We start from the raw sequence: 56,474 nt of genomic DNA, 5'->3' as shown, positions 1-56,474 counted from the left end.
TGGAAATCGAGACCGACAAGGTCGTGCTTGAAGTGCCCGCGCCGAGCGCCGGTGTGATGGCCCAGATCGTCAAGAACGACGGTGAGAGCGTGGTCAGCGAAGAAGTCATCGCCCGCATCGACACCGATGGCACGGCCCAAGCCAGCCCGCTGGAAGTGAAGGCCGTGGTGGCCGCTGCTGCTCCAGCAGCAGCGGCCACCGCCGCCGCCACGGGTGGCGCCAAGGGTGATGTGGCCATGCCGGCCGCCGCCAAGATCCTGGCCGAGAAGGGCCTGGCCGCCACCGACGTGGCCGGCTCCGGCAAGGACGGCCGTGTCACCAAGGGCGACGCACTGGCCGCTGGCACCAAGCCGGCCGCTGTGGCGGCTCCTGTGGCCGTGGCTGCCGCTCCTTCGGTTGCCAAGCCCCTGCCTGCGGTGGCTGCTCCCCTGGCGCAGAACTTGGGTGATCGCCCCGAGCAGCGCGTGCCCATGACCCGCCTGCGCGCCCGCGTTGCCGAGCGTCTGCTGCAATCGCAAGCGACCAATGCCATCCTGACCACGTTCAACGAAGTGAACATGGCGCCGGTGATGGAGATGCGCAAGAAGTTCCAGGAAAAGTTCGAGAAGGAACACGGCGTCAAGCTGGGCTTCATGAGCTTCTTCGTCAAGGCCGCGGTCGCTGCGTTGAAGAAGTACCCGGTGCTGAACGCCTCGGTCGATGGCAATGACATCGTCTACCACGGTTACTTCGACATCGGCATCGCCGTCGGTTCGCCGCGCGGCCTGGTGGTGCCCATCATTCGCAATGCCGACCAGCTGAGCTTCGCCGACATCGAGAAGAAGATCGCCGAGTTCGGCCAGAAGGCCAAGGAAGGCAAGATCTCGCTGGACGACCTGACCGGCGGTACCTTCTCCATCTCCAATGGCGGCACCTTCGGCTCCATGCTGTCGACCCCCATCATCAACCCGCCTCAGTCGGCCATCCTGGGCGTGCATGCGACCAAGGACCGCGCTGTCGTTGAAAACGGTCAAGTGGTGGTGCGCCCGATCAACTATCTGGCCATGTCGTATGACCACCGCATCATTGACGGCCGCGAAGCGGTGTTGGGCTTGGTCACCATGAAGGAAGCCCTCGAAGATCCGGCTCGTTTGTTGTTTGATATCTAAACGGCTACTGCGCGACCTCAGGCCGTCGTTGCGGGTCCCGACCTCCGCATCCTCACGTAGCGCTGCTACGTTCCGGTGCGTCGGCACCCGCGCCTAGCCCTGAGGCCGCTCGCTACGCCTTGGCGTTGGCGCACCAAATTCAGGAATACCTATGAGCACCAAACAATTCGACGTCGTCGTCATCGGTGGCGGCCCCGGCGGCTACATCGCTGCCATCCGTGCCGCCCAACTGGGCTTCAACACCGCTTGCATCGACGAGTGGAAGAACGAAAAGGGCGGCCCGGCACCGGGCGGTACGTGCACCAATGTCGGTTGCATCCCGTCCAAGGCCTTGCTGCAATCGAGCGAGCACTTCGAGCATGCCAACCACCACTTTGCCGACCACGGCATCTCGGCGGACAACGTGCGCATCGACATCAAGAAGATGATCGGTCGCAAGGACACCGTTGTGAAGCAGAACAACGACGGCATCCTCTATCTGTTCAAGAAGAACAAGGTCACCTTCTTCCACGGCCGCGGCTCCTTCGTGGCGGCCAAGGACGGCCTGTACGAAGTCAAGGCCGGCGAAGAAGTCATCCTGGCCAAGCATGTGGTGCTGGCCACCGGCTCCAATGCCCGCCAGCTGCCCGGCGCAGCGTTTGACGAAGAGCTGATCTTGTCCAACGACGGCGCCCTGCGCATCGCCGAAGTGCCGAAGAAGCTGGGCGTGATCGGCTCCGGCGTGATCGGCCTGGAAATGGGCTCAGTCTGGCGTCGCCTGGGCGCGGAAGTCACCGTGCTGGAAGGTCTGCCGACCTTCCTCGGCGCGGTCGATGAATCGGTCGCCAAGGAAGCCGCCAAGCTGTTCAAGAAGCAAGGCCTGAAGATCGAGCTGGGCGTGAAGATCGGCGAGGTCACCAAGAGCAAGGACGGCGTGACGGTGGCTTACACCGACGCCAAGGGCGCCGCCCAGACCCTGGCCGTCGACAAGCTGATCATCTCGATCGGCCGCGTGCCCAACACCATCGGTCTGAATGCGGAGGCTGTGGGCCTGAAGTTGGACGAGCGTGGCGCCATCGAGGTGGACGGCGACTGCAAGACCAACCTGCCCAATGTCTGGGCGGTCGGCGATGTGGTGCGTGGCCCGATGCTGGCGCACAAGGCCGAGGAAGAAGGCGTGGCCGTGGCCGAGCGCATTGCCGGCCAGCATGGTCATGTCAACTTCAATACCATCCCCTGGGTCATCTACACCAGCCCCGAGATTGCCTGGGTCGGCCGCACCGAGCAACAGCTCAAGGCCGATGGTGTTGAGTACAAGGCCGGTCAGTTCCCCTTCCTGGCCAATGGCCGTGCACGCGCACTGGGTGACACCAACGGCTTCGTCAAGTTCCTGGCTGATGCCAAGACCGACGAAATCCTCGGCGTGCACATCATCGGCCCGATGGCGTCTGAGCTGATCTCTGAAGCCGTGGTCGCGATGGAGTTCAAGGCCTCGGCCGAGGACATCGCGCGCATCTGCCATGCTCACCCGAGCTTGAGCGAAGCCACCAAGGAAGCGGCCCTGGCCGTGGACAAGCGCACGCTGAACTTCTGATTCCGGTCGGAATTCGCAAGCAACAAGGGGCGGCCGCGGTCGCCCCTTGGTCCATCTCGAAGAAGGTTGTAGTGTTTCTCTCATGACCCGCGTTACCGAGCTTTATCAGCAAACTCTGGCCGAGCGCGGCTACACCGCCGACCCCGCGCAGCTGCGCGCCGTGGCGGCGCTGCAGCGTTGCCAGGACGAATGGGCCGACTACAAGGCGCGGCGCAGCAATGCCGTGACCAAACTGTTGGTGCGCCCGCCGCTGCCGCGTGGCGTGTACATGTTCGGCGGGGTGGGTCGGGGCAAGAGCTTTCTGATGGACTGCTTCTTCCAAGCCGTGCCGCTAACGCGCAAAACCCGTCTGCACTTCCATGAGTTCATGCGTGAGGTCCACCGCGAGCTGCTGGAGCTCAAGGGCATTCCTGATCCGCTTGAAGAGCTCGGAAAACGGATTGCCAAGCGCTTCCGCCTGATCTGCTTCGACGAATTCCATGTCTCGGACGTGACCGACGCGATGATCCTGTATCGCCTCTTGGATTCGCTGTTCAAGAACCGTGTCTCCATCGTCACCACGTCCAACTTTCATCCTGACGGCCTGTATCCGAACGGCCTGCATCGCGACCGCATCCTACCGGCCATCGAACTGCTCAAGTCCACGCTGGAGGTCATCAACGTCGACAACGGTTTCGACTACCGCCGCCGCACCTTGGACCAGGCTCAGCTCTACCACCAGCCGCTGGGCGATGAGGCCGAAGCCGCGCTGACCGCCACCTTCGAGGCTCTGGCCGAGGCGCGCGACGAAGACCCGCGTCTGCAGATCGAGCAGCGCCAGATCCGCGCCCGGCGCCGTGCCGGTGGCGTGGTCTGGTTCGACTTCGCCCAGCTTTGCGGCGGCCCGCGCTCGCAGAACGATTACCTGGAGCTGGCCACCCAGTTCCACACCCTGATCTTGTCCAATGTGCCGGAAATGCCGCCGCGCCTGGCCAGTGAGGCGCGACGCTTTACCTGGCTGGTCGATGTGCTGTACGACCGCCGCGTCAAATTGGTGATCTCGGCCGCCGTGCCGCCCGAGCAGCTGTACGCCGACGGCCCGCTGGCCCATGAGTTCCCGCGTACGGTCTCGCGCCTGCAAGAGATGCAGTCGCAGGAGTATCTGTCGCTGTCCCGGCGTGATGTCGATACCTCGCTGACATGAAGGCGCCGCTTCGCTTGATGGGTGTGATGCCCGCCTTGGCGCTGATGCTGGCGCTGGTCTGGGCTCAGGGCATGTCGTTGGCGCAAGCCGCGGAGCCTGCTTCGACAGGCGCCGCTGCCGAGCAGGCGGAGCTGCGTCGGCTCAAGCAGTCCCAGCGTCAGCTCGAGTCCGCCTACCTCGTCGGCGTTGCCGACTGCCAGCGCAAGTTCGCGGTCAACGATTGCATCGTGCAGCTGCGCTTGCAGCACCATGCGCAGCTGCGGCCCTTGAAGCAGCGAGAGGATGAAATCGAAGCCCGGCTGCGTCGAGAGCGGGCACAAGCTCAGCGCGACCGCGTGCTTCAGCGCCAGCAGGAGTTCGCCGTTGCAGAGGCCGAGCGACGCAGCGAGGCTTTGCTGAAGCCCGAGGCGCCTGCCGCCCAGCCGGTTTCAACGGCCGCGTCTGCGGCGGCTGCCCGAAAGTTGGGCAAATCGTCGCCGGGTGCGGGCGCGCAGGCCAAGCAGCAGCAAGCAGAGCTGACGGCGAAACGGCACGCCTTGCAACGTGCCGAGCAAGAGCGCAGCATGCTGGCGCACCAGCGGGATGTCAAACAACGCCAGGAGCAGCGCAAAAAGGCGCTGGCGCCTTCTCTGCCGGTGCCAAGCGCTGCAGAGATCGCGGCACTGCGAGCCGCCTCTGCGCCGGCCAGCGGAGCGCGCTGATTCGGTTCAAGAGGCGTCGTTCCGCCTCAGCTCAAGGGCTCAAACTTGGCGATCGCCAAGGACAGGTTGTCACCGCCTCCGCGAGCGCGTTGACGTGCCTTGCTGATCAGCAGTTCGGCGGCTTCCCGGGGCGGCAGACTGTGCAGCACGGTGCCGATCTCATTGGCGCTGAAGTAGTGCCAAAGGCCATCACTGCAACACATCAAGGTGTCGCCTGCGACCAGGTTTTCAATCGTGTGGGTGCTGATGGTGGGCTCGGCCACCGTGCCCAGGCAGCCGGTCAGCAGATTGGACTGAGGATGGCTGCTGGCTTCGGCTTCGCTGATCTGGCCTTCATCGACCAGGCGCTGCACATAGGAGTGGTCCATGGTCCGCTTGACCAGATTGGGCCCGCGGTAATGGTAGATGCGTGAATCGCCCGAATGGATCCAGTGGCAATGCCGGTCTGGCCCGATCAAAAACGCGGCCACAGTGCTGTGCGGCTCTTCTTCCGCGGACAAGGCGGTCAGCTTGATCATCAGATGGGCTTCGGCCACCAACTGGTCGAGCAGCGTCTGCGGCATTTCGCTTTCGGGTGAAAAGCGTTCGAACAGTTGCTGGGCCGTCAGCATGACCTGGTCGGAGGCCTTGCGCCCGCCGCTCTTGCCGCCCATGCCGTCGGCCACCACGGCCAGCAGACAGCCGCTCAGGCGGGCATGGGTCAGGACTTGAACCTGATCTTGCTGGTACAGGCGGTCGCCGCGATGAATGCCGGTCGCCGCGCTCAGGCGAAAGCCTGGAGGAGTGCGCGTCATGCCGAAAACTATAAACGTTAAACTGCGCCACTTCGCCCGGGCAAAGCCCTCATGGATGAACAACTTCACTCTCAGTCGCGCCGCTTGATCGAACTGCGCATCGAACATGGCGATCTGGATGTGTTGATTGACCGCGTCGCGCTTGAATTGCCGCTGGATGAGCTCAGTTTGCGGCGGCTCAAGAAGCGACGATTGCAGCTGCGCGACCTGATCTCGCGGCTGGAAATGGCCAGCGGTCCGGACGAACTCGCCTGATCGCTTCCTGGGCTTTCTGCCGGCCGTGGGGGCGCGGCCTCCACTTTGAATCTAGCGAGACAGCCTGCGCGCTGAATTGATGTGACCGCTGCTGATCTTCCTTCCGACAACGCCAGCATGCCGCCTGAATGGCCCGTCATGGACGAAGCTCCTGCCGGTGAGCTGGACGCAGACTTCGTGGCCGCTCTGGACGTGGCGCCGACTCTGCAGGCCAGCGAACTTGAGCAATGGGTGGTGGCGGCCTTCGATGTCGGAGGCCCCTTGTCGCGCAGTGATCCCGGCTACGCGCCGCGCGAACAGCAGCTGGCCATGGCTCAGGCGGTGGCGCAGGCGATTGCCCGACGCGAAACCCTGGTGGTGGAGGCGGGCACGGGGGTCGGCAAGACCTTTGCCTATTTGGTGCCGGCCCTGCTCAGCGGCGGGCGCGCGCTGATCAGCACGGCGACCAAGAATTTGCAGGACCAGCTCTATATGCGCGATCTGCCGCGCCTGTGTCAGTCCCTGCAAGTGCCGGTTCGCATCGCCCTGCTCAAGGGTCGGGGCAGCTATCTCTGCCTGCACCGAATGAATCAGGCGCGCCACAGCGCTGAGCTGCCCGATCGCCGTGCGGTCATGGCCTTGGCGCGGGTGGAGCGCTGGGCGCAGGGCACATCGAGCGGTGATCTGGCTGAGATGGATGGGCTGGACGAGCGTTCACCCGTGATCCCTCTGGTCAGCTCCACCCGCGACAACTGCCTGGGTTCGGAGTGCCCGGAGTTCAAGTCCTGTTTTGTCGTCAAGGCGCGGCGCGAGGCCATGGAGGCGGATGTGGTGGTGGTGAATCACCACCTTTTCTTCGCCGACGTGACGCTGCGCGACAGCGGTGTCGCCGAGCTGCTGCCTAGCGTCGATCTTGCCGTCTTTGACGAGGCGCATCAGCTGGCCGAGGCGGGTGTGCAGTTTCTCGGCACCTTGCTGGGCAGCTCGCAGCTGCTGGACTTTGGCCGCGATCTGCTCGGCCTGGGTCTGGCACAGGCCCGCGGCTTGCAGGACTGGCAGGCTTTGCAGGCGCGCATGGAGCTGGCTGCGCGCGAGCTGCGCCTGGTTTGCGCTGGTCCCTTGGCCACCGCCGGACGCGAGGTGCGCGGCATGCTCAAGCTGAGCTGGAAAGAGCGCGCCGGTCGGCCCGGCTTTGACGCGGCATTGCAGGAAGTGGCGGCGGCGGCCGAGCAGGCGATTGAATGCTTGGCCACGGTGACCGAGCTTTCGCCTGACTTCCTCAGGCTGCACGAACGCGCCGTGGCCTTGCGCGAGCTGGCCGAGACTTTTGCGCAGGAGCCCGAGCCTGGTGATGTGCGCTGGATCGATTTGAGCCCGCATCAGGCGCGCTTGGTGCAGTCGCCGCTTGATATCCGCGAGGCGATGCAGGAGCAGCTCCAGGGGCCCCCTAAGGCTTGGATCTTCACGTCCGCCACCCTCGGTGAAGACGAGCGCTTGAGCTGGTTCACCGAGCCGGCTGGTCTCGAGCAGGCCACCGTGCTGCGCGTCGGCAGCCCATTCAATTACGCCGAAAATGCGCGGCTCTATGTGCCGCGCGGCTTCCCCAAGCCCAATGAGCCCGATCACGCGCCTCAGGTCGCCGCCATGGCTGCGCGCTGTGCCCGCGCGCTCGGTGGGCGCACCTTTGTGCTGACCACCACCCTGCGCGCGCTGCAAATCATTGGCGACGGCCTGCGCGCCGAGTTCGAAGCCGGCTGCGATGCGATCGCGGTGCTGCAGCAGGGCGCTGCGCCCAAGCGTTTGCTGCTGCAGCAGTTTCTCGACAACCCCAGCGCTGTGCTGGTCGGTTCGGCGAGTTTCTGGGAGGGCATTGACGTGCCCGGTGACAAGCTGCAATGCGTGCTGATCGACAAGCTCCCGTTTCCGCCCCCCAATGACCCCTTGGTCGAGGCGCGGGTGCAGCGGCTGGAGGCGGCGGGGCGCAATGCCTTCTCGGAGTACTTCATCGCCGAAGCCGCCATTTCCCTCAAGCAGGGTGCCGGCCGCTTGATTCGTACCGAGCAAGACCGTGGGCTGCTGGTGGTCTGCGACCCGCGCATGGCTGGCATGAACTACGGTCGCCGTTTGCGTGCCGCCCTGCCGCCCATGACGCCCTTGAACGATGAGGGCCAGGCACTGGCTTGGCTGGCGCAGTTGGCCGCCGAGCGTCTGCCGGTCTGAAATGAAAAACGCGTGCCTTGGCACGCGTTCGATGTTCAGTGATGCAGGCTGTGTGGCCGGCGTGTCACCAGAAGCGCCACCAGGCCTTCTTGCCGCCGTCGTAGTCGCCGCTCAGGTATGGGCTGGCCGGGAAGCTTTGCTTGAGCACGCGGGTCGCGTCGTCTCGCAAGGCGGGCAGGTCCAGCTTGTCATAGCTCTGGGCGAGGATGAACAGGGCTTCCTCGGCGGCCGGGGCGCGCTGGAATTCCTGCACGGCCTGCTGGGCGCGGTTCGCCGCCGCCAGATAGGCGCCGCGGTTGAAGTAGTAGCGGGCCACATGGACTTCATACACCGCCAGGGTGTTGGTGATGTAGTCCACCCGGATGCGCGCTTCGGCCGAGTACTTGGAATCCGGGAACTGGTCGATCAGCTGCTTGAATGCCAGCATGGCATCGCGCGAAGCTTGCTGGTCGCGTTCGGAAATGTCCTGGCTGGCCAGGCGGCCGAACAGGCCCAGGTCTTCGTTGAAATTGACCAGGCCCTTCATGTAGAGCGCGTAGTCCATGGCCGGGCTCGACGGGTTGAGCTTGATGAAGCGGTCCAAGGTGCTGACCGCTTGCGCACGCTCTCCGCTCTTGTGGAAGGCCCAGGCCAGATCGAGTTGGGCTTGCTGGGCCACCACCGTGCCTGCGGCCCGGCCTTCGATGCGTTCCAGGCTCTTGATGGCGCGGTCGTAACTGCCGGAACTCAGGTCGTCCTTGGCCTCTGAGTACAATTTGTCCAGACTGGCCTGAGAATTCGGGTCGTCCTTGGGGGCCGATGAACACGCTGCCAGGGCCAGGGCGAGGGCCGCGATCAGGCCTGAACGCCAAGCCACAGTCCGGGGAAATCCCGCCACTGAAGCCTCTTGGCGCTGCTCTTGGAGCGATTGGGCTGGCAAGCCGTTTGATGCCCGCGCCAGGCGGCGCTCCACGCAATTTTCGATCATGATCCCTACAGGGCGGTGCTCATCACCGGCCCTCAGCTGAAGACGGAGCAACGATTATATGGTTCAGGCTCTGCCTGCAAGTCCGACCCTCGCGCCCGTGGATGGCGACGATGAATGGGACGGCGAACAAGACCCCGCAGTAGCGGCAGACGAGACCGTCGAGGTCCGCGAAGCTTTGGTGGATGCCGGCTGGCATGGCCAGCGCCTGGATCGTTGGATGGTGGACCTGGCGCCCGAGTTTTCGCGCAATCACCTGCAAAGCCTGATTGAGCGGGGCTGCGTCAGCATCAACGGCCAACCGGCGCCCAGCGCGTCGCGCAAGTTGCAGGCCGGCCAGCGCGTGCGGGTCGAGTTGCAACCCACGGAAGAGAGCAGGGCCTTCCGGGCTGAAGTCTTGCCCCTGGACATCGTCTATGAGGATGAGCATTTGCTCGTACTCAACAAGGCTGCAGGCATGGTGGTTCATCCCGCGTCCGGCAACTGGACCGGTACCGTCATGAACGGCTTGCTGGCCTACCACCCGGCCGCAGCCGCGCTGCCGCGTGCCGGCATCGTCCACCGCCTGGACAAGGACACCAGCGGCTTGATGATGGTGGGAAAGAGCCGTGAAGCCGTGACGGCGCTGACCCGAATGATCGCGGCGCGCGAGGTGCACCGCGAGTATGTGGCCCTGGCCTATGGCCGGGTGCCCGAGGAAATGACCGTGGACGCGCCGCTACGTCGTGACTTGATCTCGCGCATCAAGATGGCGGTGCTGGCCACCGGCAAGCCCTCGCGCACCGATGTCTATCTGCTGGGCATGGGTGAGCAGGGTGTGCGCAGCATCAGCGCGGTGCACTGTGTGTTGCACAGCGGCCGCACCCACCAGATCCGGGTTCACCTGGCTTACAAGGGCTACCCTCTGGTCGCCGATGCGCTGTATGGAGGCGTCCCGGCCCTGGGTCTGACGCGTCAGGCGCTCCATGCCGCACGGCTCTCTTTCGCCCACCCAGTCAGCGGTGTCGCCTTGCAGTTTGAGGCTGGCTTGCCGGCCGATTTGGCTGCGGCTTGGGAGCAGCTGGATTTGCCGCCGCTGAGCTTGCCGCCGATCTTCGATTGAGGGCGCTACAATCGAGCACAGTTGATGATGCAGCATATGAAACGTGGGTGGCAGTCCCTGGCCCGCGTCGCGTGTCTCAAGCTCGGTGCGGTGGTGCCGCGGGTTCAGGGTCGATGTCTTGCCGATGTCGATGCAGACGCCGCGCAGCCCCCAGCCACAAACCCAGCCCGCCTCTTGTCTGACAGTTGGAATGGACGCAATGCCGACCCGGCGCTGCCTCCCTGGCCCGAGTGTCAATGCACAACTGGCAAGGCTTGAAGCCAAGCGCCCGACCCAGCAAGGCCGGGACAAGTAAACACCCGCATGAAACGGGAATGATGACGAAAGTCAATGAACACACAGGATGCTAAGCGCGTCCTCGAGACCGCGCTGATTTGCGCCCAGCAGCCTTTGACGCTGCGCGAAATGCGCAGCTTGTTTGTCGACGCGGTCGGCCCGGATACCTTGCGCATGGTGCTGGATGAGTTGTCCCGTGACTGGGAGGGCCGAGGCGTCGAGTTGGTGGCGGTGGCGAGTGGCTGGCGTTTTCAAAGTCGGCCCGAGATGCGTGAGTTCCTGGACCGAATGCACCCCGAAAAGCCGCAGCGCTATTCGCGAGCCGTGATGGAGACCTTGGCCATCATTGCCTACCGGCAGCCGGTGACGCGGGGTGATATTGAGGATATTCGCGGTGTGGTGGTCTCCACCCAGATCGTCAAGCAGCTCGAAGATCGGGCTTGGATTGATGTGATCGGTCATCGCGAAGCGCCTGGGCGACCGGCCTTGTATGCGACGACTCAGCAGTTTCTCGATGATCTGGGTTTGAATAGCCTGGAGCAACTGCCAGAGCTCGATGCCGGGCAACTGCCTGCGGCGGCCTTGGCTGAAGTGGCGGGGCTGCAAGGCCAGTTGCTGGAAGGTGAGCCACCTTCCGAAGATGTGAATGAAAAAGAATCGGCAGAACCCGCTGTGGATCTGCCGGCAGAACCAAGTTCCGCGCCTATCGGCAACGATATCGGCGCATCCGTTCCGGCCTTGCCGGACCCTCAGACTGACGCCGCCGAACCGGTGCAACCCGACGCATGAATTCCAACGAAACCGATCCCCAAGCCGACTCCAGTACCCAAGCTGCCGAAGGCGGTGAAGCCGCAGCGCCCAAGCGCAAGCGCGCTCCGGCTAAGTCCAAAGTGGCGGCGGTGACTGCGACGGCCGAGGCCGGTACGCCTGCTGCGGCAGTGGAGCCGGCGGCGGAAGCCGCGCCGGTGAAGCCACGTGCCCCGCGCAAGACGGCAGCCAAGAAGCCTGCCGCTGAGGCGGAGGTCGCTGTGATCGCCGCGGAGCCGGTGCTTGCCGAGGTGCCGAGCGACGCTGAAGCCCCCAAGCGCCGAGCCCCGCGCAAGACGGCTGCTGCCAAGGCGGTGCAGGCCCAGCCAGAGGGTGATGCCGCCGTCGCGCCGGCGCCGGCCGAGCGCAAGCCGGTGTTCACACTGGCACCTGAGATTGAGTCCCAGCAAGCGGTGGCGTCGTCGGCGTTGGCCGACTCGGTTGAATCGGCTGAAGGCGGTTCTGCGGGTGACGATGCTGAATCTGGCGAGGCCGGCGAGCGCGGTGGCCGCAATCGCAACCGTCGTCGCGGTCGCAAGGACCGACCCAATCGCGTCGATGGTGTCGAGGGTGCGCCGGCAGGCGAGGGCGCCGAGCGTCCGGCCCGTGTCGCGGTGCAGGCCGTGGCACCGGCGCCAGAGGTGCTGGCAGCCGTGGGCGAGCGCTTTGCTGAAGTGCTGGCGGGTGAGTTTGATGGTGGCGAGGACGAAGTTCCTGAGGCTGCCGTGGCAGCCGACGAGGAAGAGGTCGACACCAAGCGCGTGCTGGCCGCCGAGCCCGACGCGCCCAAGCTGCAGAAAGTGCTGGCCCAGGCCGGCATTGGCTCGCGTCGCGACATCGAAGACATGATCGCCGACGGCAAGATCGAGGTGAACGGCGAAGTGGCCCATATCGGCCAGCGCATTTCATTTGGCGATCAGGTTCGTGTGGCCGGCAAGCCGATCCGTGTGCGCATCTCGCCGCCGGCGCCCCGCATCCTGGCGTATCACAAGCCGGCGGGTGAAGTCGTCACCTTCAACGATCCGGAAGGTCGCCCGACCGTGTTCCGCCATCTGCCGCGTTTGCAGCAGGGCAAGTGGCAGTCGGTCGGTCGCTTGGATATCAACACCGAAGGTCTGTTGCTGTTCACCAATTCCGGTGAGTTGGCCAACCAGCTGATGCACCCGCGCTTCGGCGTGGAGCGCGAGTACGCGGTTCGTGTGCTGGGTACGCTGACGCCCGATCAAAAGGCGCGCCTGTTGGATGGCGTCATCGTTGAAGGCCAGAAGGCAGCCTTCAAGAGCATCGAGGATGGCGGTGGCGAGGGTGTGAACCACTGGTACCGTGTGGTCATCACCGAAGGCCGCAACCGCGAAGTGCGCAAGCTGTTCGACACCGTGGGCCTGACCGTCAGCCGTCTGATCCGCATCCGCTATGGCACCGTGGTCTTGCCGCGCGGCCTGAAGCGTTGCGTTTGGATTGAGTTGGGCGAAGAGGATGTGCGTGTCATCCGTCGCTTGGCCGGTGGTGAGTCTCAGGGGCGTGGTCGCGACGATCGTGGCGAACCGCGTGGTGAACGTCAGGAGCGTGCTTCGCGCGGCAATGACCGCGGCGGTGATCGTGGCAATGAGCGTGGTGGCGAGCGCGGTGCCGGCCCTGACCGCAATGCCGACCGTTCGCGTGGCCGCCGTGCCGATGGTCGTCATGCTGGTGTTGGGCCGCGCCCCAGCCGGGCACCCGAGCCTCGCGGTCCGGAGCGCAATGAGCGCGGGCCCGATCGTGAGCGTCCGCGCAACCAGGAAGCGGCCCCCAACCGGGATCGCGACCTGGACCGTGGCGATGATGATTTTGACGACGTGATTCCGCGCAATATCAATCCGCTGGAGCAGACCTTTGACCGCCGTTTTGCGGGCAACAAGGGCCGTGGCTTCCCGCAGGGTTTTGGTGCCGGTGGCAGCAGCAGCCAGGAGCCGCGTGGCGGCCAGGGCCGTGGCGGCCGTGGTGGTCAAGGCGGTGACGGCCCGCGTCAACCCGATCCCATGCAGACCTCGGTGGGCTATATCGGTGCCGATGCCTTTGTGCGTCGCACCGGGCGTGGCGGCGGCGGCCGCGGTGGCCAAGGCGGGCAGGGCAGCAACAGTGGTGGCGGCGGCCGCAGTGGTGGCGGCTTCGGTGGCCGCAAGCGCTGATTTGCCGTGCCGCAAGGCGCATTTCGGTGGTCGCTCCGGCGGCCGCTGAAACAGCGCTGACACCGGCACACAGTACAATCGCGGGTTTTGCCAAGCCCTTAGATTTCAGGAGAAATACCATGGCGATCGAACGTACCCTTTCCATCATCAAGCCCGATGCCGTCGCCAAGAACGTGATCGGCCAAATCTACGCCCGTTTTGAAGGCGCAGGCCTGAAGATCGTGGCGGCCAAGATGACCCATCTGTCGCGCGGCGAAGCCGAAGCTTTCTACGCCGTGCACAAGGCACGTCCTTTCTTCAACGACCTGGTGAACTTCATGATCTCCGGTCCGGTCGTGATCTCGGCTCTGGAAGGCGAGAACGCCATCCTGAAGCACCGCGACCTGATGGGCGCCACCGACCCGAAGAAGGCCGAGAAGGGCACCATCCGTGCTGACTTCGCCGACAGCATCGACGCCAATGCCGTGCACGGCTCTGACGCCGCCGAGACGGCCGCCGCTGAAGTGGCGTTCTTCTTCCCCGGCATGAATGTCTACAGCCGTTGATTCGGTCTGACGCCTCTTGTGCTGGCAGCCTGGAGGCTGTGAGTTAGAGCTGTGAACCGCCTGCCGGCCTTCGGGCTTGCGGCGGTTTTTGCAAACCAGGGCGGCGCCCTTGCGGCACCCGCCCTGACGACAAGAGATAGAGGCAAGATCATGGACGCGGTCAACCTGCTTGGATTCGATCTGGAAGGCCTGGCTGCGTACTGTGAGCAGCTGGGGGAAAAGCGCTTTCGCGCCACCCAGCTGTTCCGCTGGATCCATCAAAAAGGTGCGTCTGATTTCACTCAGATGACCGACCTGGCCAAGTCGCTGCGCGACAAACTGGCCACCCGGGCGCATATTCAGGCGTTGCCGGTGATTTCTGAACACCGCTCCGCGGACGGCACGGTCAAATGGTTGTTTGACGTCGGCGCCGGCAATGCCGTGGAAGCCGTTTACATCCCCGAGAGTGATCGCGGCACGCTGTGCGTGTCCAGCCAGGCCGGTTGCGCTGTGGGCTGCCGTTTCTGCTCCACCGGCCACCAGGGCTTCAGCCGCAACCTCGAGACCTGGGAAATCATCGCCCAACTCTGGTATGCCGAGCACCAGCTGCGCCGTGACCTGGGCCGCGATGAACGCATCATCTCCAATGTGGTGATGATGGGCATGGGCGAGCCCCTGCAAAACTACAACGCGCTGGTGCCGGCCCTGCGCATGATGCTGGACGACCATGGCTACGGCCTGTCGCGCCGCCGCGTGACGGTCTCGACCTCGGGCGTGGTGCCCATGATCGACCGCCTGCGCGAGGACTGCCCGGTGGCCCTGGCCGTGTCCCTGCACGCGCCGACCGATCCGCTGCGCGACCAGCTCGTGCCGCTGAACAAGAAGTACCCGATTGCCGAGCTGCTGGATGCCTGCAATCGCTATCTGGACAAGGCGCCGCGCGACTTCATCACCTTCGAGTACTGCATGCTGGACGGCGTCAATGACACGCCCGAGCAGGCGCATGCCTTGGTCAAGCTGCTGCGCGGTCATGTGTCTTGCAAGATCAATCTGATCCCGTTCAATCCGTTCCCTGCTTCCGGCTTGTTGCGCAGCTCGAACGAGCGCGTCAAGGCGTTTGCCGAGGTGCTGCTCAATGCCGGCTTGGTGACGACGGTGCGCAAGACGCGGGGCGATGACATTGACGCGGCCTGCGGGCAACTGGCGGGTGAGGTGCAGGACCGCACTCAGGCCCACATTCGCATGGTGCGTGCGCCGGTGGTGGTAAAAGGCGCAAGTTCTCCCTGATTGCAGTTCAATTTCGAAGCCCTGGTGAAGACAACAGCCCGATGAAAAAAACTGATGACACAGGTTTTGGGTCTCTGATGCTGAGGTCCGGCTCCCGCATGCTGTTGGCGGGCTTGGTGCTGGTATTGGCTGCATGTGCGGCGCCGGCGCCCAGTAGTTCTGGGCCGCGTACCGACTCTGACCAAACCGATGCGGATCGCCGGGCTGGTGTTCGCTTGGAATTGGCGGCCGGCTATTTCGCGCGCGGTCAGCACAACACGGCGCTGGACGAGATCAAGCAAGCCCTGGCGGTCAAGCCGGACATGCGCGAGGCCATCAATTTGCGCGGCCTGGTCTACGCGGCCATGGGTGAGCCCCAGCTGGCGGACGAGAACTTCCGCCGCGCCCTGACGCTTTACCCGCAAGATCCGGACACCCTGCACAACTATGGCTGGCTCTTTTGCCAGCAGCAGCGCTGGGCCGAGGCGAACATTCGCTTCGACCAGGCCCTGGCCTCGCCCAGTTACCGCGCGCCGGCGCGCACTTACCTGGCCAAAGGCGTCTGTGAGGCGCGAGCGGGCCGCTTGGCCGACGCCGAAGCCAGCCTGGTCAAGGCCTTCGAGTTTGATCCCGCCAATCCGGCCGTGGCCGTCAATCTGGCGGAAGTGCTGTACCGCAATCAGCAGTTCGAGCGGGCCCGCTTCTACATCAATCGCGTCAATGCCCAGTCCGAGCAGAGCAATGCCCAAACCTTGTGGCTGGCGCTGCGCATTGAGCGACGCATGAACAATCAGAGTGGCGTGGAGCAGCTCAGCCAGTTGCTGCGCCGCCGCCATCCGCAGTCGCCAGAACTGCAGGCCTTCAACAACGGGCGCTTCGATGAGTGAAGAGGGAGAACGCATGTCTTCGATCCTGAGCGAGGCAGGACTTGGCTCTGGCGCGGCCGCGCCGCGCCAGACTGCCGGAGCCTGGCTGCGCGAGGCACGCCAGCAGCGCGGCCTGCACATCGTTGCCTTGGCCGCCATGCTCAAAGTGCCGCAAGCCAAGCTGGAGGCGCTGGAGGCCGACCGCTGGCAAGAACTGCCGGACACCACCTTTGTGCGGGCCCTGGCCAAGGCGATCTGCCGGGTGCTCAATGTGGACGCAGCACCGGTGCTGGCCTTGCTGCCGAGCAGCGAGGACCGTGAGCTGACCATGTCGCGCGGCCTCAATCAGCCATTTCGGGACCGTTCCTCGGGTGACGCCGGCTTCTCGCTGGCGCTGGTGCAGCGTCCGGTGGTCTGGGGCCCGGCCCTGTTGCTGGCCGCTGCGGCGGCGGTCTATCTGATGCCCGCGGGCTGGTTGCCGAGCGCTGGAAGTGTCGGTGGCAGCACTGCCGAGCCCGTCGAAGCCACACCGACCTTGATGCCGCCTTCCGCGCTTGAGGCCACACAACAGCCGGCTTCGGCCGCCAGCCTGCCGGCCTCCGCGCCGACCGCGGCCTTGCTCCCGCCGCCAGCCGCCAGTGCTGTGCCGCTTCCATCCGCGCTCAGCGCTGCACCTGCTCCCACGCTTGCGCCGTTGCCAAGCGCGGCAGCGCCGACCCGCCCGGTGGCTGCGGCGCCCGAGGCTGTGCCTGTGGCAGTGCCGGCGCCAGGCTCGGTGCCCTTGCAAGTCAAGGTGAGTTCGGAGTCCTGGGTCGAAGTGGTCGACTCTTCGGGGCGAACCTTGCTCTCCAAACTGCTGCGCCCCGGCGATGCCCAGACCCTGCAAGGTCTGCCGCCGCTGCGCGTGCGCGTGGGTAATGTCGCGGGCACTGAACTGATCCTGCGCGGCGAGCCGGTGGACCTGCTTGGGCGCTCCAAGGACAACGTAGCCCGCCTGGAACTCAATTGAATGAACTGATCGAAGCCCATGCCCTTGGCGTGTGGCCGGTATGAACAGCAAAGCAGCAGCACCCACCATGAGCGCATCGCCCGTCCTGCCCAGCTCCGCGCTGGAGCCTTCCATTTCCCAAGCCATTGCGGCCGCCCAGCCGGCGGCGCGCCGTTCGCGCCAGGCCCAGGTTCGCTGGGGATCGCGCGTGGTCACCGTGGGCGGCGACGCGCCGGTGCGCGTGCAGTCCATGACCAACACCGACACAGTAGACGTGATCGGTACCGCCATACAGATCAAGGAGCTGGCGATCGCCGGTTCGGAGATGGTGCGCATCACGGTCAATACGCCCGAGGCGGCCGAAGCCGTGCCGCACATCCGCGAGCAACTGGACCGCATGGGCATTGACGTGCCCCTGGTCGGTGATTTCCATTACAACGGCCACCGCTTGCTGACCGAATTCCCGGCTATGGCGCAAGCCTTGTCCAAGTACCGCATCAACCCCGGCAATGTGGGCAAGGGCGACAAGAAGGACCGCCAGTTCGCCATGATGATCGAGGCCGCGATCAAGTACGACAAGGTCGTGCGCATCGGCGTCAACTGGGGCAGCCTCGACTCCGAACTGCTGGCTCAGATGATGGACGAGAATGCCGCCCGCGCTGAGCCTTGGGATGCCAAGCAGGTCATGTACCAGGCGCTGATCCAATCGGCCCTGAGTTCGGCCGACTATGCCCGTGAGCTGGGCATGAACCCCGACAACATCATCATCAGCTGCAAGGTCAGCGGCGTGCAGGACCTGATCTCGGTCTACCGCGCGCTCAGCGAGCGCTGCGATTACGCCTTGCACCTGGGTCTGACCGAAGCCGGCATGGGCACCAAGGGCACGGTGGCGTCGGCCACGGCCTTGTCGATCTTGCTGCAAGAGGGCATCGGCGACACCATCCGTGTCTCGCTGACGCCGCAGCCTGGCGAAGCTCGCACGCAAGAGGTGGTGGTGGCGCTGGAGATTTTGCAGTCCCTGGGTCTGCGCGCCTTCAACCCCAGCGTGACCGCCTGCCCGGGCTGTGGCCGCACCACCAGCACCACCTTCCAGGAGCTGGCCAAGCAGATCGACGACTTCCTGCGCGAGCAGATGCCGGTCTGGCGCAAGAAGTACCCCGGCGTGGAAAACCTCAAGGTGGCCGTGATGGGCTGCATCGTCAATGGCCCGGGCGAGAGCAAGCATGCCGACATCGGCATCAGCCTGCCGGGCACCGGCGAGGCCCCGGCCGCACCGGTCTTCATCGATGGCGAGAAGGCCCTGACCCTGCGCGGCGAAAACATCGCCAACGAATTCCACGCCTTGGTCGAGAGCTATATCGAGAAGCGCTTCGGCGCTGTGCAAGCGGCTTGAGTGCCGGCATTGCTTGAAAAGAAGAACCACGCGAATTCCACACCCATGAGTGAACCGAAGAAGTTGCCCCAGTTGCAAGCCGTCAAGGGCATGAACGACATCCTGCCGCCGGACTCGGCGCGCTGGGAATGGCTGGAAGCCCAGATGCGCAGCGTGCTGCAGCGCTACGGCTACCAGAATGTGCGCACGCCCATCGTCGAGCCCACGGCTTTGTTCGTGCGCGGCATCGGCGAGGTGACCGACATCGTCGAAAAAGAGATGTACGCCTTCGAAGACCGTGCCGACAAGCATGGCCAGGCCGAGCATCTGGCCCTGCGCCCGGAGATGACGGCCGGCGTGGTGCGTGCCATGATCGAGCATTCCTTCCTGCGCGACTCGGGTCGCCGTCTCTACTACTTCGGCCCCATGTTCCGCCGCGAAAAGCCGCAGAAGGGTCGTTACCGTCAATTCCACCAGATGGGTGTCGAGGCCCTGGGTTTTGCGGGCCCCGATGTCGACGCCGAAGTGATCTTGATGGGCAGCCGTCTTTTGCGCGAGCTGGGACTGAAGGATGGCGAGCATGTCAGCTTGGAGCTGAACTGCCTGGGCGAAGCGGCCGAGCGCCGCGCTCACCGCGAGGCCTTGATTGCCCACCTGGAGGCGCACAAGGACCTGCTCGACGAAGACAGCCAGCGCCGCCTCTACACCAACCCATTGCGCGTGCTGGACACCAAGAACCCGGCCCTGCAGGAGATGGCCAATGCGGCACCCCAGCTGCTCGATTTCCTCGGTGAAGCGTCGCTGGCACATTTCAACGGCGTGCGCGCCATCCTCGATGCCGCGGGCGTGGCTTACCGCATCAACCCGCGCTTGGTGCGCGGTCTGGACTACTACAACCTGACCGTGTTCGAGTGGGTCACCGACAAGCTGGGCTCGCAAGGCACGGTCTGCGGTGGCGGCCGCTACGATGGCCTGATCGAGCAACTGGGTGGCAAGGCCACGCCGGCCGTGGGCTTCGGCATGGGCATGGAGCGCATGCTGCTCTTGCTCGAAGAAGTGGGCGTGGCGCCGGCTGCGCCGACCCCGCATGCCTACGCCATCGTGCCCTCGGCGAACGGCCTGGCCCAGGTCATGGTGGCGCTGGAGGCCCTGCGGGGCGCCGGCGTCAGCGTGGTCTTGCACCCGGGGCAGAGCAGCATGAAGTCGCAGTTCAAGAAGGCCGATGCCAGCGGCGCGGCCTTTGCCTTGATCTTCGGCGAGGACGAAGTCGCCCGTGGTGAAGTGGCCGTCAAGCCGCTCCGCCAGGGAATGCAACCCGAGGGGGAGGCGCAGTACACCCGCAGCATTTCGTCGGCGGTCGACTGGGCAGCCGAGCTGCTCAACGCATAATCGCGGCCTTCCTCCCGTTTTCACCACCGCAATCCGAGAATCTTTCATTCATGGCGTCGCATCTCGATCTCGAAGAACAAGAACAGCTGGACCAGCTGAAGGCTTTCTGGAAAACCTGGGGCAATCTGATCACCTGGGCGTTGACCATCGCTCTGGCCGCCTATGCGGGTTGGAACGGCTGGAACTACTACCAGCGCGACCAGGCCGCCAAGGCCGCGGCCATGTATGACGAGCTGGACCGTGCCGTGCAGGCCGGCGATGCCGACAAGGCCGGCCGCGTGTTCACCGATCTGAAGGATCGTTATCCCGGCACCAGCTATGCCGCGCAGGCTGCGCTGCAAGCAGCCAAGGCTCAGTTCGACAAGGGTCAAGCCGATGCTGCCCGTGCCAGCCTGAGCTGGGCTGCCAGCACGGCTTCGCAAGAGGCGGTGCGTGATCTCGCCCGCCTGCGCCTGGCTGGCCTGCAGCTGGATGCCAAGCAGTACGACGAAGCTGGCAAGACGCTGGATGCCATCAAGTCGCCGGATTTCCTGGCCTTGCAGGCCGACCGCCGCGGTGACCTGCTGGTTCTGCAAGCCAAGCCTGACTTGGCCCGTGCCGAGTACCAGAAGGCCTACGCGGCCCTGGAAAAGAACCAGGACTATCGCCGCCTGATCGAAGCCAAGCTGAGCACCCTGGGCGTGGCTCCGGCCGCCGAAGATGCGGCAACTGCGGGAGCCGCCAAGTGAAGGGCGCCTTGAAGCTGCCGGGCCTGCGCGCCGGCCTGCTGGCGCTGGCCGCGGCTGCTGTGCTGACCGGGCTGTCTGGCTGCTCGATCTTCGGCTCCTCCAACGCGCCCAAGCCGGCGCCGCTGGAGACCTTGAGCCCGAGCATTGCCGGGCGTGTGGTCTGGAATGCGCGGGTTGATTCGGTCCAGTTCCCCTTGTCGATCGCAGCACGGGGCGAGCAGTTTGTGGTCGCGGGCAGCGGCGGCGTGGTGGAGGCCTTGAACGCGCAGGACGGTCGCTCCATGTGGCGCGTCGAAGTGGGCCAGAAGCTCAATGCCGGCGTCGGCAGCGACGGGCGCTTCGCCTCCGTGGTGACGCGCGAGAACGAAGTCGTGGTGCTGGAAGCTGGCCGTGTGCTGTGGCGCAAGCCGCTGCCCAGCGCGGTGCTGGCGGCGCCCTTGGTCGCCGGCGAGCGCGTGTTCGTGCTGACTGTGGACCGTCAAGTGCTGGCCTTCGACGCACTCGATGGCCGCGCGCTGTGGACCCTGCGCCGCCCCGGTGAGCCCTTGACCCTGGCTCAGCCTGGCGTGATCACTGCCTTCAAGGACACCTTGGTCGTCGGCCAGGGCCCGCGCATGGCTGGTGTTGATCCCTTGCGCGGTACCGTGCGTTGGGAAGCCAGCGTGGCCAACCCGCGCGGTACCAATGAAGTCGAGCGCTTGGCCGATCTGGTGGCGCCGTCTTTCCGTCAGGGCGATCTGATCTGCGCGCGCGCCTTTCAGTCGGCCGTCGGTTGTGTCAATGCCGAGCGAGGCAGCGCGCTGTGGAGTCGCAATGTCGGCGGCATGAATGGCATTGGCGGCGACGCCACCGCCGTGGTGGCCGCGGACGCCTCCGACCGTCTGACCGCTTGGAGCTTGGCCAATGGTGATGTGCTCTGGACGGCCGATCAATTCCAGAATCGCCGCCTCAGCGCACCGCTGGTGGTGGGTAAGAATGTGGTGGTCGGCGATTTCGAGGGCCAGGTGCATTTCCTGGATCGCGTGAGTGGCAAGACTGAGTTGCGCCTGGCAACGGATGGCTCGGCCATCCAGTCGGCGCCGGTGGTGCTGGGCAACACCATTTTGGTGGCCACACGCAATGGCGGCCTGTTTGCCTTGCGGCCTGAGTAAGACCCCGGCTTGACCGGCTTTGAACCCCTAGCAGTGAGAACAATAAAAATATGAAACCCGTCATCGCCCTGGTCGGACGCCCCAATGTGGGCAAGTCCACGCTCTTCAACCGGCTGACCAAGAGCCGGGATGCCATCGTGGCCGACTTTGCCGGGCTGACGCGCGACCGCCACTACGGCGACGGCCGTCTCGGGGACCGCGAGTTCATCGTCATCGACACCGGGGGCTTTGAGCCCGACAGCACCACGGGCATCGTCAAGGAAATGGCGAAGCAGACCCGTCAGGCGGTGGCCGAGGCCGACGCGGTGGTCTTTGTGGTCGATGTGCGCCTCGGCCTGTCGGCTCAGGACAGCGACATCGCCCGCTACCTGCGTCAAGCCAACAAGCGCATCTTCCTGGCTGTGAACAAGGCCGAGGGCATGAGCGAGTCGCCTCTGCTGGGCGAGTTCCATGAGTTGGGGCTGGGCGAGCCGCACCCGATTTCGGCTTCGCACGGCCAAGGCATCCGCAGTTTGCTGGAAGTGGTGCTCGAGCCTTTCGAATTCGAGGAAGACGAAGAGGCCACGCCCGAGAACGACGGTGTCATTCGCCTCGCCGTGGCCGGTCGCCCCAATGTGGGCAAGAGCACCTTGATCAACACCTGGCTCGGTGAGGAGCGCTTGGTGGCCTTCGACATGCCGGGCACCACGCGTGATGCCATCAGCGTGCCCTTCGAGCGCAATGGCCAGCAGTTCCAGCTGATCGACACCGCCGGCCTGCGTCGCAAGGGCAAGGTGTTTGAGGCGATCGAGAAGTTCTCGGTGGTCAAGACTCTGCAGGCCATCGCTGATGCCAATGTCGTGCTGCTGCTGCTGGATGCCACCCAAGGCGTGTCTGATCAGGATGCACACATCGCGGGCTACATCCTGGAAAGCGGCCGCGCCGTGGTGCTGGCCGTCAACAAATGGGATGCCATCGACAGCTACCAGCGCGAGCAGCTGCAGCGCTCGATCGAGCAGCGCCTGGCGTTTTTGAAGTTCGCGCCGATCCACAACATCTCGGCACTCAAGCGCCAGGGCCTGGGCCCGCTTTGGGGTGCGCTGGCCGATGCCTATGCTTCGGCCTACCGCAAGATGACCACGCCAGTGCTGACCCGTTTGATTCAGGAGGCGGTGGAGCACCAAACACCCAAACGCAGCGGCCATTTCCGACCGAAGCTGCGCTATGCGCACCAGGGTGGCATGAATCCGCCCCTGGTGATCGTGCACGGCAATTCCCTGGAAGGCGTGACCGAGGTCTACAAGCGTTACCTGGAAGGCCGCATCCGTGCTCACTACAAGCTGGTGGGTACGCCCATGCGCATCGAAATGCGTTCGTCCAAGAATCCTTTCAGCGACAAAGACAGCTGAAACGGGGCCGGGCGGTGCGGCAGCGTTGCCGGTCGGCCTGTGTTAAGGTGATCGTCGTTCCCTTCAAATCCCTCTCACAACACGGAGCATATCGTGAGCAATAAAGGCCAACTCCTGCAAGATCCCTTCCTGAACCTGCTGCGCAAGGAGCATGTGCCGGTGTCCATCTACCTGGTCAACGGCATCAAGCTGCAAGGACATATTGAGTCCTTCGACCAGTACGTAGTCCTGCTGCGCAACACGGTCACGCAAATGGTCTACAAGCACGCCATCTCTACGGTGGTGCCGGGTCGCGCGGTGAACTTCCATACCGCCGACAGCGCTGAAGAAGCGAACTGAACCCTGGGCTTTTGCCCCTTGCCCTCACCTTGAGTTCCGCTGACTCCACCCACACGACGCCGCCTTCTGAGGCGGCGCGTGCCATTCTTGTGGGCGTTGATTTTGGTCGCCACGCCAAGTCTTCGTTTGCATCCACGTTCGACCCCACCCTGGATGAATTGGCCTTGTTGGCCGAATCTGCTGGCGACACGCCGGTGGCGCGGGTGATTGCTCGCCGCCAGGCGCCCGATGCGGCGCTCTTCGTCGGCTCGGGCAAGGCCGATGAGATCAAGCTGCTGGTGCAGATGCACCAAGCGCATACGGTGCTGTTCGACCAGGCGATCTCGCCGGCTCAGCAACGCAATCTTGAGCGTGTACTGGGCGTGCCGGTGGCCGACCGCACGGCCCTGATCCTCGAGATCTTCGCGGCGCGCGCGAAGAGCCATGAAGGCAAGATGCAGGTCGAACTCGCTCGGCTGCAGTACCTGGCGACCCGCCTGGTGCGCCGATGGAGCCATCTGGAGCGCCAGAGCGGCGGCATCGGCATGCGCGGCGGCCCTGGCGAAGCGCAGATCGAGTTGGATCGGCGCATGATCGATGACCGCATCAAGGCCATCAAGGAAAAGCTCAAGAAGGTGCAGCGTCAGCGTAGCACCCAGCAGCGGGCCCGTGCCCGCAACAGCGTGTTCCGCGTCTCCCTGGTCGGCTACACCAATGCCGGCAAGTCCACCCTGTTCAATGCGCTGGTCAAGGCTCGCACCTACGCGGCCGACCAGTTGTTCGCCACCCTGGATACGACCACGCGTTCGCTCTACCTGGAGCAGGCGGGGACCAGCGTGTCCCTGTCCGACACCGTGGGCTTCATCCGCGATCTGCCGCACAAGCTGGTCGAGGCCTTCCGCGCCACCTTGCAGGAGGCCGCTGATGCCGACCTGCTGTTGCATGTGGTCGATGCGGCTTCGCCGGTCTTGGAAGAGCAGATGCTTGAGGTTGAGCGTGTGCTGGAAGACATCGGTGCCGCTCATATTCCTCAGATCCTGGTCTACAACAAGCAGGACATGCTTGAGGAGAGCCAGCGCCCGCGTACCGGATTCGACTGGATCGAACGCCAGAGCCAAGACAGCGTTGGCATGCGTGTGCCGCGCGTGTTCGTCAGTGCGCTGGATGGCAGTGGTCTTGACGTCCTGCGCGAGCAAATCGTTCAGGCCTTGTTGCTGCAGCGCCCGGCCGACTTGAATTCCAAAGAGTTCACCCCAGATACAGCGGCGGACTCCGAACGGCTTGATTTCGAAGACTCCGACAACCCGCAGGCAGACGTCGTTATCGACGACCCCGCCGCCACTCAATCCACACAGGCATGAGCATGAACACCTACGAGCGCGTGAGCCCCGAGCGGCCCGTGATGAGCAGCCCCGCTGCCGGCCGCATCAAGCCTCTGGCGGCGGCTGCTGCCGCCTTGCTGCGTGGCCTCATGCCGCAAGGCTGGCAGGCCGGTCGCACGTTGAACAACAACGGTCGCAATGACGGCCCGCCCGATCTGGACGAGCTGTGGCGCGATTTCAATCGCAAGCTCTCCGGCATGTTCGGCGGCAAGCCCTCGGGCGGCGGTCAAGGTGGTGGCGACGCCGGCGGCGGCAACAACTTCCAGCCGGACATGAAGAGCGCGGGTGTCGGCGCGCTGCTGATCGGCGGCGTGGTGTTGGTGGGCTGGCTGGGCAGTGGCTTCTTCATCGTGCAAGAAGGCCAGCAAGGTGTGATCACCTCCTTTGGCAAGTACAGCAAGACCGTCGATGCTGGTTTCCAGTGGCGTCTGCCCTTTCCCTTCCAGGCCAGCGAAGTCGTGGCTGTGACGCAGTTGCGACAGGTCGAGGTTGGGCGCAATTCGGTGGTGGCTGCCACCGGCCTGCGCGATTCATCGATGCTGACGCAGGACGAGAACATCGTCGACATCCGCTTCACCGTGCAGTTCACGCTCAAAGATGCGCGTGACTTCCTGTTCGAGAACCGCGATCCGGAGGCAGCGGTGACGCTGGCCGCCGAGTCGGCCGTTCGCGAAATCGTCGGCAAGAGCAATATGGACTCGGTGCTCTACGAGCAACGCGATGCGATTGCCGCTGAACTGGTCAAGTCGGTGCAGGTCCAGATGGATCGTCTCAAGGCCGGCGTGTTGATCAAGAACGTCAATGTCCAGAATGTGCAGGCGCCCGAGCAGGTGCAGGCTGCATTCGATGACGCCTTCAAGGCCGGTGCCGACCGCGAGCGCCTGAAGAACGAAGGCCAGGCCTACGCCAACGACGTGATTCCCAAGGCTCAGGGCACTTCGGCGCGTCTGCGCGAGGAGGCTGAAGGCTACAAGGCACGCGTGGTGGCTCAGGCTGAAGGTGATGCGCAGCGCTTCAAGAGCGTGCTCAGCGAGTACCAGAAGGCGCCGGGCGTGACCCGCGACCGCCTCTACACCGACACCATGCAGCAGGTCTATTCGAACGTCAGCAAGGTCATGGTTGACAGCCGCAACGGCTCCAATCTGCTCTATCTGCCGCTCGATAAATTGATCCAGCAGGCTGGGGGTACGGTCACGGCCACGCCGCCTGCTGCGGTGCCGACCACTGAAGCCCCGGCCACCGTGGGCAATACCGATATGCGTTCGCGCGACGGCTTGCGCAGCCGCGACGGACGTTGAGACCAGGGAGTGTTGAGATGAACCGTATTGCCTCCGTCGCTGTCGGCGCCTTGATCGCCTTCATGCTGGCCAGCTCCATGCTCTTCATCGTCGACCAGCGCCAGTTCGCGGTCGTCTATGCCCTGGGTGAAATCAAGGATGTGATCACCGAACCGGGTTTGAAGTTCAAGCTGCCGCCGCCGCTGCAGAACGCGGTGCTGTTGGACCGCCGGGTGCAGACCCTGGACAGCCCAGAATCGCGCCCCATTTTCACGGCCGAGAAGAAAAGCCTGGTGATTGACTGGCTGGTCAAATGGCGTGTCTCCGAGCCGCGTCAGTTCATTCGCAACAATGGCTCCGACATGCGCAATGTTGAGAACCGTTTGAGCCCCATCGTTCAGGCAGCCTTCAACGAGGAAGTGACCAAGCGGACCGTGCTGGCGGTGCTGGCCACCGAGCGCGAGAAGGTCATGAATGATGTGCGCAAGCGTCTGGAGGACGAGGCCAAGCAGTTCGGTATCGAGATCGTCGACGTGCGCATCAAGCGCGTGGACTTCTCCGCCAACATCACCGATTCCGTGTACCGCCGCATGGAGTCCGAGCGTAAGCGTGTGGCCAATGAGTTGCGCTCCACTGGCGGCGCCGACGGCGAGAAGATTCGCGCCGATGCTGATCGTCAGCGCGAGGTGATCGTCGCCGAAGCTTATCGCGATGCTCAAAAGGTCAAGGGTGAGGGTGATGCCAAGGCGTCCGCTCTGTATGCCGAAGCTTTTGGCCGTGACCCGCAATTTGCCCAGTTCTACCGTCAGCTCGAGGCCTATCGCAGCAGCTTCCGCAACAAGTCCGATGTGATGGTGGTCGACCCGGGCAGTGATTTCTTCAAGGCCATGCGTGGCTCCGGCGGCGCGGGTCCGACGCCGGCACCCGCGCGCAAGTGAGTGAGGGCAGGCCGTGGGTGGCAACAGCCTGCTGACGGCGCTGGCCTTGATGCTGGTGATTGAGGGTTTGCTGCCTTTTTTGAGCCCAGCAGCTTGGCGGCAGGTCTTCTCGCGCATGTTGGCCATGAGTGACGGGCAGATCCGCTTCGTCGGTCTGCTCAGTCTGCTGGCCGGGCTCACGGCACTGTTGTGGATTTCGCAGTGAAGGCAGATTGAGTCGCGCGCTTGTCACGTGAATGCGCTGGGTTTCCGGGCAATCCGGCCGAGAGGCCGGTACAATGCGTTTTTAACCCCCTCCCGAATCCCCATGGCCTCTGCTTGGCTGCTGCCCGAGCATATTGCTGACGTCCTGCCCTCCCAGGCGCGCCGCATCGAAGAACTTCGGCGCGAACTCCTGGACATGGCCCGCAGCTACGGTTGCGAATTGGTGATGCCTCCGCTGCTGGAGCACCTGGACTCACTGCTCTCTGGTACCGGCCATGCGCTGGACCTGCAAACTTTCAAGCTGGTGGACCAGCTCTCGGGCCGCAGCCTGGGTTTGCGTGCTGACACCACGCCCCAGGTCGCCCGCATTGACGCCCATTTGCTGAACCGAGCCGGTGTGACCCGGCTGTGCTACTGCGGCCCTGTGCTGCACACCCGGCCTTCTGGCTTGCATGCCACGCGTGAGCCGCTGCAGTTCGGCATCGAAATCTATGGCCACGCCGGTCTTGAGGCTGACCTTGAAGTGCTGGAATTGGCGCTCGATGCCGTCCAGCACGCGGGTCTGAAGCAGGCCACCTTGGACATGGGTGATGCCCGCCTGGTGCGTGGCGTGCTGGCTGATGTGTCGTTGGCACCGGCCCAACTCGATGCGCTGGTGGCCGCCATGGCCAGCAAGGATGCGGGCGCGCTGGCAGCCTTGGCGGCGGATCTGCCTGCTGCGGTACAAGGGCACCTGCAAAGCCTACTGTCACTGTTCGGTGGGGTCGAGGTGCTGGCGCGTGCGCGCGAGCAGCTCCCGGCTCACCCCTTGATCGCCGCGGCGCTCGATGATCTGCAATGGTTGGCTCAGCATCTGCAGCACAGCCACCCTGACATTCGCATCGGCTTTGATCTGGCGGATCTCACTGGTTATGCCTATTACAGCGGCGTCCGCTTCGCGCTGTATGCCTCGGGCTTCAGCGATGCCGTTTTGCGTGGCGGTCGTTATGACGAGGTGGGTGCGGTGTTTGGTCGGCGGCGCCCAGCCGTGGGCTTCAGTCTGGATCTGAAAACGCTCGAGGCTTTGAGCCCGGCCAGCCCCTTGCGGGCGGCAGTGCGTGCACCCTGGGGCGAAGATGTCGAGTTGCGGGCCGCGGTGCGGCGACTGCGCGAGGCCGGTGAAACCGTGGTGTGCGTGCTGCCAGGGCACGAGCACGAAGGCGACGAATTCGACTGCGACCGGGAACTGGCGCTGGTCGACACTCAGTGGGTGGTGCGCGCGCTTTGAGCCGCGTGTCGCCAGGATTTACTTTTGATCATCGGGTTATCAAGATGAATAGCGAAATCGCTCGTGGCCGCAATGTGGTTGTTGTGGGCACTCAATGGGGTGACGAAGGCAAGGGCAAGGTGGTCGACTGGATGACCGATCACGCGCAAGGCGTGGTGCGTTTCCAAGGCGGCCACAATGCTGGCCACACCTTGGTCATCAAGGGCGTGAAGACCGCGCTGCAGTTGATCCCCTCGGGCATCATGCGCGACGGCGTGGCCTGTTACATCGGCAACGGTGTGGTGGTGGATCCCACCCACCTGTTGGGCGAGATCGAGCGCCTGGAAAAAGCCGGTGTGGAAGTGCGTTCGCGCCTCTTCATCAGCGAGTCCTGCCCGCTGATCCTGCCCTTCCATGTGGAGGTGGACAAGGCCCGCGAAGCCCTGCGTGAAAGCAGCGGCGCCGGCAAGATCGGCACCACCGGCAAGGGCATCGGCCCGGCCTATGAGGACAAAGTGGCTCGTCGTGCCCTGCGCGTGCAGGACCTCAAGCATCCCGATCGCTTTGCCAAGAAGCTGCGTGAGTTGCTCGACCTGCATAACTTTGCACTCAGTGGTTACCTGAACGCCACCGCGCTCGAGTTCCAGCCCATCTTCGACCAGGCCATGAAGATGGCTGAGGTGATCAAGCCCATGATGGCCGATGTGGGCTACATGATCCACAAGGCTCACTTGGCGGGCGCCAACATCCTGTTCGAAGGCGCTCAAGGCACGCTGCTGGACATCGACCACGGCACCTATCCTTACGTCACCTCCAGCAACTGCGTGGCCGGCAATGCCGCCGCCGGTGCCGGCGTTGGTCCACAGATGCTGCACTACATGCTGGGCATCACCAAGGCTTACACCACCCGTGTCGGCTCGGGCCCGTTCCCAACCGAGTTGGAGTGGGAGAAAGAGGGTACGGTCGGCCATCACCTGGCCACTGTCGGCCAGGAGCGTGGCACGGTGACAGGCCGCGCCCGCCGTTGCGGTTGGTTTGATGCAGCTGCTCTCAAACGCTCGGTCATCATCAATGGCATCACCGGCCTGTGCATCACCAAGCTCGACGTGCTGGACGGCCTGAGTGAGATCAAGATGTGCGTGGGCTACAAGTTGGCCGACGGCCGCGTGCTCGACATCCTGCCGCTGGATGGCGACGAAATCGTCGGCAGCGAGGCCATCTATGAAACCTTCCCGGGTTGGACTGAGACCACGTTCGGCGTGACGGCCTGGGATGCCTTGCCGCAGAATGCCCGCAATTACTTGCAGCGCATCAAGGAAGTCATTGGTGCTCCGATTGATATGGTCTCGACCGGGCCGGACCGCGAGCACACCATCCTGCTCCGTCATCCCTACACGGCTTGATCCGATCCCTTGCCTAGCTTTGGGCATTTCTTTAGTTTTCTGAGCCTCACCCGCCCACTCCACAGGAGAAACCATCCATGTTGACCGACGACGGCAAGCATCTGTACGTGTCCTGGGACGAATACCACATGCTGACCGAGCGCCTGGCGCTCAAGATCCACGCTTCCGGTTGGGAGTTCGATCAGATTCTTTGCCTCGCCCGTGGCGGCATGCGCCCTGGTGACGTGCTGTCCCGCGTGTTCGACAAGCCGCTGGGCATCATGTCCACCAGCTCCTACCGTGCCGAAGCCGGCACCATCCAGGGGCGCCTGGACATTGCCAAGTACATCACCATGCCCAAGGGCGAGTTGGCTGGCCGTGTGCTGCTGGTGGATGATCTCGCCGATTCCGGTGTGACGCTCAAGGCTGTGGTCGAGCGTCTGCGCGGCATGCCGGCGATCAGCGAACTGCGTTCGGCCGTGATCTGGACCAAGGGTGTGTCCAGTTACACGCCGGACTACTATGTCGAAATGCTGGACACCAGCCCCTGGATCCACCAGCCTTTCGAAGAGTATGACGACATGCGCCCTGATGCGCTGGCCAAGAAGTTTGTTGTCTGAGCCTACGCTGCAGGCCATGCAAAAAGCCGGCGACGCTGACCTACTGCAGGTCGGCGTCGGCCGGCTTTTCTCTTTTGACCGCGCTGCCCCTAGCTTTTGGGGCGCGAGAATGACAAAGGCCGATATCTTGCGATATCGGCCTTTGATGGATTTGGTGCCCAGGAGAGGACTCGGTCACACGGGCGCGACCCCGCTTCGCCCCGTTGGCGCGAAGCCTTCTCGTCCTCGCGCAAAGTCCACTGGACTTTGCTTCCTGGGCGCGAGAATGACAAAGGCCGGTATCTTTCGATACCGGCCTTTGATGGATTTGGTGCCCAGGAGAGGACTCGAACCTCCACGGAGTTACCCGCTAGTACCTGAAACTAGTGCGTCTACCAATTCCGCCACCTGGGCAAGGTTCAAAGCTTTGCTCTCAAGAATGATCTTTTGAGTAAGCCCTGACGTTTCAGGAAAGCAAGGATTCTATCATCAAAAACTTTAAGAACTCAAGTGCTGGCAGCGCAAAAGCTGTGGCGCCCGCCGAAAACGCAGGTTTGCTCAGCGAAGTCGACGGGACTCTGCAGGGGCACCGCGATGGGCATGGTTTCCTCTTGCCCGATGTCGGCGCACAGGATATCTACCTGTCGCAGCAGGAAATGCACGCAGTCATGCACGGCGACCGACTGCGCGTGCGAATCACGCGTTATGACAAGCGCGGACGGCCCGAGGGTCGGGTGCTGGAGATCCTGGAGCGCAAGAAGAAGCCCATCATCGGCCGCTTGCTGCTGGAGTCGGGCATCTGGTTGGTGGCGCCGGAAGACAAGCGCATGGGCCAGGACATCCTGATTCCCAAGAACGGCATTGCAAATGCGGTGGCCGGGCAGGTGGTGGCCGTGGAACTGATCGAGCCGCCCTCCTTGTATGCGCAGCCGGTCGGCAGGGTGGTTGAGGTGCTGGGGGAGATCGACGACCCGGGCATGGAGATCGAGATCGCCGTGCGCAAGTACGAGGTGCCACACCGCTTCAGCGCCGAAACCTTGGCTCAGGCGGCCAAGCTGCCCGAGAAGCTGCGTGCCGCCGATTTGAAAGGTCGCATCGACCTTCGAGACGTCGCCCTGGTCACTATCGACGGCGAAGATGCGCGCGACTTCGATGACGCGGTCTACTGCGAGCCGCACAAGCAGGGGCGCGGCAAGACGGCCTTTACTGGCTGGCGCCTGCTGGTGGCCATCGCCGATGTCAGCCATTACGTGAAGCCCGGTGACCCCCTGGACGGCGATGCCTATGAGCGCGCCACCTCGGTCTACTTTCCGCGCCGTGTGATCCCGATGTTGCCGGAGAAGCTCTCCAATGGGCTGTGCTCCCTGAATCCCTATGAAGATCGCCTGTCCATGGTCTGCGACATGCTGGTCAGCGAGAGTGGGGAAGTGCAGGCCTATCAGTTCTACCCCGCGGTGATTCTTTCCCAGGCGCGTTTCACTTACAACGAGGTCGCAGCCATCCTGGGTAACACCCATGGGCCGGAGGCAGCCAAGCGCCGTGAGCTGGTGCCGCATTTGCTGCACTTGCACGAGGTCTATCGTGCCTTGCTGGCCGAGCGTCATCGGCGCGGCGCGATTGACTTCGACACGGTGGAGACGCAGATCGTTTGCGATGACAACGGCCGCATCGAGAAGATCATTCCGCGCACGCGCAACGAGGCGCACAAGCTGATCGAGGAGGCCATGTTGGCCGCCAATGTCTGCGCAGCCGATTTCATCGAGCATTCCAAGCATGGCTCGCTGTTCCGTGTGCACGAAGGGCCCACGCCCGAGAAGCGCGTGGCCTTGCAGGCCTATCTGCGTGCCTTGGGTCTCGGGCTGTCGATCGGTGACAATCCCAAGCCGGCCGAATACCAGGCGATTGCGGCAGCCACCAAGGACCGGGTGGATGCGACGCAGATTCATGCCATGCTGCTGCGCTCCATGCAACAGGCCATGTACACCTCGGCCAATGCGGGCCATTTCGGTCTCAGCTATCAGGCTTACACCCACTTCACCAGCCCGATCCGCCGCTATCCCGATCTGCTTGTGCATCGTGTCATCAAGGCGCTGCTGGCCGACAAGAAGTACCAGCTCGACGCCGGCAAGATGGATGTGCCCATGCCGGCCAAACGCCCAGGTCGCGCGGCACCGATCGACCCGGCCAAGGCCTCGACCGAGATTGAGCGCTGGGACGTGGTCGGTGCTCATTGCAGCGCCAACGAACGCCGTGCCGACGAGGCTTCGCGCGATGTCGAGGCCTGGCTCAAGTGCCGCTATATGCGCGAGCATCTGGGGGAAGAGTTCGCGGGCACGGTCAGTGCTGTGACCAGCTTCGGTCTCTTTGTCCAGCTCGATGCCTTGTTTGTCGAGGGCCTGATCCACATCACCGAACTGGGTGGCGAGTATTTCAAGTTCGACGAAGTGCGCCAGGAGTTGCGTGGCGAGCGCACTGGCATCCGCTATGCCACGGGCGCCAAGGTTCAGGTTCAGGTCAGTCGCGTCGACCTGGATGCCCGCAAGATCGATTTCCGCCTGGTTCAGGAAAGTGGCGAGGCCAAGCTGGTCGCTCGTGCGGCGCGCGACAAGGCGGGGCTCAATGCCCGGCCCCTGCCGGCCACGGCCGAGGAGGAGTTGGAGCAGCTGTTGAGCCGCGATCGCGAGCTCAAGTCAGTGGCAAAGTCTGCTCGCCGCGGTGCCGCGGGGCGCAGCCGTGCCACGGCTTCTTCGGTCCAGCCGGCACATCCGGTCGAGTTGGCGCGGCAGGTGGCGCGTAAGAATCAGGCGAATAAATCAAGCAAGGCGAGCAAAGCAAGCAAAGCAAGCAAAGCCGCAAAGGTCGCCGAGCAGCCTGCCCGCAAGCGTCGCTGAGCGGCGGCTTCAGCCTTGGTGGAGTGCATGCATGCGCTCCACCAGATCGGCGGCTCGCAAGGGGCCGCCACTGTACTGCTCGGCAGCCAGCCCGTGCCAGAAGCACGCCGCGCTGGCCACAGTCTGTGCGGGCAGTTCGGGTTTCTGTGCCCAAAGCCCGCCCAGCCAGCCCGCCAGCACATCGCCGGTGCCGGCGGTGGCCAAGGCCGCATTGCCGCTGCTGTTGATGGCTGGTGCTGCCCCGCCGGCCGCACCGCTTGGGCTGGCTATCACGCTGCCCGAGCCTTTCAGCAGCACCGTGCAGTGCCAGCGGTCCGCGAGCGCTTGGGCGGCACGCAGCCGGTTTGACTGCAGCTCGGCAACACTGCAGGCGAGCAGGCGCGCAGCTTCCAGCGGGTGGGGGGTGAGCACCGTGGCTTGGCCGCGTGCTGCCCGCGCTTGCAACTGGGCCCCCAATTCTGGCGCGCGCGCCACCGCATTGAGTCCGTCGGCATCGAGCACGAGGCGCTCGGCTTGCTTCAGCACCGTCACCAGATAGGTCTCCATGGCCTCGCCGCCGCCGCAGCCGCAAACCACGGTGCGAGCTCGCCAAGCGCTGGCATCGGCAGGGTTCTCGGAGGCAGCCCAATGCATCAGCTCGGGGCGTTGCGGGTCGATGTCGCTGTCCACTGAGGAGCCCAGCAGCCAAGCGTAGACACGGCCGGCGCCGGCGGCCAAGGCGGCTCGCGCGGCCAGACGCGCGGCGCCGCGCATGCCGGTGGCTCCGCCAATCACCAGCACATCGCCCTGGCTGCCCTTGTGCTGCAGATGGCGTGCGCCTGCCGGCTCGCCGCGCCAGGGCGCAAGACTGTCGTGGCCGAGCAGGTGGGCCGTCGCGGTGTCGCTGTCGCTGATGCCGTCGGCGCCGAGCCGGTCAAGCCAGATGCGGCCGCAGAAGGCCCGGCCTTGTCCGGTGAAAAGACCTGGCTTGAGTGTCAGCAAGCTCAGGCAGTGCTGGGCCTTCACTGCCAGGGCAGGGTTGTGAGCGTCGCCTTCCGCGTGCATGCCGGTGTCGGCCAGCAGGCCGCTGGGCAGGTCCACCGCCAGCACCTCGCACATCTGCTGCGCATTGAGCGCGCGAATGGCTTCGCCCAAGGCACCACCTGGCGCGCGTTGCAGGCCCAGGCCGAGCAAGGCGTCGACGGCCAGGCTGCTACCGGCCAGCTCTTGCCAGCCAGCGTGGACGCTGACGCCTGCGGCCTGCGCGGCCTGTAGTGCGTTGCGGGCATCGCTGGCTTGGCTGCTGCTGTTCCTGGCCTCGATCAGTTGGACACGCACGGTCAGCCCATGCTGATGCAGCAGGCGGGCAGCGACCAGGCCGTCGCCGCCGTTGTTGCCTGGGCCGCAGGCAAACAGGATCGGCCCTTGCCCACGGCGTGGCAGAGCCAGGATGAGTCGGGCCAGGGCCAGGCCGGCGCGCTCCATGAGGGCGCCCTTGGGTTGGCCGGCCAGGGCCGCTGCCTCAAGGGCGCGGCTCTGGGCGGCACTGTGCAAAGTCAGTGCGTGGGTGGGGAGGTCAATGGGCTGCAGCACGGGCCGAGCTTGTCAGGCCCAGCGCCCAATGTCCAGCCCGCCGATATCGGGCAGGGTCGGGTCTTGCGCGCCCTGGGCTGCGGTGCCGCCACTGATCTGCCGGGCCAGCACGGCCGCCGCGCCGCAGGCCAGGGTCCAACCGGAATGGGCCAGCGATTGCTGGGCGAGATTGAGCCAGATGCCGGCCTGGCCACTGGCGCCCAGCAAGGGCAGGCCGTCGCCAAGCGCCAGATGACTGCCTTGCCAGTTCTGCACTTGGCCCCCTTGCATGGCGCCGGGAAACCAGTCGCTCAGCGCCTGGTGCAGCGGTGCCAGAGTGCTGGCCTTCAATTCAAGCGCAATCGGGCTTGGCAGGCTGGCGACGCGAACGCGCTGGCCGATGCGGCTGATGCTGACCTGGCGCTGCCAGTCCAGCAGGCCGGCGACCGGTCCCAGGTGGGGGTGGGCTTCCAGAACGCGCAGCGGCGCCGTGATGGATTGCGTGTGCAGTTCGCGCCAACGCAGCTTCAAGCCCAAGGCCTTGAGCAGGGGCGCGGCGCCCGTGCCGGCGCACACCAGCACGGCGTCAAAGCGCTCCTCTTGTGGTCCTGGCGGGGCGGGCTGGGTGTCGCCTGCGTCTGGTGCTTCGGTGCGGCGCAGCTGGTGGGTGCCCGGGCCCAGTTGCTCATCGGTGGGCGTGTACTCGTGCACGAGACGAGCGGGCGACCCAGCCTCCAGGCGCCGCACCGTGGTGTGAAAGCGGAAGCGAGCGCCCAGGCGCTGTGCTTCGCTGCGCAGCAGGTGGCAGAACTGTCGGGTGTTGCCGACCTCGCCCAGGCCCAGCTGGACGCCGCCGTGCAGAGCGATCTCGGGGTTGAGGCCGGGCTCCACGGCCAGGCACTGCGCGGCATCGAGCAGGCGATAGGGCATGTCCAGCCGCTGCAGGCGCTCCAGCCCGTATTGGATGGCCTTCTGGTCCTTATCTTGACGCAGTAGCACCAGCTGCCCTTCGGCCCGCTCATGGTCCAGCTGCAGGTGGCGGCGCAGTTGCTGCAGGCGCTCATGGCTGAAACGTGCCAGGTGCAAGACGCGGTCCTGCGCCTCCAGTGCGGCCGGCTTGCGCTGGCTGCGCCAGCGTTGCCACTGCCAGCCCAGCGGGCCGGCGCCGGGGCGCGGGAAGCTAGGCGTGAGCCAGGGCAGGGCCAGAGCAGGCGCGATATGTCCGCCGGTGGCGAAGCTGCCTTCGGCGGCCACGCTGCCGCGGCGCTCGAACACGGTGACCTGGTGGCCGGCGGCCGCCAGCTCGTAGGCGCTGCAGACGCCGGCCACGCCGGCGCCAATGATGGCGATGCGCATCTCAGTGCTCCTCGCCGTGAGTGTGTGCTGAACGCAGGGCTTGTTCGACCTGCAGGCCCAGGCTCAGCAGAGCGTCGTCCTGCAGGGCCGGGGCCCAGAGCATCAGGCCAACCGGCAGCTGGCTGGGTGCATGGCAGGGCAGGGACAAGGCGCAGCCGTCGAGCAGATTGACCACCGATGGATTGCGCAGCAACAAGGCGTTAGCAGCGAAGAAGGCTTCGTCGCTGAGCAGCAGGGGCTGCAGCAAGGGCGCGATCACCGGCACGGTGGGGCTGAGCACGGCATCAAAGCCTTGCAGCTGCGTCTCCATGGCAGCAATCCAGCGCCGGCGGTTGTGGATCAGGCCGATGTAGTCGGCCGCGCTGATCGCCGCGCCGCGGCGGATCCGGGCGGCCACGCGCGGGTCGTAGGACGTCTCGCCATGCTGGGCCATCAGTGGGCGGTGCCAGGCCCAGCTTTCGGCTGCAGCAAAGCCGCCCTGCGCTTGCAGCAGGGGCAGGTCTTGCAGGGCGGGCAGTTGGATCTCCTCGATCTGCGCACCTTGCTCGCGCAGGCGGCGCAGGCTGGCCTCGAAGGCGGTGCTGACGGTGCTGTCCATGCCATCGAGGAACAGCTCTTGGACCACGGCCAGCCGAGTGGCGCGCAAGGGGCGGGGTTTCAGCCGGACCTCGCGCGCTGCCAGCACTTCGTGCAGCAGCACCGCGTCGCGGACCGACCGCGTGATCGCGCAGGCGGTGTCCAGCGTGGTCGAGAGTGGAATGCAGCCCTCTGTCGGCGTCAGGCGGGCGGTGTTTTTAAATCCGACCAGGCCTTGCAGTGCGGCGGGAATTCGAATCGAGCCGCCGGTGTCCGAGCCCAGTGCAGCCCAGGCCGCGCCGCAGGCCACCGATACTGCGCCGCCCGAAGTGGAGCCGCCCGGAATGCGCTGCAGTCCGTCGATCGCTTGCGTGACTGGATTGGCGGGTGTGTGGTGGTGGGGGTTGATGCCGACCCCCGAGAAAGCGAACTCGCTCATATTGCTGCGCCCCAGCAGTGCGGCGCCGGCTCGGCGCAGGCGGGCGACGGCGGGGCTGTCATTGCTGGCAGTCGGCTGGCCTTGCAGCAAGCGGGAGCCGGCGCTCGTGGTGCAGCCGGCGCTGTCGAACAGGTCTTTGATGCTGATGGACAGGCCACCCAGCAGGGGGCGAGGTGCACCGGCTTGCGCTGCGGCATCGCTGGCGCACGCAGCGGCCTCGGCGCTCGGCGCCATGGCGGCGAGGGAGTCGCCGATGAAGGCGTGACGGCAGGCGTCGGTATGGGCGGCTTGCTCGCTGGCGCGCAAGGCATCCAGGGCACGGAGGCGGCCTTCATGCAGTGCGGTCAAGGCGCTGCTCAGGTCGTGGGGCATAGGTCGTGTATACTCTTTGGGTTTTGCCGGACGCCCCTTTGCAATTGTTGCAGGGGGTTGGTGCTGGTGAATCAATCGCAAACCGGCCACTGAGAGGTGTTGCTGCTGCAAGTTGTTGCAAGAGGCCAGGCCCTGTTTTGATGCAGGGCTGGGGCCACGAAGCAGAGCAATTCGGGCCGGATTTTAGACACAACCTTCGGAGTTAAAAACATGTCCGTTACGATGCGCGAAATGCTGGAAGCCGGCGTCCACTTTGGTCACCAAACCCGCTTCTGGCACCCCAAGATGGCCCCGTATATCTACGGCCACCGCAACAAGATCCACATCATCAACCTCGAGAAGACGCTGCCCGCGTTCGAAGAGGCTTTGAAGTTCATTCGCCAACTGTCGGCCAAGCGCGGCACGATCATGATGATCGGCACCAAGCGCCAAGCCCGTGAAGTGGTGGCCATGGAAGCTCAGCGCGCCGGCGTGCCTTACGTCGACCAGCGTTGGTTGGGCGGCATGATGACCAACTTCAAGACGGTCAAGACTTCGCTGAAGAATCTGAAGGACATGCAAGCCCAAGTTGACGCCGGCACCCAGCCCGCGATCAAGAAGGAAGCTCTGATGTTCCAACGTGATCTGGCCAAGCTGGAAAAGAACATCGGCGGCATCCAGGACATGAACGGTCTGCCGGACGCCATCTTCGTGATCGACGTGGGTTTCCACAAGATTGCCGTGCTGGAAGCCAAGAAGCTGGGCATCCCCGTGATCGGCGTGGTTGACACCAACCACTCGCCCATCGGCATCGACTACGTGATCCCCGGCAACGATGACTCGGCCAAGGCCGTGGCCCTGTACGCTCGCGCCGTCGCTGACGCCGTGATCGAAGGCCGTGCCAACGCTGGCAACGAAGTCGTGCAAGCCGCTGCCCCGGCTGGCGACGAGTTCGTGGAAGTCAGCGAAGGCGCTTGAGTTTCAAGCTGCCAGGCTGACACCGACGCAAAGGGGCTGTGTTCAGCCCCTTTTTTTCAAAGCAAATTGAAGTGTTCGCCTGACTCAAAACCGGGCGAGTCCATTGAGTAACGGAGATTCAAATGGCTGCAATTACCGCAAGCATGGTCGCTGAGCTGCGCGCTCGCACTGATGCCCCGATGATGGAATGCAAGAAGGCGCTGACCGAAGCCGAGGGCGATCTGGCCCGTGCTGAGGAAATCCTGCGCGTCAAGCTGGGCAACAAGGCCGGCAAGGCTGCTTCGCGCGTCACCGCTGAAGGCGTGGTCGCCTCGGCCGTGGTGGGCACGACCGGCGCGTTGCTGGAAGTGAACTGCGAAACCGACTTCGTCACCAAGAACGACGCTTTCCTGGCCTTCGCCAATGCCTGCGCCCAAGTGGCTGCTGCCAATGCCGTGTCCGAAGTGGAAGCTCTGGCTGCCCTGCCGCTGTCGCAGGAAGGCTTTGGCCCGACCGTGGAAGATGTGCGCCGCGGCCTGATCGGCAAGATCGGCGAGAACATGACCCTGCGTCGCATCAAGCTGTACAACTCGGGCGCCCAACTGGCTTCCTACCTGCACGGCACCCGTATCGGCGTGATGGTCGAGTTCGACGGCAATGAAGTCGCCGCCAAGGACGTCGCCATGCACGTGGCCGCCATGAAGCCGGCTGCTCTGTCGGCTGCCGAAGTGTCGGCTGATCTGGTCGAGAAGGAGCGCAAGATCGCTGCCGAGAAGGCTGCCGAGTCCGGCAAGCCGGCCGACATCGTCGCCAAGATGGTGGACGGCGCCGTGCAGAAGTACCTGAAGGAAGTCTCGCTGCTGGACCAAGTCTTCGTGAAGGCCGCTGACGGCAAGCAAACCGTCGCCGCCATGCTGAAGGACAAGGCCACCACGGTGAAGAGCTTCACCCTGTACGTGGTGGGTGAAGGCATCGAGAAGAAGGTGGATGACTTCGCCGCCGAAGTGGCCGCGCAAGTGGCCGCCGCCAAGGGTCAATAAGCCCTGAAGCAAACAAAGGGCGCCTCTGGCGCCCTTTACACTTGTGCCCGTTGAAGTCGGCAGCTCCTACCCCTTGGGTTGCCGCAGGTGCCCAAACGGCACGCCGCTGACGCGGCACAAGCCAGACACTCCCATTTCCAGCAACAGCAGCCATCAAGAGGTCCTCATGCCCGCGCACAAACGCATCCTGCTCAAACTTTCCGGTGAAGCCCTGATGGGCGACGACGCTTTCGGCATCAACCGCGCGACCATCGTGCGCATGGTGCAAGAAATCCGTGAGGTCACCGAGCTCGGTGTTGAAGTGGCGGTGGTGATCGGCGGCGGCAATATCTTCCGCGGCGTCGCGGGTGGCTCGGTCGGCATGGACCGCGCCACGGCCGATTACATGGGCATGCTGGCCACGGTGATGAATTCCCTGGCCTTGGCTGACACCATGCGCCAGGAGGGCATCGTCGCTCGCGTGATGTCGGCCATCGGCATCGAGCAGGTGGTGGAGCCCTATGTGCGCCCCAAGGCGCTGCAGTATCTGGAAGAAGGCAAGGTCGTGGTGTTCGCGGCCGGCACGGGCAACCCCTTCTTCACCACCGACACGGCCGCAGCGCTGCGCGGTGCCGAGATTGGCGCCGAGATCGTGCTCAAGGCCACCAAGGTGGACGGTGTCTACACCGCCGACCCCAAGAAAGACCCGAACGCCACCCGCTACTCGCGCATCAGCTTCGACGAAGCCATCACTCAGAATCTGCAAGTGCTGGACGCCACCGCCTTCGCGCTGTGCCGCGATCAGAAGCTGCCGATCCGCGTGTTCAGCATCTTGAAGGCGGGCGCTCTCAAGCGCGTGGTGATGGGTGAAGACGAAGGCACTTTGGTGCACGTTTGAGAAACAAAGGTTTTCAAGGTCAAGAATCATGAGCATTGCAGACATCAAGCAGAACGCCGAAACCAAGATGGGCAAGTCGGTCGAGGCACTGAAGGGCGAGTTGCACAAGATCCGCACCGGTCGTGCCCACCCCGGCATCCTCGACCAGGTCAGCGTCGACTACTACGGCTCCATGGTGCCGATCTCCCAGGTGGCCAATGTGACCTTGCTGGATGCCCGCACCATCAGCGTTCAGCCCTGGGAAAAGGGTATGGGCGCCAAGATCGAGAAGGCCATCCGTGAGTCCGATCTCGGCCTGAATCCGGCCTCGCAAGGCGAGTTGATCCGTGTCCCGATGCCGCCGCTCAACGAAGAGCGCCGTCGTGACCTGACCAAGGTGGTGCGCAATGCCGGTGAAGACGCCAAGATCGCCGTGCGCAATCTGCGCCGCGAAGCCAATGAGCAGGCCAAGAAGCTGACCAAGGACAAGCTGATCAGCGAAGATGACGAGCGCCGCAGCCTCGACGATGCGCAAAAGCTCACCGATCGCACGATCGCCGAGATCGACCGCCTGGTTGCCGGCAAAGAAGCCGAAATTCTGGCGGTTTGAGCGGAACAGACGCAGTGACGAGCGAGAAGATGGCGGTGCCCCGCCATGTGGCCATCGTGATGGATGGCAATGGTCGCTGGGCCAAGAAGCGCTTTCTGCCGCGCTTCTTTGGCCACAAGCAAGGCGTCGATGCCTTGGTCAAAGTGGTCCAGGCCTGCATCGACCGCGAAATCGAGTATCTGACGGTGTTCGCCTTCTCCTCGGAGAACTGGAAGCGCCCCAGCGACGAGGTGTCAGGCCTGATGGGTCTGGTGCTGGCCGCGGTGTCGCGCTACCTGGCCCGCATGGGCTCCATGGGAGTGCGCATCCGCATCGTCGGTGATCGCGAGGCGGTCTCGCCCAAGCTGCGCAATGCCTGGAACGAGGCCGAGTCGGCCACGGCGCACAACAGCAAGCTGACTCTGTCGGTGGCCTTCAACTACGGCGGCCGCTGGGATGTGGTGCAGGCCTGCAAATCGGCCATGGAGGCGGGCGTGCCGCCGGCCGAGCTGACCGAGGCGCGCCTGTCCGAGTTCATGGCCATGAGCTATGCGCCGGACCCGGATCTCTTCATTCGCACCGGCGGCGAAGTGCGCATCAGCAATTTTCTGCTCTGGCAGGTCGCTTACACAGAATTCGTGTTCTCTGACTGCCTCTGGCCCGAGTTCGGTGAGGCGCAGCTGGACGCGGCCATCGAGTCCTTCCGTGAACGCGACCGCCGCTTCGGCGGCGTCAAAGAGGCGCCGGCCCTGGCTGGCGTTTGAACCCCATGCTCAAAGCCCGCATCATCACGGCCTTGGCCTTGCTGGCCGTCTTGTTGCCCGCTCTGTTCGCCGCCTCGCCCTGGCCTTTTGCCCTGCTGACCTTGCTGATGATTGGCGCGGCCGGCTGGGAGTGGTGTCGGCTCAACGCCGCCGGTGGCCTGCCGGCTCTCGCATTCGGCGCCGCCTTGGCGGCCGCCTGCGCCGGCACGCTCTGGATGTTTGGCCTGGCGGCGCGACCGGCCTGGTGCTGGTGGCTGGCGGGCCTGATCTGGGTGCTGGGCGGGGCCTATGCCTTGCGCGGCGGTCCGGCGGCTTGGCCGCAGGCCTCCAAGGCCTTGCGGTTGCTGCTCGGTGCTCTTGCGCTCTGGGCTGCCTGGGGTGCCATGCTGGAGGCCAAGGCCACCGGCATCAACTTCCTGCTCTCCATCTTTTGCCTGGTCTGGATGGCCGATGTCGCCGCCTACTTTGGTGGCCGCACTTTCGGCCGCCGCAAGCTGGCCGTGACCATCAGCCCCGGCAAGAGCTGGGAGGGAGTCTGGACCGGCATGGCCGGCGTGCTGGCCCTGGGCCTGTTCTGGACCTTTGTGATCGACCGCCAGTTCGCGGTCGATTCCGCCAGCCTCTACCAGCGCCTGCTGCAAGGGCAAGGCCTGTTCACGGGCTTTCTGGCCCTGGTTTTCCTGGCCAGCATGAGCGTGGTCGGTGATCTGTTCGAATCCTTGATCAAACGTGCGGTCGGCGCCAAGGACAGCAGTCAGTTGCTGCCCGGCCATGGCGGTGTGCTCGATCGCGTCGATGCCTTGCTGCCGGTGTTCCCGCTGGCCCTGGCGCTGAGTTCTCTGAGTTCCTCTCTCCCATGAGTCTTCATTCCCGTCCGCAGCGCATCTGCGTGCTTGGCTCCACCGGTTCCATCGGCGTCAACACCTTGGACGTGCTGGCCCGGCATCCTGAGCGTTTTGAAGTCTTTGCGCTGAGCGCCATGAGCCGGGTCGACGCCTTGCTGGCTCAGTGCCTGCAATGGCAGCCGCGTTTTGCGGTGCTGCCCGATGTCTCTCTAGCCGCCCAACTGCGTGGCTTGCTGCGCGAGCAAGGCAGCCGCACCGAAGTCCTGGACGGACCTGAAGCACTGTCCGCTGTGGCGGCGCATCCGGACGTGGACATGGTCATGGCTGCCATCGTCGGCGCCGCGGGCCTTGCGCCTTGCCTTGCAGCGGCGAAAGCGGGCAAGCGCCTGCTGCTGGCCAACAAGGAGGCCATCGTCGTCGGTGGCGCCTTGTTCATGCAGGCGGTGGAGCAGGGCGGGGCTACCTTGCTGCCCATCGACAGCGAGCATTCTGCGATCTTCCAATGCCTGCCCGAGGACCGCAGCACTTGGGCGCAGCGCATCGATCACATCGTTCTCACAGCCTCGGGCGGCCCCTTCCGCCAGCGCGACCCGGCCACCCTGCATGAGGTGACCCCGGCCCAGGCCGTGGCGCACCCGAACTGGGTGATGGGCCGCAAGATCTCGGTCGACTCGGCCACCATGATGAACAAGGCGCTCGAGGTGATTGAAGCGCGCTGGTTGTTCGCGCTCAAGCCCGAGCAGATCAAGGTGCTGATCCATCCACAGAGCATCATTCACTCGATGGTGGTCTGTCGAGACAACTCGGTGCTGGCCCAGCTGGGTACGCCGGATATGCGTGTGCCCATCGCCTACGGTCTGTCATTCCCCGAACGCATCGAGGCAGGCGCCAGCCGGCTTGATCTGCTGACCCAGCCGTCTCTGAGCTTCGAGGAAGCCGATGAACGACGTTTCCCGGGCCTCTATCTGTCCTGGCAGGCGCTGCGTGCGGCCGAGGGCTCGACGGCGGTGCTCAATGCGGCCAATGAGGAGGCTGTTGCCGCTTTCCTCGATGGTCGCCTGCGTTTCGACCACATCCACCGCGTCAACGCGCAAAGTCTGGAAAGCACACTGCCACAGGCCGGTGAGTGCCATAGCGTGGAAGGCTTGCTGAGCCTGGATCAGCGCGCACGCCGCCAGGCCCTGGTTCTGATTGCGGAGCTGGGCGCATGAGCACCGTTCTGGCCTTCATCCTGACTCTGGCGGTGCTGGTCATCGTGCACGAGTACGGGCATTACCGCGTGGCGCGCGCCTGCGGCGTCAAGGTCTTGCGCTTTTCGGTCGGTTTTGGCCGCGTGATTTGGCGCCATCAGCGCAGCCCGGAGCACACCGAGTTCACGCTCTGCGCCTTGCCCCTGGGCGGCTATGTGCGCATGCTCGATGAGCGCGAGGGCCCCGTGCCCGCAGGCTTGCGCGAGCAGGCTTTCAACAATCGGCCGCTGCGCCAGCGTGTCGCCGTCGTGGCTGCCGGCCCGGTGGCCAATCTGCTCTTGGCCATTCTGCTGTTTGCTGGTGTCAACTGGGTCGGGCAAGAGGAGCCCAAGGCTGTGCTCGGTTCGCCGGCCCGAGACTCCCTGGCCGAGCGCTCTGGTTTGCGCGCCGGTGATTGGGTGCAGGCGGTGTCGCTGGATGGTCAGCAATGGCAGGACGTGCATTCTTTGTCCGATCTGCGCTGGCGCTTGACCGAGGCGGTGGAGCAGGGTCGCAAGCTGCATCTGGAGCTCAGCGACGCACAAGGGCATGGCCGGCGCAGCGTGCAACTCGATACTGACAGCCTGGGTGCTCATGAGATCGATGCGCAAGTGATCACCAAGCTCGGCTTGGGTCCGGCCTACAGCGAGCCGGTGCTGGGTCCATTGACTCCCGGCGGTGCTGGTGCACAGGCTGGCCTGCAAGTGGGTGACCTGGTGCGCCAGGTCGATGGTGTTGTCGTCCCCGATGCCGCCAAGTTGCGTGAACGCATCCGCTTGGCCGGCGCGCAAGAGCCGGCCACGACGATGCGCTGGCAAGTCGCACGCGGCGATCAGTTGGTCGAGTTAGAGGTTCAGCCCAAAGTGGTGGCCGAGAACGGCCGCAAGTTTGGCCGCATCGAAGCAATGGTCGGCGGACAGCCTGCCATGGTGATGGTCCGTTACGGCCCGTGGGATGGGCTGCTGCGGGGCGCCGAACGCACCTGGGACGTCTCATGGATGACCCTCAAGATGTTCGGCCGTATGCTGGTCGGCGAGGCTTCGCTGAAGAACCTCAGTGGCCCGCTGACGATTGCGGACTACGCCGGTCAGTCAGCGCGGTCGGGTCTGGCGCAGTATCTGGGCTTTCTGGCTCTGGTCAGTGTCAGTCTGGGTGTGCTGAACCTGCTGCCGCTGCCGATGCTCGATGGTGGACACCTGATGTATTATCTTTTCGAGGGTTTGAGCGGCCGCCCCGTCTCGGAGTGGTGGCAAACGCAACTGCAGCGCGCGGGCGCGCTGATCCTGATGCTGATGATGGCTTTGGCCCTTTCCAACGACGTGGCCCGCTTGACGGGCCTGCATTGACTCTACTTGCATGTCCTCATTCTTTAGAACGGGAGCGCCCCTGCGCCCCTCCATCCTGACCTTGGCCCTTGCGGCCACACTGCAGTCAGGCGCCGCCTGGGCGGTGGATCCCTTTGTTCTCAAGGATATTCGCGTCGAGGGTCTGAAGCGTACCGACCCCGGCACCGTCTTTGCCTCCTTGCCATTCCGCGTCGGCGACAGTTACAACGACGACAAGGGCGCCGCTGCCTTGCGCGCCCTGTTTGCGACCGGCCTGTTCAAGGATGTGCGCATCAATATTGACGGCAACGATGTTGTCATCATGATTGAAGAACGGCCCATCATTGCCAATGTGAGCTTCATCGGTTTGAAGGAGTTCGACACCGAAGCGCTCAGCAAGTCATTGAAGGATGTGGGCATCGGTGAGGGTAAGCCTTTTGACCGCGCCTTGGCCGACCGCGCCGAGCAGGAGCTCAAGCGCCAGTACCTGACGCGCAGCCTCTACGGTGCCGAGGTCACCACCACCATCACGCCGCTGGAGCGCAACCGCGTCAACGTCAGCTTCACCGTGAGCGAGGGCGAGCCGGCCAAGATTGGCGAAGTGCGCATCCTGGGCAGCAAGGTGTTTTCCGAGAGCACCTTGCTGGGTCTGCTGGAGCAGACCAGCAGCGGCTGGTTGACTTGGTACACCAAGACCGACCGCTATTCCCGCACCAAGCTCAATGCCGATCTGGAGACGCTGCGCTCCTACTACATGAACCGCGGCTATCTGGAGTTCGCCGTCACCTCGACCCAGGTGACGATCTCGCCGGACAAGCAGAGCATCAATATCGCCGTCACGGTCAATGAAGGTCAGCCCTACACCGTGACTGCGGTCAAACTCGAAGGCGAGTTCCTGGGTCGCGAAGAGGACTTCCGCCGCCTGGTGCAACTGCGCCCCGGCCAGCCCTATCAGGGCGAGGCTGTGGCCCAGACCACCCGCGCCTTCACCGATTTATATGGCAGCTTCGGCTACGCCTTCGCGCGTGTCGACAGCCGCCCCGAGATCGACCGGGCCACCGGCCAAGTGGTGGTGACCTTCGTGGCCGAGCCGGCTCGTCGTGTCTATGTGCGCCGCGTGCTGATTGCAGGCAACAACCGCACCCGGGACGAAGTGATCCGTCGCGAGTTCCGGCAGTTCGAATCGGCCTGGTACGACGGTCGTCGTATCAAGGCCTCGCGTGACCGCGTTGAGCGCCTTGGCTACTTCAAGGAAGTGACTGTCGACACCAATGAGGTCGCCGGTGCCCAGGATCAGGTCGATGTGATCCTGACGGTGGAAGAACGACCGACCGGCAATATCCAGGTCGGTGCCGGTTACTCCAGCCAGCAGAAGCTGTCCTTCACTGGTGCGATCAAGCAGGAAAACGTGTTCGGCTCGGGCAACTACCTGGGCGTGGAAGTGAACACCTCCTCGGTCGGCCGCGCCCTGGTGCTGTCCACGGTGGATCCGTATTTCACGGTCGACGGCGTCTCGCGCGCACTCGATGTGTTCTACCGCACGCAGAAGCCGCTCAATAACCTGGGTGAGCAATTTGAGATGATCACCCATGGCGGTTCGATCCGCTTTGGCGTGCCGTTCTCGGAGCAGGATACGGTGTTCTTCGGTGTAGGCTACGAGCGCACCAAGATGACCACCAACCAGGGCCTGCCCCTGAGCTATCTGCTTTACGGTCGCGCTTTCGGCAACAACAGCCTGTCCTTGCCGCTGACCATTGGCTGGCAGCGTGACAGCCGCGACAGCATCATCTCGCCCATGTTCGGCAAGTACCAGCGTATCAACCTGGAAATGAGCCCGGCCGGTGATGCTCGCTATGTTCGTGCCAATCTGCAGTACCAGCATTACATTCCCATCACCAACAAGATCACCCTGGGCTTGAACAGCGAACTCGGCTGGGGTGCTGGTATCGGCGGTCGGCCTTATCCGATCTTCAAGAACTTCTATGCCGGTGGTCTCGGTTCGGTGCGGGTGTTCGAAGCGGGCTCACTGGGCCCGGTTGACGTGACCGGCTCTTATTCGGGCGGCAACCGCCGCGTCAACGTCAATGCCGAGCTCTACCTGCCGGTTCCGGGCAGCGGCAATGACAAGACCTTCCGCCTGTTCGGTTTCGTCGATGCCGGCAACGTCTGGGCAGAGCATGAAAAGATCAATTTCGATACCTTGAAGAACGGCACCTCCATGTTGAGGGCTTCGGCAGGTTTCGGCTTGAGTTGGGTCTCACCCATGGGTCCGCTGCGTCTGAGCTATGGCGTGCCCTTGCGCAAACATCCAACAGATAGAATCGAAAAATTCCAATTCCAGATCGGGACTGCATTCTGATGAAGAGCAAGCTTTTTAAGGCGGTGGCTTTGGCTGCCATGATGTCTGTGTCGACGCTGGGCGTGCAGGCGCAGGACTTGAAGATTGGCTATGTCAACAGCGATCGCGTGTTGCGCGAAGCCAATGTCGGCAAGGCTGCGACCCAGAAGCTGGAAATCGAATTCGGCAAGCGAGAGAAAGAGCTCAAGGACATTGAGTCCAAGCTGCGCAATTCGGCTGAGAAGCTGGAAAAGGAAGCGCCGACCTTGTCGGAAGCCGAGCGCAACCGTCGCCAGCGTGACTTGGTCGAGCTGGACCGCGACTTGCAGCGCAAGCGCCGCGAGTGGCAGGAAGACCTGACGCAGCGCAAGAACGAAGAGCTGCAAGCTGTCGTCGACCGCGCCAACAAGGTCATCAAGCAGATCTTCGATGCTGAAAAGTACGACCTGATCCTGCAAGATGCCATCCACTTCAGCGCCCGCGTGGACATCACCAAGAAGGTGATCGACGCGCTCAACGCCCAGAAGTAATCGGTGGGCGCAGTCTCACTGGCTGAAGTGATCGCCGCCTTGGGCGGCGATCTTCATGGTGCGTCCGAAACGCAGATCACGCGCATCGGCCCATTGGAAGCGGCCGATGCGGGCACGCTGAGCTTTCTGTCCAATCCGCGCTACCAGGCGCAGCTGGCCAGCAGCGCAGCGGCATGCGTGATCGTGGCTCCCGCCTTTGCCGAGGCCGCCGCGGCCCGCGGTGCCGCCATCGTCACGGCCGATCCTTACCTCTATTTCGCGCGGCTCACCCAATGGTGGGCGGCGCGCGTACGCCCGCGCTCTGCCGCCGGCATCCATCCCAGTGCCGTGATCGACGCGAGTGCGCTGATTGGCGCGGACGTCAGCATTGGCGCATTGGCGGTGATTGAGGACGGTGCGCAGATCGGCGACGGCGCCCAGATCGGCCCGCACTGCGTGGTCGAGCGCAATGCCCGCGTGGGCTCCGGCAGCCGCCTGGCCGCTCGCGTGACTTTGGGCTTTGATTGCCAGATCGGCGAGCGCTGCATCGTGCACGCCGGCGTGGTCATCGGCGCCGACGGTTTCGGTTTCGCGCCGACGCAAGGGCGCTGGGAAAAGATCGAGCAGTTGGGCGCCGTGCGCATCGGCAACGATGTGGAAATCGGCGCCAACACCTGCATCGACCGCGGCGCACTTGAGGACACCGTGCTGGAAGACGGCGTCAAGCTCGACAACCTGATCCAGATCGGGCACAACGTCCATGTCGGCGCCCACACAGCCATAGCCGGCTGTGCCGGTGTGGCGGGCAGCGCGCGCATTGGCGCCCATTGCACAGTCGGTGGCGGCGCCATCATCCTGGGGCATCTGAGTCTGGTGGACCATGTCCATGTCTCGGCCGCCACCGTGGTCAGCCGCAGCATCAAGCAGCCGGGTCAGTACAGCGGCGTGTTTCCCTTCGACGACAATGCCAGCTGGGAAAAGAACGCGGCCACACTGCGTCAATTGCATACCTTGCGCGACCGTATCCGCGCACTAGAGAAGAAGAATTCAACATGATGGACATCCACGAAATTCTCAAGAAGCTCCCGCATCGCTACCCGCTGCTGCTGGTGGACCGCGTGCTCGAGATCGAGAAGGGCAAGCGCATCCAGGCGATCAAGAACGTCAGCATCAACGAGCCCTATTTCGTCGGCCATTTCCCGCACCGCCCCGTCATGCCGGGTGTGCTGATGCTCGAAGCCATGGCTCAGGCCGCCACCTTGCTGGCTCTGGACAGCAATGGCACCGTGCTCGATGAGAACACGGTGGTGTACTTTGCCGGCATCGACAACGCCCGCTTCAAGCGTGTGGTCGAGCCCGGCGATCAGTTGCTGCTGGATGTGACCTTGGACCGCGCCAAGGCCGGCATCTACAAGTTCACCGGCAAGGTCATGGTGGGCGAGGAGCTGGCCTGCGAGGCGCAGCTGATCTGCACCATGCGCCGTATCGAAGCCTGAGGCACTGCGCGACATGACGAGCAGGATTCACCCGACGGCCATCATCGACCCCGCTGCTGAGCTGGACAGTTCGGTCACGGTCGGTGCCTACACCCTGATCGGCCCGCAGGTGAAGATCGGTGCTGGCACCCGCATCGGCCCGCACTGTGTGATCGAAGGCCGCACCACCATTGGCTCGGACAACCAGTTCTACCAGTTCAGCTCCATCGGTGCGATGCCGCAGGACATGAGCCATGGCGGCGAAGTGACCGAACTCGTGATCGGCGACCGCAATACCGTGCGCGAGTTCTGCACGCTCAACACCGGCACGCTCAAGGAAGAGGGTATCACCCGGGTCGGGTCCGACAACTGGATCATGGCCTATGTGCACCTCGCCCATGACGTGCAGCTGGGCAATCACTGCGTGCTGGCCAACAACGCCACGCTGGCCGGCCATGTGCATGTGGGTGACTGGGCGGTGATTGGCGGCCTGACCGGCGTGCACCAGTTCGTCAAGATCGGCGCCCACGCCATGATCGGCTTCCAGGGCCATGTGTCGCAGGATGTTGCGCCCTTCATGACCGTGGATGGCAATCCGCTGGCTGTGCGCGCCGTCAACCTGACGGGCCTGCGCCGCCGCGGCTTCAGCAACGAGCGCATCGCCGTGATCCGTCATCTGCACAAGCTGATCTTCCGCAGCGGCCTGACGCTGGAGCAGTCGGTCGAGCAGATCGCTGCGCTGCGGGGCGAGCAGGGCGAGGACTCTCAGGCCGATGTGCAGCTGATGCTGGACTTCATCGCCAGCGCCAAGCGCGGTCTGGTGCGCTGAACCCATGGCTGAGCCTTCGCTGAGCCTAGCCTTGGTGGCCGGCGAGGCTTCCGGAGACCTGCTCGCCAGTTTGTTGATCCAAGGCCTGCAAGCGCGTTGGCCCGAGCTCAAGACCCAGGGCATTGGCGGCCCGCGCATGGCCGCCCGGGGCTTCGAGGCCTGGTGGCCCTCCAGCAAGCTCTCGGTGTTTGGCTATGTCGATGCCTTGCTCAATATCCGCGAGCTGCTGGCTATCCGCCGCCAGGTGGGCGACCGCCTGCTGGCCCAGCCGCCGGCCGCATTCATCGGCGTGGATGCGCCTGATTTCAATTTCGGCCTGGAGCAGCGCTTGCGCGAAGCGGGCGTGAAGACGGTGCATTTCGTCTGCCCTTCGATCTGGGCCTGGCGCGCCGAGCGGGTCGAGAAGATCAAGCGTTCGGCCGACCATGTGCTGTGCTTGTTCCCTTTTGAGCCTGAGCTTTTGCAGGCCCACGGCATCGGTGCCAGCTATGTGGGGCACCCTCTGGCCGATGCAATTCCGCTGCAGCCACAGCAAACGCAGGCCCGTTCGGCTTTGAAGTTAGGGGCTGCCGACACCGTGGTTGCCTTGCTGCCCGGCAGCCGCCGCAGCGAGATCCGCTACATCGCCGAGCCCTTGCTGCGCGCCGCCGTCCTGATGCAGCGCGCGCGGCCCGAGCTGCGCTTTGTGATGCCGGTGGCACCGGGCTTGCGCTCGCTGATTGATCCGCTGGTGGCTCGGCACGCGCCGGGCTTGCAGCTCGATCTGCTGGATGGTCGTTCTCACGAGGCCCTGGCCGCCTGCGACATCACCCTGGTGGCCAGCGGCACGGCCACACTGGAGGCGGCGCTGTTCAAGCGGCCCATGGTGATCGCCTATCGCATGCACGCGCTCAACTGGTGGCGCATGAAGGGCAAGAACTACCAACCCTGGGTGGGCCTGCCCAATGTGCTGGCCCGGGACTTCATCGTGCCCGAGCTGATCCAGGACGAATGCACGCCCGAGGCCTTGGCCCGCGAAGGCTTGGCCTGGTTGGACGATGCGCCGCGCTGCGAGCGGGCGAGGGCAATGTTTCAGCAACAACATGAGCTGCTGCGCTGCAATACCGCGCAAAAGGCCTGCGATGCGATCGCGCAAGTCCTCGGCTGCTGATTCCCGTGAGCCGCAGCAATTGGGCCTCAGCTGGGACGGCATCGGCTTGCTGGCCGGCGTGGACGAAGCTGGCCGCGGGCCCCTGGCTGGCCCGGTGCTGGCCGCTGCTGTCATCCTCGATGATGCCAACCCGATCCTGGGTCTGGCCGATTCCAAGGCCCTGACCGAGAAGAAGCGCGAGCGCCTGTTCGACGAAATCCGTGCCAAAGCCTTGTGCTGCTGCATCGCTGAAGCGAGCGTCGAAGAAATCGACCGCTTGAATATTCTGCAGGCGACCTTGCTGGCCATGAAGCGCGCGGTCGAGGGCCTGCGCCTGAAGCCGGCCAAGGTGCTGGTCGATGGCAACCGCTTGCCCTTGCTCAAGATTCCGGCCGAGGCCATCGTCAAGGGTGATGCCAAGGTGCAGGCGATCTCGGCGGCCTCCATCTTGGCCAAGGTGGCGCGTGACCGCCAATGCATGGCCATGCACGAACTGCACCCTGAATACGGTTTTGCCGGCCACAAGGGCTACCCCACGGCCGAGCACTTGGCGGCTCTGCGCAGCCACGGCGTGAGCGCCTGGCACCGGCGCAGCTTCGGCCCGGTGCGCCAGATCATCGAGAGCGCATGAGCAGTCAGATTCTTCACATCACCTCGCGGGACAACCCCGCTTTGCAACGCCTGCGCAAGCTCAGCCAGGACGGCAGCGCCTATCGCAAGATGGGCAGCGTCTGGTTGGAGGGCGACCATCTGGTACGCGCCTGCTTGCAACGTGGCCATCCGGTGCTGCAGGCGGTGCTGACCGAGGCGGCCGCGGCGGACCCGGTGTTGCGCGCTCTCGGTGACGCGGCGCCGCGCCAGTTGGTCGTACCGCTGGCCTTGTTCAAGCAGATCAGCGGCCTGGAGTCGCCGGCGCAGATCGGCTTTGAAGTGCCCTTGGATGCCGGGCAAGACCTGGCCCCCGAGGCGGACACCGTGGTGCTGGACCGCCTGCAGGATGCCGGCAATGTGGGCACGATCTTGCGCAGCGCGGCGGCCATGGGCTTTCACCAGGTCTTGGCGCTCAAGGGTACGGCGGCCCTGTGGTCGCCCAAAGTCTTGCGTGCCGGCATGGGCTCGCATTTCGGCCTGCGTCTCATCGAAGGCCTGGCGCCAGAGGACCTCGCTGCCTTGAAGCTGCCGTTGGTGGCCACCAGCTCTTATGCAGAAGCGCAACTGCACCAGATCCAGCTGCCCAGCCCCTGCGCCTGGGTCATGGGCCATGAAGGGCAGGGCGTTCAGGCGGAGCTGATGGCACGCTGCAGCTTGACGGTCGGCATTCCTCAGCCTGGCGGGGAGGAGTCGCTCAATGTCGGCAGTGCAGCGTCCATTTGCCTGTACGAGTCGGCGCGCCAGCGCTTGACGCCAAAGGGCTAGTAGATCAACCGGTCCGGCCGGATGTCGCGCAGGATGGTGGTGGCGATTTCCTCGATCGACTTGTGGGTCGATGACAGCCAGGCGATGCCATTGCGTTTCATCATGGCCTCGGCCTCGTTGACCTCGTAGCGGCAGTTCATCAGGTCGGCGTATTTGCTGCCCGGGCGGCGCTCGTTGCGAATCTGCGAGAGGCGCTCAGGGTCGATGGTCAGACCGAAGCATTTGCGCTTGTGCGGCTCCAGCATGGACGGGATCTTGCTGCGCTCGAAGTCTTCCGGGATCAGCGGGTAGTTGGCGGCCTTGATGCCGTGCTGCATGGCGAGATAGAGCGAAGTCGGCGTCTTGCCGCTGCGCGACACGCCGACCAGGATGACATCGGCCGATTCCAGGTTCTTGGCCGACTGCCCGTCGTCGTGGGCCAGCGAGAAATTGATGGCCTCGATGCGGTCGTGGTACTCCTGGCTGCGCGCCACATCCGAGAAGCGGCCGACCCGGTGGTTGCTCTTGACCTGGAACTCTTCTTCCAGCGGTTCGATGAAGGTGTTGAACATGTCCAGCACCCGGGCCTTGCAATGCTCGCGCACGACCTGCAGCACTTCGCGGTTGACCAGGGTGGCGAAGACGATGGCGCGCCTGCCTTCTTGCTCGCTGGTCTGGTTGATCTCGTGCACCACCTGGTGGGCCTTCTCGGCCGTGTCCACAAAGGGGCGGCGCACATGGCGCGGCTTGCCGGGAAACTGGGCCAGGATGGAGTTGCCAAAGGTCTCGGCGGTGATGCCGGTGCCGTCCGAGACAAAGTACACGGTGCGATTGGGCATGGTCGGAATGCTCTAGAGTCTTTCTTCATCATAAGTCGGGCCTGCCCGTAGAATCGCTTGAAATGTCCTGCCTTCGCGCCATGACCATCCCCGTCTCACAAACAGAATCACAAAGAATCGGCCGGGATGCCGCGTGGCTGCAATTCATGGGGGGCGCTGCGGGCGCCCCGGCGGGACTCCGGAATTTTCAACATCACGGAGTTTTCCCATGTCTGCACGCTATGAGCCGACCGCCCTGGTCGTCCCCTTTGAGAATCTGAGGATGAGCGACGTCGAGGTCGTTGGCGGTAAGAACGCCAGCCTCGGCGAGATGATTTCGGAACTGGCCCATTCGGGCGTTCGCGTGCCTGGCGGCTTTGCCACCACCGCGCACGCCTTCCGCGAGTTCCTCAAGCACGAAGGCCTGGACAAGCGCATCGAGGCGCGCCTGGCGACCCTGAACACCGACGATGTGCGCGCGCTGGCCGAGGCCGGTGCTGAGATTCGCGGCTGGTTGGAGGCGCAGCCCTTTCCGGCCGACCTGGAAGCAGAGATCCGCACCTCGTTTGCGCAGCTGACCGCCGACAACCCCGGCGTGTCCTTTGCCGTGCGTTCCTCGGCCACGGCAGAAGACCTGCCCGACGCCTCTTTCGCCGGCCAGCAGGAGACCTTCCTGAACGTGGTGGGCATCGAAGAGGTCTTGCACAAGATGAAGGAGGTGTTCGCCTCCCTCTACAACGACCGCGCCATCAGCTACCGCGTTCACAAGGGCTTCGCCCACGCCGACGTGGCCTTGTCAGCCGGTGTGCAGCGCATGGTGCGCTCCGACCTCGGTTCGGCCGGCGTCATGTTCACCATCGACACCGAGTCTGGCTTCAAGGATGTGGTCTTCATCACCTCCAGTTACGGCCTCGGAGAGACCGTGGTGCAGGGCGCCGTCAACCCCGACGAGTTCTATGTGCACAAGCCGGCCTTGGCCCGAGGCAAACTCCCCATCATCCGACGTAACCTCGGATCCAAGCTGATTCGGATGGAGTTCTCGTCGCCGGAAGAGCGGGCCGCATCGGGCAAGCTGGTCAAAACCGTGGACACCCTGCCGGAAGCGCGCAACCGCTATTCGCTCAACGATGCGGAAGTGATCGAGCTGGCCAAGTACGCTCTCATCATCGAGCAGCATTACCAGCGCCCCATGGACATCGAGTGGGGCCGCGACGGTGTCGATGGCCAGCTTTACATCCTGCAGGCACGCCCCGAGACCGTGAAAAGCCAGGCCGAAGGCCAGGTCGAGCACAGCTACAAGCTCAAGGGCCACAGCGCCGTGCTGGCCGAAGGCCGCGCGATCGGTCAGAAGATCGGCACCGGCCCGGTGCGTCTGGTGCACAACATCAGCGAAATGGAACGTGTCCAGCCTGGAGATGTGCTGGTCACCGACATGACCGACCCGAACTGGGAGCCGGTGATGAAGCGCGCCGCCGCCATCGTCACCAACCGCGGTGGTCGTACCTGCCACGCTGCCATCATCGCGCGTGAGCTGGGCATTCCGGCTGTGGTCGGTTGCGGTGACGCGACCGAGACGCTGAAGGATGGTCAACTGGTGACCGTGGCCTGCTCGGAAGGTGACACCGGCTATATCTATGACGGCCTGCTGGAAACGGAAGTCAGCGAAGTCCATCGGGGTGAGCTGCCGTACTGCCCGATCAAGATCATGATGAACGTTGGCAATCCGCAGCTGGCCTTCAACTTTGCCCAGATGCCCAGCGCAGGTGTCGGCCTGGCCCGCCTGGAATTCATCATCAACAACAATATCGGCGTCCACCCCAAGGCCATCCTGGACTATCCGAATATCGATGCTGACTTGAAGAAGGCGGTCGAGTCGGTGGCCCGCGGCCACGCCTCGCCACGCGCTTTCTACGTGGACAAGCTGGTCGAAGGCATTGCCACCATCGCGGCCGCCTTCTATCCGCGTCCGGTGATCGTGCGTCTGTCGGACTTCAAGAGCAATGAGTACCGCAAGTTGATCGGCGGTTCGCGCTACGAGCCCGATGAAGAAAACCCGATGCTGGGCTTCCGCGGCGCTTCGCGTTATATCAGCGGCGAGTTCTCCGATGCCTTCGCCATGGAGTGCGAGGCGCTCAAGCGCGCCCGCAGCGATATGGGTCTGAGCAATATCGAGATCATGGTGCCCTTCGTGCGCACGGTGCGCCAAGCCGAACGCGTGGTCGGCATGCTGGCCGAGCGCGGCCTCAAGCGCGCTGCTGATGGTGGCACGGACGGCCTGCGCGTCATCATGATGTGCGAGGTGCCCAGCAACGCCATTCTGGCCGAGCAGTTCCTGGAGCATTTCGACGGCATGTCCATCGGCTCCAATGACCTGACCCAGCTGACGCTGGGCCTGGACCGCGATTCCGGCTTGGAACAACTGGCCGGTGATTTCGACGAACGCGATCCTGCCGTCAAGGCCATGATCTCGCGCGCCATCACCGCCTGCCGCGCCACCGGCAAGTACATCGGCATCTGCGGTCAAGGTCCCAGTGACCACCCGGATTTCGCCGACTGGCTGGCCAGCGAGGGCATCGTGTCCATTTCCTTGAATCCGGATACCGTGATCGAGACTTGGCAGCGACTGGCCAAGCGTTGATCTGAGCTGAACCTTGTCCTGGAAAGGCCCGCCTTGTGCGGGCCTTTTTGTTTGTCGCCAGGCGGCCAGGCGGCCGCGCTGCGGGGCCGGGTTTCCGGTATCGACAGTCGCCCTTGCTGGCTCGCATGATGTGGGCTTCGTGTTCCCTTGTTGCTGACCCGACCCGTATCTGTCCGTGGCTCTCGTTCGATCTCATCCTCCTGGTGGCGCCAAGACTCAGCAGCCTTTGGTCGCGCGCCTGAAGCGCATCTATCTGGGCTTCACCCTGGGCTTTGTGCTGTTCCTGCTGGGGCTGGCCCTGCTGGAGCAACTGGGCTTGTCGAAGAACGCGATTGGCATCAGCTTTCTCGCGGCGACCGTGGGTGTCTATGCCTGCATCGGCCTGT

The 56,474-nt window shown here is 64.2% G+C and carries 51 protein-coding genes and 1 tRNA gene (2 of these 52 cut by a window edge); 45 read left to right on the top strand and 7 right to left on the bottom strand.

Annotated features, from left to right (window positions below; genetic code table 11):
- The 4 genes from odhB to LNV23_RS10040 form a co-directional block, all read left to right on the top strand.
- Positions 1–1,148 carry the 3' portion of a 2-oxoglutarate dehydrogenase complex dihydrolipoyllysine-residue succinyltransferase gene (odhB, locus tag LNV23_RS10055; protein WP_263562855.1) on the top strand. It extends 112 nt beyond the left edge of the window, so only the last 1,148 of its 1,260 coding nucleotides appear in the window; its start codon lies beyond the left edge, outside the window; it ends in the stop codon at positions 1,146–1,148.
- Between the two features lie 151 nt (positions 1,149–1,299).
- Positions 1,300–2,721, top strand: coding sequence for a dihydrolipoyl dehydrogenase (gene lpdA, locus LNV23_RS10050; RefSeq protein ID WP_263562854.1), 1,422 nt, complete (start codon positions 1,300–1,302; stop codon positions 2,719–2,721).
- Between the two features lie 82 nt (positions 2,722–2,803).
- On the top strand, positions 2,804–3,904 hold the full coding sequence (gene zapE / locus LNV23_RS10045; protein WP_263562853.1) for a cell division protein ZapE: 1,101 nt from the start codon (positions 2,804–2,806) through the stop codon (positions 3,902–3,904).
- The gene (locus LNV23_RS10040; RefSeq protein WP_263562852.1) at positions 3,901–4,605 is read left to right on the top strand and encodes a hypothetical protein; all 705 of its coding nucleotides are present in this window, start codon (positions 3,901–3,903) and stop codon (positions 4,603–4,605) included. The genes zapE and LNV23_RS10040 overlap by 4 nt, the downstream gene beginning before the upstream one ends.
- 26 nt (positions 4,606–4,631) lie before the next feature.
- Here LNV23_RS10040 and LNV23_RS10035 read toward each other — a convergent pair whose 3' ends face one another.
- A complete protein-coding gene (locus tag LNV23_RS10035; RefSeq protein WP_263562851.1) occupies positions 4,632–5,399 on the bottom strand; it encodes a PP2C family protein-serine/threonine phosphatase in 768 nt (255 codons plus the stop codon).
- A gap of 51 nt (positions 5,400–5,450) precedes the next feature.
- On the opposite strand from LNV23_RS10035, the gene LNV23_RS10030 reads away from it, so the two are divergent.
- Positions 5,451–5,654, top strand: a complete 204-nt coding sequence (locus LNV23_RS10030; protein WP_263519513.1) for a YdcH family protein — start codon at positions 5,451–5,453, stop codon at positions 5,652–5,654.
- A 138-nt stretch (positions 5,655–5,792) separates the two neighbouring features.
- Complete coding sequence (gene yoaA / locus LNV23_RS10025) at positions 5,793–7,853, top strand: DNA repair helicase YoaA (protein WP_411910561.1); 2,061 nt, start codon at positions 5,793–5,795, stop codon at positions 7,851–7,853.
- Between the two features lie 64 nt (positions 7,854–7,917).
- Here the strand turns inward: yoaA and LNV23_RS10020 are convergent, their stop codons facing one another.
- Positions 7,918–8,709 carry an outer membrane protein assembly factor BamD gene (locus LNV23_RS10020; RefSeq protein WP_263519515.1) on the bottom strand — a complete coding sequence of 264 codons (792 nt, stop codon included), beginning with the start codon at positions 8,707–8,709 and terminating at the stop codon, positions 7,918–7,920.
- Positions 8,710–8,878: 169 nt separating this feature from the next.
- Here LNV23_RS10020 and LNV23_RS10015 point away from each other — a divergent pair, with 169 nt between their 5' ends.
- From LNV23_RS10015 to LNV23_RS09920, 20 genes are all read left to right on the top strand, one after another.
- Positions 8,879–9,919 carry an RluA family pseudouridine synthase gene (locus LNV23_RS10015; protein ID WP_411910560.1) on the top strand — a complete coding sequence of 347 codons (1,041 nt, stop codon included), beginning with the start codon at positions 8,879–8,881 and terminating at the stop codon, positions 9,917–9,919.
- Positions 9,920–10,249: 330 nt separating this feature from the next.
- A complete protein-coding gene (scpB, locus tag LNV23_RS10010) occupies positions 10,250–10,984 on the top strand; it encodes an SMC-Scp complex subunit ScpB (RefSeq protein ID WP_263519519.1) in 735 nt (244 codons plus the stop codon).
- Positions 10,981–13,170 carry a pseudouridine synthase gene (locus tag LNV23_RS10005; protein WP_263562849.1) on the top strand — a complete coding sequence of 730 codons (2,190 nt, stop codon included), beginning with the start codon at positions 10,981–10,983 and terminating at the stop codon, positions 13,168–13,170. Before scpB ends, LNV23_RS10005 begins: the two co-directional genes overlap by 4 nt.
- 119 nt (positions 13,171–13,289) lie before the next feature.
- Positions 13,290–13,715: a nucleoside-diphosphate kinase gene (ndk, locus tag LNV23_RS10000; RefSeq protein WP_263519522.1), complete on the top strand. Its 426-nt coding sequence runs from the start codon at positions 13,290–13,292 to the stop codon at positions 13,713–13,715.
- 150 nt (positions 13,716–13,865) lie between these two features.
- The gene (rlmN, locus tag LNV23_RS09995) at positions 13,866–14,981 is read left to right on the top strand and encodes a dual-specificity RNA methyltransferase RlmN (protein ID WP_263562848.1); all 1,116 of its coding nucleotides are present in this window, start codon (positions 13,866–13,868) and stop codon (positions 14,979–14,981) included.
- A 41-nt stretch (positions 14,982–15,022) separates the two neighbouring features.
- Complete coding sequence (pilW, locus tag LNV23_RS09990; protein WP_318023224.1) at positions 15,023–15,847, top strand: type IV pilus biogenesis/stability protein PilW; 825 nt, start codon at positions 15,023–15,025, stop codon at positions 15,845–15,847.
- Between the two features lie 13 nt (positions 15,848–15,860).
- On the top strand, positions 15,861–16,835 hold the full coding sequence (locus LNV23_RS09985) for a helix-turn-helix domain-containing protein (RefSeq protein ID WP_263562847.1): 975 nt from the start codon (positions 15,861–15,863) through the stop codon (positions 16,833–16,835).
- Between the two features lie 67 nt (positions 16,836–16,902).
- The gene (gene ispG / locus LNV23_RS09980) at positions 16,903–18,207 is read left to right on the top strand and encodes a flavodoxin-dependent (E)-4-hydroxy-3-methylbut-2-enyl-diphosphate synthase (RefSeq protein ID WP_263562846.1); all 1,305 of its coding nucleotides are present in this window, start codon (positions 16,903–16,905) and stop codon (positions 18,205–18,207) included.
- Between the two features lie 45 nt (positions 18,208–18,252).
- Positions 18,253–19,575 (top strand): histidine--tRNA ligase, encoded by a 1,323-nt coding sequence (hisS, locus tag LNV23_RS09975; protein ID WP_263562845.1) that lies wholly within the window; start codon positions 18,253–18,255, stop codon positions 19,573–19,575.
- Between the two features lie 50 nt (positions 19,576–19,625).
- On the top strand, positions 19,626–20,303 hold the full coding sequence (locus LNV23_RS09970; protein ID WP_263562844.1) for a YfgM family protein: 678 nt from the start codon (positions 19,626–19,628) through the stop codon (positions 20,301–20,303).
- Complete coding sequence (gene bamB, locus LNV23_RS09965) at positions 20,300–21,454, top strand: outer membrane protein assembly factor BamB (RefSeq protein WP_263562843.1); 1,155 nt, start codon at positions 20,300–20,302, stop codon at positions 21,452–21,454. Before LNV23_RS09970 ends, bamB begins: the two co-directional genes overlap by 4 nt.
- A gap of 50 nt (positions 21,455–21,504) precedes the next feature.
- Entirely contained in the window at positions 21,505–22,842 is a 1,338-nt protein-coding gene (gene der, locus LNV23_RS09960; RefSeq protein WP_263519534.1) for a ribosome biogenesis GTPase Der, read from the top strand.
- 93 nt (positions 22,843–22,935) lie between these two features.
- The gene (hfq, locus tag LNV23_RS09955) at positions 22,936–23,181 is read left to right on the top strand and encodes an RNA chaperone Hfq (RefSeq protein WP_263519536.1); all 246 of its coding nucleotides are present in this window, start codon (positions 22,936–22,938) and stop codon (positions 23,179–23,181) included.
- Positions 23,182–23,210: 29 nt separating this feature from the next.
- The gene (gene hflX / locus LNV23_RS09950) at positions 23,211–24,521 is read left to right on the top strand and encodes a GTPase HflX (RefSeq protein ID WP_263562842.1); all 1,311 of its coding nucleotides are present in this window, start codon (positions 23,211–23,213) and stop codon (positions 24,519–24,521) included.
- Positions 24,522–24,523: 2 nt separating this feature from the next.
- The gene (gene hflK, locus LNV23_RS09945) at positions 24,524–25,840 is read left to right on the top strand and encodes an FtsH protease activity modulator HflK (protein WP_411910565.1); all 1,317 of its coding nucleotides are present in this window, start codon (positions 24,524–24,526) and stop codon (positions 25,838–25,840) included.
- Positions 25,841–25,857: 17 nt separating this feature from the next.
- Positions 25,858–26,757 (top strand): protease modulator HflC, encoded by a 900-nt coding sequence (hflC, locus tag LNV23_RS09940; protein ID WP_263562841.1) that lies wholly within the window; start codon positions 25,858–25,860, stop codon positions 26,755–26,757.
- Between the two features lie 13 nt (positions 26,758–26,770).
- Positions 26,771–26,962 (top strand): DUF2065 domain-containing protein, encoded by a 192-nt coding sequence (locus tag LNV23_RS09935; protein WP_263562840.1) that lies wholly within the window; start codon positions 26,771–26,773, stop codon positions 26,960–26,962.
- 102 nt (positions 26,963–27,064) lie between these two features.
- The gene (locus tag LNV23_RS09930) at positions 27,065–28,228 is read left to right on the top strand and encodes an ATP phosphoribosyltransferase regulatory subunit (RefSeq protein WP_263562839.1); all 1,164 of its coding nucleotides are present in this window, start codon (positions 27,065–27,067) and stop codon (positions 28,226–28,228) included.
- Between the two features lie 44 nt (positions 28,229–28,272).
- A complete protein-coding gene (locus LNV23_RS09925; RefSeq protein ID WP_263519544.1) occupies positions 28,273–29,610 on the top strand; it encodes an adenylosuccinate synthase in 1,338 nt (445 codons plus the stop codon).
- 77 nt (positions 29,611–29,687) lie between these two features.
- On the top strand, positions 29,688–30,209 hold the full coding sequence (locus LNV23_RS09920) for a phosphoribosyltransferase (RefSeq protein ID WP_263519546.1): 522 nt from the start codon (positions 29,688–29,690) through the stop codon (positions 30,207–30,209).
- A 308-nt stretch (positions 30,210–30,517) separates the two neighbouring features.
- Here LNV23_RS09920 and LNV23_RS09915 read toward each other — a convergent pair.
- Positions 30,518–30,602: transfer RNA gene (locus tag LNV23_RS09915), tRNA-Leu, on the bottom strand.
- A 116-nt stretch (positions 30,603–30,718) separates the two neighbouring features.
- Here LNV23_RS09915 and rnr point away from each other — a divergent pair.
- Positions 30,719–33,079 carry a ribonuclease R gene (gene rnr, locus LNV23_RS09910; RefSeq protein ID WP_263562838.1) on the top strand — a complete coding sequence of 787 codons (2,361 nt, stop codon included), beginning with the start codon at positions 30,719–30,721 and terminating at the stop codon, positions 33,077–33,079.
- Positions 33,080–33,088: 9 nt separating this feature from the next.
- Here the strand turns inward: rnr and LNV23_RS09905 are convergent, their stop codons facing one another.
- Genes LNV23_RS09905 through LNV23_RS09895 form a run of 3 tightly spaced genes read right to left on the bottom strand, consistent with a single transcriptional unit; the run spans position 33,089 to position 37,373 of the window.
- Positions 33,089–34,651, bottom strand: a complete 1,563-nt coding sequence (locus LNV23_RS09905) for an NAD(P)H-hydrate dehydratase (RefSeq protein ID WP_263562837.1) — start codon at positions 34,649–34,651, stop codon at positions 33,089–33,091.
- A 12-nt stretch (positions 34,652–34,663) separates the two neighbouring features.
- Entirely contained in the window at positions 34,664–35,986 is a 1,323-nt protein-coding gene (locus tag LNV23_RS09900; RefSeq protein WP_263562836.1) for an FAD-dependent oxidoreductase, read from the bottom strand.
- 1 nt (position 35,987) lies between these two features.
- Positions 35,988–37,373 (bottom strand): amidase, encoded by a 1,386-nt coding sequence (locus tag LNV23_RS09895; RefSeq protein ID WP_263562835.1) that lies wholly within the window; start codon positions 37,371–37,373, stop codon positions 35,988–35,990.
- Between the two features lie 210 nt (positions 37,374–37,583).
- On the opposite strand from LNV23_RS09895, the gene rpsB reads away from it, so the two are divergent.
- From rpsB to LNV23_RS09815, 16 genes are all read left to right on the top strand, one after another.
- Positions 37,584–38,330: a 30S ribosomal protein S2 gene (gene rpsB, locus LNV23_RS09890; protein WP_263519555.1), complete on the top strand. Its 747-nt coding sequence runs from the start codon at positions 37,584–37,586 to the stop codon at positions 38,328–38,330.
- A 122-nt stretch (positions 38,331–38,452) separates the two neighbouring features.
- Entirely contained in the window at positions 38,453–39,349 is an 897-nt protein-coding gene (tsf, locus tag LNV23_RS09885; protein ID WP_263562834.1) for a translation elongation factor Ts, read from the top strand.
- 166 nt (positions 39,350–39,515) lie between these two features.
- On the top strand, positions 39,516–40,226 hold the full coding sequence (gene pyrH / locus LNV23_RS09880; RefSeq protein WP_263519558.1) for a UMP kinase: 711 nt from the start codon (positions 39,516–39,518) through the stop codon (positions 40,224–40,226).
- Positions 40,227–40,254: 28 nt separating this feature from the next.
- On the top strand, positions 40,255–40,815 hold the full coding sequence (frr, locus tag LNV23_RS09875) for a ribosome recycling factor (protein WP_263519560.1): 561 nt from the start codon (positions 40,255–40,257) through the stop codon (positions 40,813–40,815).
- Positions 40,816–40,829: 14 nt separating this feature from the next.
- On the top strand, positions 40,830–41,558 hold the full coding sequence (uppS, locus tag LNV23_RS09870; protein WP_263562833.1) for a polyprenyl diphosphate synthase: 729 nt from the start codon (positions 40,830–40,832) through the stop codon (positions 41,556–41,558).
- Between the two features lie 5 nt (positions 41,559–41,563).
- On the top strand, positions 41,564–42,418 hold the full coding sequence (locus tag LNV23_RS09865; RefSeq protein ID WP_263562832.1) for a phosphatidate cytidylyltransferase: 855 nt from the start codon (positions 41,564–41,566) through the stop codon (positions 42,416–42,418).
- Positions 42,415–43,614 carry a 1-deoxy-D-xylulose-5-phosphate reductoisomerase gene (locus tag LNV23_RS09860; protein ID WP_263562831.1) on the top strand — a complete coding sequence of 400 codons (1,200 nt, stop codon included), beginning with the start codon at positions 42,415–42,417 and terminating at the stop codon, positions 43,612–43,614. The genes LNV23_RS09865 and LNV23_RS09860 overlap by 4 nt, the downstream gene beginning before the upstream one ends.
- The gene (gene rseP, locus LNV23_RS09855) at positions 43,611–44,978 is read left to right on the top strand and encodes an RIP metalloprotease RseP (RefSeq protein ID WP_263562830.1); all 1,368 of its coding nucleotides are present in this window, start codon (positions 43,611–43,613) and stop codon (positions 44,976–44,978) included. The genes LNV23_RS09860 and rseP overlap by 4 nt, the downstream gene beginning before the upstream one ends.
- A 10-nt stretch (positions 44,979–44,988) precedes the next feature.
- The gene (gene bamA, locus LNV23_RS09850; protein ID WP_263562829.1) at positions 44,989–47,316 is read left to right on the top strand and encodes an outer membrane protein assembly factor BamA; all 2,328 of its coding nucleotides are present in this window, start codon (positions 44,989–44,991) and stop codon (positions 47,314–47,316) included.
- Positions 47,316–47,825, top strand: a complete 510-nt coding sequence (locus LNV23_RS09845) for an OmpH/Skp family outer membrane protein (RefSeq protein ID WP_263519571.1) — start codon at positions 47,316–47,318, stop codon at positions 47,823–47,825. The genes bamA and LNV23_RS09845 overlap by 1 nt, the downstream gene beginning before the upstream one ends.
- 3 nt (positions 47,826–47,828) lie before the next feature.
- The gene (gene lpxD / locus LNV23_RS09840) at positions 47,829–48,860 is read left to right on the top strand and encodes a UDP-3-O-(3-hydroxymyristoyl)glucosamine N-acyltransferase (RefSeq protein ID WP_263562828.1); all 1,032 of its coding nucleotides are present in this window, start codon (positions 47,829–47,831) and stop codon (positions 48,858–48,860) included.
- Positions 48,857–49,300, top strand: a complete 444-nt coding sequence (gene fabZ / locus LNV23_RS09835; protein ID WP_263562827.1) for a 3-hydroxyacyl-ACP dehydratase FabZ — start codon at positions 48,857–48,859, stop codon at positions 49,298–49,300. Before lpxD ends, fabZ begins: the two co-directional genes overlap by 4 nt.
- Before the next feature lie 13 nt (positions 49,301–49,313).
- Entirely contained in the window at positions 49,314–50,108 is a 795-nt protein-coding gene (gene lpxA / locus LNV23_RS09830) for an acyl-ACP--UDP-N-acetylglucosamine O-acyltransferase (protein WP_263562826.1), read from the top strand.
- Between the two features lie 4 nt (positions 50,109–50,112).
- Positions 50,113–51,258: a lipid-A-disaccharide synthase gene (gene lpxB / locus LNV23_RS09825; RefSeq protein WP_263562825.1), complete on the top strand. Its 1,146-nt coding sequence runs from the start codon at positions 50,113–50,115 to the stop codon at positions 51,256–51,258.
- Positions 51,230–51,868 carry a ribonuclease HII gene (gene rnhB, locus LNV23_RS09820; RefSeq protein ID WP_263562824.1) on the top strand — a complete coding sequence of 213 codons (639 nt, stop codon included), beginning with the start codon at positions 51,230–51,232 and terminating at the stop codon, positions 51,866–51,868. The genes lpxB and rnhB overlap by 29 nt, the downstream gene beginning before the upstream one ends.
- Entirely contained in the window at positions 51,865–52,653 is a 789-nt protein-coding gene (locus LNV23_RS09815; protein WP_263562823.1) for a TrmH family RNA methyltransferase, read from the top strand. The genes rnhB and LNV23_RS09815 overlap by 4 nt, the downstream gene beginning before the upstream one ends.
- Here LNV23_RS09815 and ppsR read toward each other — a convergent pair.
- Positions 52,650–53,471 carry a posphoenolpyruvate synthetase regulatory kinase/phosphorylase PpsR gene (gene ppsR, locus LNV23_RS09810; RefSeq protein ID WP_263519581.1) on the bottom strand — a complete coding sequence of 274 codons (822 nt, stop codon included), beginning with the start codon at positions 53,469–53,471 and terminating at the stop codon, positions 52,650–52,652. The genes LNV23_RS09815 and ppsR overlap by 4 nt on opposite strands.
- 208 nt (positions 53,472–53,679) lie before the next feature.
- Between ppsR and ppsA the strand changes: the two genes are divergently transcribed.
- Positions 53,680–56,088 carry a phosphoenolpyruvate synthase gene (ppsA, locus tag LNV23_RS09805; RefSeq protein WP_263519583.1) on the top strand — a complete coding sequence of 803 codons (2,409 nt, stop codon included), beginning with the start codon at positions 53,680–53,682 and terminating at the stop codon, positions 56,086–56,088.
- Between the two features lie 226 nt (positions 56,089–56,314).
- Positions 56,315–56,474, top strand: the 5' portion of a protein-coding gene (locus LNV23_RS09800) for a sodium:solute symporter family protein (protein WP_263562822.1). Its footprint extends 1,925 nt past the window's final position; only the first 160 of its 2,085 coding nucleotides appear in the window; the start codon lies at positions 56,315–56,317; its stop codon lies off the right edge, out of view.

The sequence above is a fragment of the Kinneretia sp. DJ1R-11 genome (genome assembly GCF_025717595.1).
GTDB lineage: Bacteria > Pseudomonadota > Gammaproteobacteria > Burkholderiales > Burkholderiaceae_C > Paucibacter_A.
This window is presented reverse-complemented; position numbering and strand designations above follow the sequence as displayed.

What these genes read in the sequence shown, in the direction of transcription:
- ndk (WP_263519522.1), top strand. Translation starts at nt 13,290, where the DNA reads ATGGCGATCGAACGTACCCTTTCCATCATCAAGCCCGATGCCGTCGCC.
- rlmN (WP_263562848.1), top strand. Translation starts at nt 13,866, where the DNA reads ATGGACGCGGTCAACCTGCTTGGATTCGATCTGGAAGGCCTGGCTGCG.
- LNV23_RS09895 (WP_263562835.1), bottom strand. Translation starts at nt 37,373, where the DNA reads ATGCCCCACGACCTGAGCAGCGCCTTGACCGCACTGCATGAAGGCCGC.
- LNV23_RS09970 (WP_263562844.1), top strand. Translation starts at nt 19,626, where the DNA reads ATGGCGTCGCATCTCGATCTCGAAGAACAAGAACAGCTGGACCAGCTG.
- ispG (WP_263562846.1), top strand. Translation starts at nt 16,903, where the DNA reads ATGAGCGCATCGCCCGTCCTGCCCAGCTCCGCGCTGGAGCCTTCCATT.
- LNV23_RS10040 (WP_263562852.1), top strand. Translation starts at nt 3,901, where the DNA reads ATGAAGGCGCCGCTTCGCTTGATGGGTGTGATGCCCGCCTTGGCGCTG.
- scpB (WP_263519519.1), top strand. Translation starts at nt 10,250, where the DNA reads ATGAACACACAGGATGCTAAGCGCGTCCTCGAGACCGCGCTGATTTGC.
- pilW (WP_318023224.1), top strand. Translation starts at nt 15,023, where the DNA reads ATGAAAAAAACTGATGACACAGGTTTTGGGTCTCTGATGCTGAGGTCC.
- frr (WP_263519560.1), top strand. Translation starts at nt 40,255, where the DNA reads ATGAGCATTGCAGACATCAAGCAGAACGCCGAAACCAAGATGGGCAAG.
- LNV23_RS09925 (WP_263519544.1), top strand. Translation starts at nt 28,273, where the DNA reads ATGAATAGCGAAATCGCTCGTGGCCGCAATGTGGTTGTTGTGGGCACT.
- LNV23_RS09920 (WP_263519546.1), top strand. Translation starts at nt 29,688, where the DNA reads ATGTTGACCGACGACGGCAAGCATCTGTACGTGTCCTGGGACGAATAC.
- hisS (WP_263562845.1), top strand. Translation starts at nt 18,253, where the DNA reads ATGAGTGAACCGAAGAAGTTGCCCCAGTTGCAAGCCGTCAAGGGCATG.
- tsf (WP_263562834.1), top strand. Translation starts at nt 38,453, where the DNA reads ATGGCTGCAATTACCGCAAGCATGGTCGCTGAGCTGCGCGCTCGCACT.
- ppsA (WP_263519583.1), top strand. Translation starts at nt 53,680, where the DNA reads ATGTCTGCACGCTATGAGCCGACCGCCCTGGTCGTCCCCTTTGAGAAT.
- hflC (WP_263562841.1), top strand. Translation starts at nt 25,858, where the DNA reads ATGAACCGTATTGCCTCCGTCGCTGTCGGCGCCTTGATCGCCTTCATG.
- LNV23_RS09860 (WP_263562831.1), top strand. Translation starts at nt 42,415, where the DNA reads ATGAGTCTTCATTCCCGTCCGCAGCGCATCTGCGTGCTTGGCTCCACC.
- LNV23_RS09865 (WP_263562832.1), top strand. Translation starts at nt 41,564, where the DNA reads ATGCTCAAAGCCCGCATCATCACGGCCTTGGCCTTGCTGGCCGTCTTG.
- yoaA (WP_411910561.1), top strand. Translation starts at nt 5,793, where the DNA reads ATGGACGAAGCTCCTGCCGGTGAGCTGGACGCAGACTTCGTGGCCGCT.
- bamA (WP_263562829.1), top strand. Translation starts at nt 44,989, where the DNA reads ATGTCCTCATTCTTTAGAACGGGAGCGCCCCTGCGCCCCTCCATCCTG.
- LNV23_RS10030 (WP_263519513.1), top strand. Translation starts at nt 5,451, where the DNA reads ATGGATGAACAACTTCACTCTCAGTCGCGCCGCTTGATCGAACTGCGC.
- LNV23_RS10005 (WP_263562849.1), top strand. Translation starts at nt 10,981, where the DNA reads ATGAATTCCAACGAAACCGATCCCCAAGCCGACTCCAGTACCCAAGCT.
- lpxB (WP_263562825.1), top strand. Translation starts at nt 50,113, where the DNA reads ATGGCTGAGCCTTCGCTGAGCCTAGCCTTGGTGGCCGGCGAGGCTTCC.
- LNV23_RS09900 (WP_263562836.1), bottom strand. Translation starts at nt 35,986, where the DNA reads ATGCGCATCGCCATCATTGGCGCCGGCGTGGCCGGCGTCTGCAGCGCC.
- LNV23_RS09930 (WP_263562839.1), top strand. Translation starts at nt 27,065, where the DNA reads ATGGCCTCTGCTTGGCTGCTGCCCGAGCATATTGCTGACGTCCTGCCC.
- LNV23_RS09815 (WP_263562823.1), top strand. Translation starts at nt 51,865, where the DNA reads ATGAGCAGTCAGATTCTTCACATCACCTCGCGGGACAACCCCGCTTTG.
- LNV23_RS10035 (WP_263562851.1), bottom strand. Translation starts at nt 5,399, where the DNA reads ATGACGCGCACTCCTCCAGGCTTTCGCCTGAGCGCGGCGACCGGCATT.
- hflK (WP_411910565.1), top strand. Translation starts at nt 24,524, where the DNA reads ATGAACACCTACGAGCGCGTGAGCCCCGAGCGGCCCGTGATGAGCAGC.
- rnhB (WP_263562824.1), top strand. Translation starts at nt 51,230, where the DNA reads ATGCGATCGCGCAAGTCCTCGGCTGCTGATTCCCGTGAGCCGCAGCAA.
- lpxA (WP_263562826.1), top strand. Translation starts at nt 49,314, where the DNA reads ATGACGAGCAGGATTCACCCGACGGCCATCATCGACCCCGCTGCTGAG.
- ppsR (WP_263519581.1), bottom strand. Translation starts at nt 53,471, where the DNA reads ATGCCCAATCGCACCGTGTACTTTGTCTCGGACGGCACCGGCATCACC.
- rseP (WP_263562830.1), top strand. Translation starts at nt 43,611, where the DNA reads ATGAGCACCGTTCTGGCCTTCATCCTGACTCTGGCGGTGCTGGTCATC.
- zapE (WP_263562853.1), top strand. Translation starts at nt 2,804, where the DNA reads ATGACCCGCGTTACCGAGCTTTATCAGCAAACTCTGGCCGAGCGCGGC.
- der (WP_263519534.1), top strand. Translation starts at nt 21,505, where the DNA reads ATGAAACCCGTCATCGCCCTGGTCGGACGCCCCAATGTGGGCAAGTCC.
- LNV23_RS09985 (WP_263562847.1), top strand. Translation starts at nt 15,861, where the DNA reads ATGTCTTCGATCCTGAGCGAGGCAGGACTTGGCTCTGGCGCGGCCGCG.
- LNV23_RS09845 (WP_263519571.1), top strand. Translation starts at nt 47,316, where the DNA reads ATGAAGAGCAAGCTTTTTAAGGCGGTGGCTTTGGCTGCCATGATGTCT.
- pyrH (WP_263519558.1), top strand. Translation starts at nt 39,516, where the DNA reads ATGCCCGCGCACAAACGCATCCTGCTCAAACTTTCCGGTGAAGCCCTG.
- rpsB (WP_263519555.1), top strand. Translation starts at nt 37,584, where the DNA reads ATGTCCGTTACGATGCGCGAAATGCTGGAAGCCGGCGTCCACTTTGGT.
- LNV23_RS10015 (WP_411910560.1), top strand. Translation starts at nt 8,879, where the DNA reads ATGGTTCAGGCTCTGCCTGCAAGTCCGACCCTCGCGCCCGTGGATGGC.
- fabZ (WP_263562827.1), top strand. Translation starts at nt 48,857, where the DNA reads ATGATGGACATCCACGAAATTCTCAAGAAGCTCCCGCATCGCTACCCG.
- lpdA (WP_263562854.1), top strand. Translation starts at nt 1,300, where the DNA reads ATGAGCACCAAACAATTCGACGTCGTCGTCATCGGTGGCGGCCCCGGC.